General features: G+C 67.9%; 41 protein-coding genes. 17 read left to right on the top strand and 24 right to left on the bottom strand.

The genetic code is table 11. The annotated features are described in order from the left end of the window. Positions 1–156: 156 nt before the first annotated feature. The 8 genes from ACOJTB_RS15920 to ACOJTB_RS15955 form a co-directional block, all read right to left on the bottom strand. Positions 157–1,029 carry an ABC transporter permease gene (locus ACOJTB_RS15920; protein WP_420103503.1) on the bottom strand — a complete coding sequence of 291 codons (873 nt, stop codon included), beginning with the start codon at positions 1,027–1,029 and terminating at the stop codon, positions 157–159. Between the two features lies 1 nt (position 1,030). Next, positions 1,031–1,966, bottom strand: a complete 936-nt coding sequence (locus ACOJTB_RS15925; RefSeq protein WP_420103504.1) for an ABC transporter permease — start codon at positions 1,964–1,966, stop codon at positions 1,031–1,033. Beyond that, on the bottom strand, positions 1,966–2,976 hold the full coding sequence (locus ACOJTB_RS15930; RefSeq protein ID WP_420103505.1) for an ABC transporter ATP-binding protein: 1,011 nt from the start codon (positions 2,974–2,976) through the stop codon (positions 1,966–1,968). The genes ACOJTB_RS15925 and ACOJTB_RS15930 overlap by 1 nt, the downstream gene beginning before the upstream one ends. Next, positions 2,973–3,971: an ABC transporter ATP-binding protein gene (locus tag ACOJTB_RS15935; protein ID WP_420103506.1), complete on the bottom strand. Its 999-nt coding sequence runs from the start codon at positions 3,969–3,971 to the stop codon at positions 2,973–2,975. The genes ACOJTB_RS15930 and ACOJTB_RS15935 overlap by 4 nt, the downstream gene beginning before the upstream one ends. A gap of 4 nt (positions 3,972–3,975) precedes the next feature. Further along, positions 3,976–5,529 carry an ABC transporter substrate-binding protein gene (locus tag ACOJTB_RS15940; protein WP_420103507.1) on the bottom strand — a complete coding sequence of 518 codons (1,554 nt, stop codon included), beginning with the start codon at positions 5,527–5,529 and terminating at the stop codon, positions 3,976–3,978. Between the two features lie 42 nt (positions 5,530–5,571). Continuing rightward, a complete protein-coding gene (locus tag ACOJTB_RS15945; protein ID WP_420103508.1) occupies positions 5,572–7,206 on the bottom strand; it encodes an ABC transporter substrate-binding protein in 1,635 nt (544 codons plus the stop codon). Between the two features lie 66 nt (positions 7,207–7,272). After that, on the bottom strand, positions 7,273–8,913 hold the full coding sequence (locus ACOJTB_RS15950; RefSeq protein ID WP_420103509.1) for an ABC transporter substrate-binding protein: 1,641 nt from the start codon (positions 8,911–8,913) through the stop codon (positions 7,273–7,275). A 112-nt stretch (positions 8,914–9,025) separates the two neighbouring features. Next, on the bottom strand, positions 9,026–10,153 hold the full coding sequence (locus ACOJTB_RS15955; protein ID WP_420103510.1) for an NAD(P)/FAD-dependent oxidoreductase: 1,128 nt from the start codon (positions 10,151–10,153) through the stop codon (positions 9,026–9,028). 186 nt (positions 10,154–10,339) lie between these two features. Here ACOJTB_RS15955 and ACOJTB_RS15960 point away from each other — a divergent pair, with 186 nt between their 5' ends. The 4 genes from ACOJTB_RS15960 to ACOJTB_RS15975 are packed head-to-tail and all read left to right on the top strand — an operon-like array spanning position 10,340 to position 16,069. Then, positions 10,340–12,409 carry a hydantoinase/oxoprolinase family protein gene (locus ACOJTB_RS15960; protein WP_420103511.1) on the top strand — a complete coding sequence of 690 codons (2,070 nt, stop codon included), beginning with the start codon at positions 10,340–10,342 and terminating at the stop codon, positions 12,407–12,409. 5 nt (positions 12,410–12,414) lie between these two features. Then, positions 12,415–14,403, top strand: coding sequence for a hydantoinase B/oxoprolinase family protein (locus tag ACOJTB_RS15965; RefSeq protein ID WP_420103512.1), 1,989 nt, complete (start codon positions 12,415–12,417; stop codon positions 14,401–14,403). Further along, complete coding sequence (locus ACOJTB_RS15970) at positions 14,400–14,699, top strand: (2Fe-2S)-binding protein (protein WP_420103513.1); 300 nt, start codon at positions 14,400–14,402, stop codon at positions 14,697–14,699. Before ACOJTB_RS15965 ends, ACOJTB_RS15970 begins: the two co-directional genes overlap by 4 nt. Next, positions 14,696–16,069, top strand: coding sequence for an FAD-dependent oxidoreductase (locus ACOJTB_RS15975; protein ID WP_420103514.1), 1,374 nt, complete (start codon positions 14,696–14,698; stop codon positions 16,067–16,069). The genes ACOJTB_RS15970 and ACOJTB_RS15975 overlap by 4 nt, the downstream gene beginning before the upstream one ends. Positions 16,070–16,075: 6 nt before the next feature. Here the strand turns inward: ACOJTB_RS15975 and ACOJTB_RS15980 are convergent, their stop codons facing one another. Together ACOJTB_RS15980 and ACOJTB_RS15985 are read right to left on the bottom strand one after the other, a co-directional pair. Beyond that, on the bottom strand, positions 16,076–16,975 hold the full coding sequence (locus tag ACOJTB_RS15980) for a LysR family transcriptional regulator (protein WP_420103515.1): 900 nt from the start codon (positions 16,973–16,975) through the stop codon (positions 16,076–16,078). A gap of 83 nt (positions 16,976–17,058) precedes the next feature. Further along, positions 17,059–18,384 (bottom strand): NAD(P)/FAD-dependent oxidoreductase, encoded by a 1,326-nt coding sequence (locus tag ACOJTB_RS15985; protein ID WP_420103516.1) that lies wholly within the window; start codon positions 18,382–18,384, stop codon positions 17,059–17,061. A gap of 300 nt (positions 18,385–18,684) precedes the next feature. Here ACOJTB_RS15985 and ACOJTB_RS15990 point away from each other — a divergent pair, with 300 nt between their 5' ends. After that, the gene (locus tag ACOJTB_RS15990; protein WP_420103517.1) at positions 18,685–19,167 is read left to right on the top strand and encodes an Lrp/AsnC family transcriptional regulator; all 483 of its coding nucleotides are present in this window, start codon (positions 18,685–18,687) and stop codon (positions 19,165–19,167) included. Between the two features lie 21 nt (positions 19,168–19,188). On the opposite strand, the gene ACOJTB_RS15995 is transcribed toward ACOJTB_RS15990, so the two are convergent. The 7 genes from ACOJTB_RS15995 to ACOJTB_RS16025 form a co-directional block, all read right to left on the bottom strand. Then, positions 19,189–20,856 carry an ABC transporter ATP-binding protein gene (locus tag ACOJTB_RS15995; RefSeq protein ID WP_420103518.1) on the bottom strand — a complete coding sequence of 556 codons (1,668 nt, stop codon included), beginning with the start codon at positions 20,854–20,856 and terminating at the stop codon, positions 19,189–19,191. Continuing rightward, positions 20,856–21,707, bottom strand: coding sequence for an ABC transporter permease (locus ACOJTB_RS16000; RefSeq protein WP_420103519.1), 852 nt, complete (start codon positions 21,705–21,707; stop codon positions 20,856–20,858). Before ACOJTB_RS16000 ends, ACOJTB_RS15995 begins: the two co-directional genes overlap by 1 nt. 2 nt (positions 21,708–21,709) lie before the next feature. Then, complete coding sequence (locus ACOJTB_RS16005) at positions 21,710–22,660, bottom strand: ABC transporter permease (RefSeq protein WP_420103520.1); 951 nt, start codon at positions 22,658–22,660, stop codon at positions 21,710–21,712. Between the two features lie 136 nt (positions 22,661–22,796). Beyond that, the gene (locus tag ACOJTB_RS16010; RefSeq protein WP_420103521.1) at positions 22,797–24,410 is read right to left on the bottom strand and encodes an ABC transporter substrate-binding protein; all 1,614 of its coding nucleotides are present in this window, start codon (positions 24,408–24,410) and stop codon (positions 22,797–22,799) included. Positions 24,411–24,475: 65 nt separating this feature from the next. Further along, complete coding sequence (locus ACOJTB_RS16015) at positions 24,476–25,192, bottom strand: HAD-IA family hydrolase (protein ID WP_420103522.1); 717 nt, start codon at positions 25,190–25,192, stop codon at positions 24,476–24,478. Positions 25,193–25,417: 225 nt separating this feature from the next. After that, positions 25,418–26,794, bottom strand: a complete 1,377-nt coding sequence (locus ACOJTB_RS16020; protein WP_420103523.1) for an aspartate aminotransferase family protein — start codon at positions 26,792–26,794, stop codon at positions 25,418–25,420. Between the two features lie 13 nt (positions 26,795–26,807). After that, positions 26,808–27,650, bottom strand: a complete 843-nt coding sequence (locus ACOJTB_RS16025) for a GNAT family N-acetyltransferase (RefSeq protein WP_420103524.1) — start codon at positions 27,648–27,650, stop codon at positions 26,808–26,810. Between the two features lie 319 nt (positions 27,651–27,969). On the opposite strand from ACOJTB_RS16025, the gene ACOJTB_RS16030 reads away from it, so the two are divergent. Together ACOJTB_RS16030 and ACOJTB_RS16035 are read left to right on the top strand one after the other, a co-directional pair. Beyond that, entirely contained in the window at positions 27,970–28,638 is a 669-nt protein-coding gene (locus tag ACOJTB_RS16030; RefSeq protein WP_420103525.1) for a haloacid dehalogenase type II, read from the top strand. Positions 28,639–28,664: 26 nt separating this feature from the next. Next, positions 28,665–29,942 carry an NAD(P)/FAD-dependent oxidoreductase gene (locus ACOJTB_RS16035; RefSeq protein WP_420103526.1) on the top strand — a complete coding sequence of 426 codons (1,278 nt, stop codon included), beginning with the start codon at positions 28,665–28,667 and terminating at the stop codon, positions 29,940–29,942. Positions 29,943–30,146: 204 nt separating this feature from the next. On the opposite strand, the gene ACOJTB_RS16040 is transcribed toward ACOJTB_RS16035, so the two are convergent. The 6 genes from ACOJTB_RS16040 to argE form a co-directional block, all read right to left on the bottom strand. Beyond that, positions 30,147–31,601: an NAD-dependent succinate-semialdehyde dehydrogenase gene (locus ACOJTB_RS16040; RefSeq protein ID WP_420103543.1), complete on the bottom strand. Its 1,455-nt coding sequence runs from the start codon at positions 31,599–31,601 to the stop codon at positions 30,147–30,149. 20 nt (positions 31,602–31,621) lie between these two features. After that, on the bottom strand, positions 31,622–32,665 hold the full coding sequence (locus ACOJTB_RS16045) for a tartrate dehydrogenase (RefSeq protein WP_420103527.1): 1,044 nt from the start codon (positions 32,663–32,665) through the stop codon (positions 31,622–31,624). Between the two features lie 11 nt (positions 32,666–32,676). Further along, positions 32,677–34,140, bottom strand: a complete 1,464-nt coding sequence (locus ACOJTB_RS16050; RefSeq protein ID WP_420103528.1) for an aldehyde dehydrogenase family protein — start codon at positions 34,138–34,140, stop codon at positions 32,677–32,679. 139 nt (positions 34,141–34,279) lie between these two features. Next, positions 34,280–34,633, bottom strand: a complete 354-nt coding sequence (locus ACOJTB_RS16055) for a cupin domain-containing protein (RefSeq protein ID WP_420103529.1) — start codon at positions 34,631–34,633, stop codon at positions 34,280–34,282. A gap of 46 nt (positions 34,634–34,679) precedes the next feature. Then, positions 34,680–35,603, bottom strand: coding sequence for a 2-hydroxyacid dehydrogenase (locus tag ACOJTB_RS16060; protein WP_420103530.1), 924 nt, complete (start codon positions 35,601–35,603; stop codon positions 34,680–34,682). A gap of 20 nt (positions 35,604–35,623) precedes the next feature. After that, positions 35,624–36,757 carry an acetylornithine deacetylase gene (argE, locus tag ACOJTB_RS16065; protein ID WP_420103531.1) on the bottom strand — a complete coding sequence of 378 codons (1,134 nt, stop codon included), beginning with the start codon at positions 36,755–36,757 and terminating at the stop codon, positions 35,624–35,626. Between the two features lie 200 nt (positions 36,758–36,957). On the opposite strand from argE, the gene ACOJTB_RS16070 reads away from it, so the two are divergent. Further along, positions 36,958–37,842, top strand: a complete 885-nt coding sequence (locus ACOJTB_RS16070; protein WP_420103532.1) for a GNAT family N-acetyltransferase — start codon at positions 36,958–36,960, stop codon at positions 37,840–37,842. Positions 37,843–37,982: 140 nt separating this feature from the next. Beyond that, positions 37,983–39,002 carry an amino acid ABC transporter substrate-binding protein gene (locus ACOJTB_RS16075; protein ID WP_420103533.1) on the top strand — a complete coding sequence of 340 codons (1,020 nt, stop codon included), beginning with the start codon at positions 37,983–37,985 and terminating at the stop codon, positions 39,000–39,002. A 54-nt stretch (positions 39,003–39,056) separates the two neighbouring features. On the opposite strand, the gene ACOJTB_RS16080 is transcribed toward ACOJTB_RS16075, so the two are convergent. After that, on the bottom strand, positions 39,057–39,830 hold the full coding sequence (locus tag ACOJTB_RS16080; RefSeq protein WP_420103534.1) for a hypothetical protein: 774 nt from the start codon (positions 39,828–39,830) through the stop codon (positions 39,057–39,059). A gap of 302 nt (positions 39,831–40,132) precedes the next feature. On the opposite strand from ACOJTB_RS16080, the gene ACOJTB_RS16085 reads away from it, so the two are divergent. From ACOJTB_RS16085 to ACOJTB_RS16120, 8 genes are all read left to right on the top strand, one after another. Beyond that, positions 40,133–40,513 (top strand): NADH-quinone oxidoreductase subunit A, encoded by a 381-nt coding sequence (locus tag ACOJTB_RS16085; protein WP_420103535.1) that lies wholly within the window; start codon positions 40,133–40,135, stop codon positions 40,511–40,513. Between the two features lie 65 nt (positions 40,514–40,578). Then, positions 40,579–41,163: a NuoB/complex I 20 kDa subunit family protein gene (locus tag ACOJTB_RS16090; protein WP_420103536.1), complete on the top strand. Its 585-nt coding sequence runs from the start codon at positions 40,579–40,581 to the stop codon at positions 41,161–41,163. A 39-nt stretch (positions 41,164–41,202) separates the two neighbouring features. Beyond that, complete coding sequence (locus ACOJTB_RS16095) at positions 41,203–41,808, top strand: NADH-quinone oxidoreductase subunit C (RefSeq protein ID WP_420103537.1); 606 nt, start codon at positions 41,203–41,205, stop codon at positions 41,806–41,808. Positions 41,809–41,810: 2 nt separating this feature from the next. Next, entirely contained in the window at positions 41,811–42,026 is a 216-nt protein-coding gene (locus tag ACOJTB_RS16100) for a hypothetical protein (RefSeq protein ID WP_420103538.1), read from the top strand. Between the two features lie 3 nt (positions 42,027–42,029). After that, positions 42,030–43,220, top strand: a complete 1,191-nt coding sequence (locus ACOJTB_RS16105) for an NADH-quinone oxidoreductase subunit D (protein ID WP_420103539.1) — start codon at positions 42,030–42,032, stop codon at positions 43,218–43,220. After that, entirely contained in the window at positions 43,220–44,143 is a 924-nt protein-coding gene (gene nuoE / locus ACOJTB_RS16110) for an NADH-quinone oxidoreductase subunit NuoE (RefSeq protein ID WP_420103540.1), read from the top strand. Before ACOJTB_RS16105 ends, nuoE begins: the two co-directional genes overlap by 1 nt. A gap of 8 nt (positions 44,144–44,151) precedes the next feature. Beyond that, positions 44,152–45,456, top strand: a complete 1,305-nt coding sequence (gene nuoF, locus ACOJTB_RS16115) for an NADH-quinone oxidoreductase subunit NuoF (RefSeq protein ID WP_420103541.1) — start codon at positions 44,152–44,154, stop codon at positions 45,454–45,456. Positions 45,457–45,460: 4 nt separating this feature from the next. Beyond that, positions 45,461–46,005 (top strand): NADH-quinone oxidoreductase subunit G (locus ACOJTB_RS16120; RefSeq protein WP_420103542.1); only part of this gene is annotated, 545 nt, incomplete at its 3' end.

Genomic DNA, 46,005 nt, shown 5'->3' on the forward strand with positions numbered 1-46,005 from the left:
TCGGCCGAGAAGGTCGGCAGTTCGATCGTCTCGACGCCGAGGGCCTCGACCCGGTCGAGGATCGCGGAGAAGTCCGAGAGATCGCCCTTCGGGTAGGGGGCGGAAATGCCGGTGCCGAGAACGCCGTTGGGCAGCATGGGATCAATCTCCGGAAGTCTAGCGAAGTGTCGGGTCGAGCTTGTCGCGCAGCCAGTCGCCGACGAGGCTGACGGCGAGCGTGGTGAGGACGATGGTCGCGGCCGGCGCCAGCATGATCCAGGGCGCACGGGTGAGGTATTCGCGGCCATAGCCGACCATGTTGCCGAGCGAGGTCATCGGCGGCTGGACGCCGAGGCCAAGGAAGGAGAGCCCGCTTTCGAGCAGGATCACTTCCGGGAAGGTCAGCGTCATGGAGACGATCAGCGTCGAGGCGATATTGGGCAGGATATGACGCAGATAGACGCGCGCCGGCGCGGCGCCGATCTGCCGCACCGCCCCGGCATAGCCCTGTGCGCCGGCCGAAATGGCGAGGCCGCGGGCGATGCGGGCATAACGCTCCCAGCCATAGAGGCCCATCAGGCCAATGAAGAGGGTCAGCCCATTGCCGAAGAAGGCGAGCACCGACAGCGCCAGGATCAGGAAGGGCATCGCCGCCTGGAAATCGGCCAGCATCAGCACGATCTGCTCGACCCAGCCGCGGAAATGCGCCGCCAGGAAGCCCATCACCGTGCCCAGCACCGCCGAGATGATGGTGGCGCCGAAGGCGACCAGCAGCGAGATGCGCACCGAGACGATCAGCCGCGAGAGCACATCGCGGCCGAGCTCGTCCGTGCCCAGCCAGTGAAGCGGGTGAAAGGGCGGCGCCAGCCGGTTCTTCAGATCGTAGGCGGTGAAGCGATAGGGCTGGATCCAGTCGGCCGCCAGCGCGACGGCGATGATCAGCGCCAGCCAGGCGAGGCCGACCCAGACCAGCAGCGGCACGCGGCGCCGGGGCTTTGGCGTCGGCTTGGAGGCGGCGGCGGGACCGGCGGAGGCGGTGATGTCGGCCATCTCAATGCGCTCCCGCCTTTGCGCCGCTGCGCAGGCGCGGATCCATCACACCGTAAAGCAGATCGACGATGAGGTTGGACGACACCATGGTGATCGCGACCAGCAGCAGGATGCACTGGACCACCGCCAGATCGCGGTTGGCGACCGCGACGACCAGCAGGCGCCCGACGCCGGGCCAGGAGAAGACGCTTTCCACCACCACCGCGCCGGCGATCAGGCTGCCGACCATGAAGCCGACGATGGTGACGGTCGGGATCGCGGCGTTGGGCAGGGCATGGCCGCGCACGACGCGCGCCCAGGGCACGCCCTTGGCGCTGGCCGTGCGGATATAGGGCTGGCCCAGCACCTCCAGCATCGCCGAGCGGGTGAAGCGGGCGAGCACCGCCGCGCCGCCGATGCCGAGCGTGAGCACCGGCAGGATGGCATGGCGCCAGCTTTCCTGCCCGCCAGAGGGCAGCCAGCCGAGCTGGACGGAAAACACCAGCACGAGGACGAGGCCGAGCACGAAGCTCGGCACGGTAAAGCCGGCGACCGCCGTCACCATCACCGCCCGGTCGATCAGGCTGTCGCGGTGGAGCGCGGCATAGATGCCGGCGGGAATGCCGATGCCGAGCTTCATCGCCAGCGCCGGCAGCGTCAGCGCCAAGGTCGCCGGGATGCGCTCGAGCACCAGCTGGAGGGCAGGGCGCCCGTCCCGCATCGACTGGCCGAGCTCGCCCTGACCGATCGCCGTGAAATAATGCAGATATTGCAGCCAGATCGGATCATCGAGGCCCCAGGCCTTGCGGAAAGCGGCGATCGCCTCCGGCGGCGCATCGACGCTCATGATGATCAGCGCCGGGTCGCCCGAGAGGCGCAGCACGATAAAGGCGAAGGTGACGACGAGCGCGACGGTGAGCGCCGCCCGGCCGAAGCGGATCAGGAGGAAACGCAGCATCAGCTCGCGGCCTTCATCAGGAAATTCGCCTGGTCATGCGCGACATGGCAGGCGGTGAGCCGCCCGTCCGGCAAGGGCAGGAGCGCCGGCGTCTCGACCTTGCAGCGCTCGCGGGCGGCGTGGCAGCGCGGATGGAAGGCGCAGCCCGAGGGGCGGGCGGCCGGATTGGGCGGATCGCCCTGCAGCACGATGCGCGGCCGGGCCCGGCGGCCGGGCACCGGCGAGGCGGAGACCAGCGCTTCGGTATAGGGGTGAGCAGGCGCATGCAGCAGCAGGTCCGCCTCGCCCTCCTCGACGATGCGGCCGAGATACATCACCGCGACGCGGTGGCTGACCTGCCGGACCACCTTGAGATCGTGGCTGATGAAGAGCAGGCCGAGGCCCAGCTCCTCCTGCAGATCCACCAGCAGATTGACCACCTGCGCCTGGATCGACACGTCCAGAGCCGAGACCGGCTCGTCGCAGACCAGGAGATCGGGCCCGGTCGCGAGTGCCCGCGCGATCACGGCGCGCTGGCGCTGTCCGCCCGAGAGTTCATGCGGGTAGCGGCCGCCCTGATCGGCCCTCAATCCGACGGATTGCAGGAGCGCCAGCGCCTTGTCGTTCCGTCCTCCGGGTTCGCCGAGGCCGTGGACGTCGAGCGGCTCACGCACCTGTTCGAGGATCGGCAGGCGCCGATCGAGCGCCCCCAGCGGGTCCTGATAGATCATCTGCATGCGCGCCCGCATGGCGCGCCATTCGCGGGTTCCGTCCTTCGGCAGAGGCTGGCCCCTGAACAGAACCGCACCGCGATCCGGCGGCTCCAGCCCGAGCGCGAGACGCCCGGCGGTCGATTTGCCGGAGCCGGACTCGCCGACGAGGCCGAGCGTGCGGCCCTTCTCCACAGTCAGCGAGACGCCGTCGACGGCATGCACCGCAGTCGGGCGGCCGAGCAGCCCGCGGCGCATGGAATAGCTGCGGCTGACCTCGCGCAAAGCGAGCAGGGTTTCGGCTGGCATCGGCTCGCTCATGCGAAGACGGGCTCGTGCTGAACCGGCGCCTGGGCCGGGGCGACGCGGATGCAGGCGGCACGGCGCTCCGGCGCCTTGTCGGCCAGGGGCGGCACACCCGCGTCGCAGGCGGCGAGGGCTTGCGGGCAGCGCGGTGCGAAGGCGCAGCCCGGCGGCAGGTTCCAGGGCTCGGGGACGTTGCCCTCGATCGGCGAGAGCCGGCGGCGCACGCCGTCCAGCGGCGGCAGGGCGCTGATCAGCCCCCGCGTATAGGGATGCAGCGGCCGCTGGAAGAGGAGGTCGGCCGGCGCGGTTTCGATGATGCGCCCGGCATACATCACGCAGACGCGGTCGCAGGTCTGCGAGATGACGCCGAGATCATGGCTGATCAGCACCAGCGCCATGCCGGTTTCCTGCCGGATGCGGGTGAGCAGTTCGAGAATCTGCGCCTGGATGGTGGCGTCGAGCGCCGTCGTCGGCTCATCGGCGACGAGGAGGTCGGGATTGCCGGCGAGCGCCATCGCGATCATCACGCGCTGGTTCTGCCCCCCCGAAAGCTCGTGCGGGAAAGCGTCGAGACGGCGCGCGGCATCGGGGATGCCGACGAGGTCGAAGAGACGCTTGGCCTCGGCCTTGATCGCCGAACCGGACAGGCCGCGATGGAGCGCCAGCGCCTCGCCGACCTGCTTTCCGAGCCGCAGCACCGGGTTCAGCGCGCTCGCCGGGTCCTGGAAGATCATGGCGATGCGCCCGCCGCGGACATCGTCGAGCACGGCCGGCGCGACGCCGAGCAGCTCGCGCCCGTCGAGCTGGACGCTGCCCGTCACCTTCGCCTTCTTCGGCAGCAGGCCCAGCGCCGCCAGCCAGGTGACCGACTTGCCGCAGCCGGATTCGCCGACGAGCCCCAGCGCCTCGCCGCGCCCGACCGAAAGGTCGATGCCGTGGAGGGCGCGGACCCCGTCGAAGGAGACCGCGAGGTCGCGGATCGTGACGAGAGGTTCGGGGCGGGCGACCATCGCGTCAGACCATGTTTCCGGCGCGGAAATCCATGTACTCGACCGGATAGGCCTGCCACGGGATGTCCTTGGCCTTGCCGTAGAACATGGTCAGATCGTGCAGGGCGGTGCCCGGCGGATCGACCTCGTCGTAGATTTCCAGCATGCGGCGGAAGACGCGCTTGCGCTCCGCAGTGTCGAGCGAGCTCTGCAGGACCGGGCAGAGCTGGTTGAACTCGTCATTCGCCCAGGTCTTGGCGACGGCCTGGACATTGCCCGCCGGGCCGTAGCGGCGCACCATCGCGCCCACCGGATCCTGCCAGAAGATGGTGTCGGAAGCATCGAAGATGCCGAGGCCCGGCTGATAGACCTGCGGCCAGCTCTCCTTCACCTCGATCTCGACGTTCAGCCCCACCGAACGCCACATTTCCTGAAGGATCTGAGCGGTCTGGACCTGAAGCGTGTAGTAGTTGTTGAGCACGCGATAGGCGATGCGGCGGCCGTCATAGCCGGCATCCTTGAGCAGAGCCCTCGCCTTGTCGGGGTCGAAGGCCGGGCCCTTGTAATCGGCGAGGTAGAGATCGCCATAGCTCTTGTCCTGGTGGCCGTTGGGCACCCAGGTGCGGCCGTCATAGAGGCTGTCGACGATGGCCTGCCGGTCGATCGCCCAGGAGAGCGCGCGGCGCACGCGCGGATCGGCCAGTGCCGGATCGAACTTGTTGTAGGCGATCGCGCGCACGTTCTGGATCGCGCCGCCGGCGATCTCGCGGCCGGCCATGGCCTTGATCGTCGGCAGCTGGTCGGGCGAGACCTCGGTGATGAACTGGGCCTCGCCGGTGGCGAGCTGGTTCAGCCGGCTGGCCAGCTCGGGCACCACCCGGAACTCCAGCTCCTCGGCCATGGGCCGCCCGCCCCAATAGGCGTCATGCGCGGCGAAGACGAAGCGGCGGTCATAGGAGAATTCCTTGACCTTGAACGGCCCCGTGCCGACCGGCGCCTTTTCCCAGGCGGCGAAACCGGCGGCGGCGAGATAGGCCTTCTTGGAGATGATCTGCCCGCCCCAGCCGGCGAGGCGCCGCTCCAGCAGCGGGTCCGGCCCCTTGGTCGTGACGCGCACGCTCATCGGGCCTGTGGCCTCGACGCGCTCCAGGGTCGGCAGGAAAGGCCGCGTCTGGGCATAGCCCGGCGCCTTGGGATCGGACATGCGCTCGGGGCCGAAGGAGAAGGCGACGTCCTCGGCGGTCATGACCCCGCCATCATGGAAGCGGACGCCCTCGCGCAGTGTGAAGTCCATCGTCGTCGGCGAGATGCGGGTCCAGCCGGTCGCCAGCGCCGGCACCAGCTTCGCGCCGTTGCGGTAATCGATGCCGATCAGATTGTCGAAAAGGTTGTAGCCCATGCGAAAGCCGACATTGCCGTAGTCGCGCACCGGCTCGAGCGTCGCGACATTGGGCGAATTCGGCATCGCCACGACGATGCGCTTGAGCCCCTGCGCCCGCAGCGGAGCGAGAGAGAACCCGGCGAGCGCGGCGGCGCCAGCTCCGAGAAGAGCGCCGCGGCGCGTGATCGAAAACGACATGATCCGTTGTCCTGTCTCGCGGTAAGGCCGGCCCAGGTGGGCTCAGCCCATCCCGCCCCAGTTCGAAGCGCGGAAATCCATCGCGAAGGACTGGCCGGTCTTCCAGCGGATGTCCTTGCGCTTGGCCGTGAAATTCGCCGTCTGGTGGAGAACCGTGTAGGCCGGGTCCTCGCGCTCGCAGATTTCCAGCATGCGGCGGAAGGCGGTCTTGCGCTTCGCCTGCTCCATCGAGCTTTCCAGCACCTCGGAGAGCGTGCCCATCTCCTCGTTGCGCCATTCGCCGATCTGCCATTGCTGGCCGGTCGGCCCGTGCTGGGCGACGATGGAGGAGACCGGATCGTTGTAGGAGGCACTGTTGGACCAGTCGCGCACCGCGCGGCTCGGCCCCTTGGCGAGAACCTGCGGGAAGTTCTCCTTCATCTCGACCGCGACGTTGAGCCCGACCTCGCGCCAGCTTTCGACGAGGATCTGCGCGGTCGCGACCTGGCCGGTATAGTAGTTGTTGAGCAGCCGGTAGGGGATCGGCTCGCCCTTGTAGCCGCTCTCCTTCACCAGCTTGCGGGCCAGCGCCATGTCATAGGCCGGCACCGCCCAGTCCTCGACCATCATCGGCCCGTAGAAATCGAACTGCAGGCCCTTCGGCACACGGGTCTTGCCGGCCCAGAGCGCCTCGACGATGGCCTGCCGGTCGATCGCATGCGTCATCGCGCGGCGGATCAGCGGGCTTTCGAGCTGCGGATGGCTCTTGTCGAAAACGGTGAGGCGGTGATTGGAGATCAACCCGCCCAGGATCTCGTGGCGACCGGTGGCGGCGATGTCCGCAATCTGGTCCGGCGGGATATCGCAGGCGAAATCATATTCGCCCGCGCGCAGGCCGTTGATGCGGGAGGCGATCTCCGGCACCTCGACGAAGCGGATCTGCTTCAGCGGCGGGCGCCCGCCCCAATAGGCGTCGTGCGAGACCAGCGTCAGCGACTGGTCGGGCTTGAATTCGGCGACCTTGTAAGGCCCGGTGCCGACCGGCTTGCGGGCCCAGTCCAGCCAGTTCTGCGCCGCCATGAAGGCCTTGCGCGAGATGATGACGCCGACATTCCGCGAGATACGCCCTTCCAGCGTGATATCCGGCGTCTTGTTGACGAAGCGCACCGTGCGCGGATTGACGATCTCGATGCGTTCGAAGGCCGGATAGGCGCGCTTGGCGACGGCCACGACCTCTGCCGGGGGCTGCTTGCTGCCCTGGCCTGCCGTCACCGACCCGAACAGACCGGCCGCGCCGGCTTCGCTCGCCCCACCCCACATGCGCTCGGCGCCGAAGGAGAAAACGACGTCCTCGGCCGTCATCGGCTCGCCGTCATGGAAGGTGACTCCCTCGCGAAGCGTCAGCTCGACCGTGCGGTCGTCGATGCGACGCCAGGCGGTGGCGAGGGCGGGTTGCAGCGAAAGGTCGCCGAGCCAGTCGATGTCGATCAGCGGCTCCAGCAGGCTGGAGAGAACGCGGGTGCCGACATTGGACTGTTCGCGCAGCGTCTCCAGCGTGTTGGTGTTGACCACCTTCTGCACCGCGACGGTGATCGAGGGGCGGGTGTCCGCCTGCGCGATCGCGAAGCCCGGCAGAGCGAGCGTGCCTCCCGCGGCGGCGCCGAGGCGCAGGAACTGGCGGCGGTCGAACGGGGTCATGCGCAAACCTGGTGTGTTGTCTTGAAAAAACGGCCGGCGCTTCAGCGCGCCGGCCGGGTCGGTCGCTCAGCTGCGGCCGCCCCAGTTCTCGGCGCGGAAATCCATCGCGAAGGCGGGAGAGGCCTTCCAAGCCAGCGCCTTGGGCTTGGCGGTGAAGGTCGCGTTCTGGTGCAGCACCGTGTAGGCGGGGTCCTCGCGCTCGGCGATCTCCAGCATGCGGCGGAAGGCCTGCTTGCGGCGGGCCTTGTCCATCGAGGTTTCGAGCTCGACGGCGAGGCGGTTCAGCTCCTCATTGGTCCATTCGCCGATCTGCTGCTGCTGGCCGTTGGGGCCGTGCTGGCTGACCATCGAGGAGACCGGATCGTTGAAGGGGGCGGAGTTCGACCAGTCGCGCACGGCGCGCGTCGGCGTGCGCTCCAGCACCTGCTGCCAGTTCTCCTTCATCTGGATGTCGATGTTGAGGCCGGCCTCCTTCCACATCTCGACCAGGATCTGCGCCGTCGGCACCTGGTTGGTGTAGTAGTTGTTGAGCAGGCGGTAGGGGATCGAATCGCCCTTGTAGCCCGACTGCTTGACGAGGTCCTTGGCGAGCTTGAGGTCGAAGGCCGGCACCGACCAGTCCTCGATGAACATCTCGCCGTAATAGGGCCATTGCAGACCCTTCGGCACGACGGTGCGGCCGGCCCAGAGCGAGTCGACGATGGCTTGCCGGTCGATCGCATGGGTCATGGCGCGGCGCACCAGCGGGTTGGCGAGCTGCGGGTGGTTCTTGTCGAAGACGGTGAGGCGGTGGTTCAGGATCGTGCCGCCCTGCACCTCGAACGCCTTGTTCTGCTCGATCTGGGCGATCTGGTCCGGCGGGATGTCGCAGGCGAACTGGTATTGGCCCGAGAGCAGGCCGGCGATGCGGGCGGCGGTTTCCGGCACCTCGACGAAGCGGATCGACTTCAGCGGCGGGCGGCCGCCCCAATACTCGTCATGGGCTTCGAGAAGCAGCGACACGTCCGGCCGATACTCGGCGACGCGGTAGGGGCCGGTGGTGACAGGCTTGGTGGCCCATTCCGAATAGGTCTTGGCCTCTTCGAAGGCGCGGCGGTTCATGATCTCGCTGCCATAGCGCGAGATGCGGCCTTCCAGGGTGATGTCGGGCGTGCCGTTGACGAAGCGCACCGTGTGCTTGTCGACGATCTCGATGCCGAGCAGGGCCGGCCAGTTGCGCCGCGCCACGGCCGGCACTTCCGGCGGCAGATCCTTGGAGGCGCGCCCGCCGCCGATCGAGAAATCGGCGCGGATGGTTTCGCCCTTCACCGGCTTGGTGTCGCCGAACATGCGCTCCCTGCCGAAGGAGAAGGCGACGTCCTCGGCCGTCATCTCGTCCCCATTGTGGAACTTCACGCCCTTGCGCAGCTTCAGCTCCACCGTGCGGTCGTCGATGCGGCGCCATTCGGTGGCGAGACCGGCGACGGTTTCGAGCTGGCCGAGCCAGTTGCGGCCGATCAGCCCTTCCCACAGCGAGGAGAAGAACACCCGCTCGCCGACATTGGACTGCTCGCGCAGCACGTCGAGTGTGTTGGTGTTGGAGACCTTCTGCACGGCGATCGTGATCGAGGGCCGGTTGTCGGCCTGCGCGATCGCGAAGCGGGGCAGGATCAGGGAAGACGCGCCACCTGCGAGCGCCGCCCGGCGCGTGATCGGGAACCCAGCCATGACGTTTCTCCACCGCTCGTGAACGGGGCGGAGCGGTAGGTCCGGCGGATGACGCTCTCGTGACCGTTTGCCGGAGCTTCCGTGACAGAGGACGATTGCCTAGCTGGCTCAATTATCCTTTGATGCCAATGTTCTGGAAGCGTTCGATGCGAAAATCGTGGAGGGGAATTTCGGTTCCTCCCGTCGCGATCAGCTCCGCCATGGTGTCGCCGACGCCCGGCCCGACCTGAAACCCCGAGCCGCTGAAACCGAAGGCATGAAAGAGGCCGGGCGTCGTGGACGAGACGCCCATCACCGGCAGCATATCGGCCATGTAGCCCTCGCAACCCGACCAGGTCCGGATGATCGAGACGTCCGCGAGCGCCGGCAGCAATCGCACCAGCGCCTTCAGCTGGCCGGGCAGGCGGGCGGGATCGGCCCTGGCATGGCCGGGATCGAGATCGACCTCCACACGCTCGGCCGCGCCGCCGAAGACGATGTTGCCGCGCTCGACCTGACGGAAATAACCGTCCATGCCGTGCTCGCGCGACCAGATGCCGACAACCGGGAGGATGCGGTGCGGAAGCGGCTCGGTGACGCCCATTTGCGGCCCGCGCGGGCTCAGCGGCACCGGCTCGCCGAACCGGGCCGCGATCCGCGCGCCCCAGGCGCCGGCGGTGTTGAGCAGCCTGTCGCTCTCGAAGACGCCTTTGGCGGTGGTGACGCGAAAGCCTGCGGGGGTCCGCTCGATTGCACTGACCGCCGCCTCTTCCACGATCGTGGCGCCCAGTGCCGCGGCGGCCGCCGCGAAGGCCGGCGCGATCAGCCGCGGATTGCCCGAGCCGTCATGCGGCGAGAAGGAAGCGCCGATCGCACCCGGCCCGAGCCCGGGAAAGCGCGCGCGGAGTTCGTTGCCGCCGAGTTCCGCGAGTTCCAGCCCCCAGGGCCGCGCCGCCTGCGCATAAGCGCGCATATCGTCGAGCGCATCCTCCTCGAAAACGAGGCGAAGATGGCCGGTGGCGCGGAACTCGACATCCCGGCCGAGCAGCCGCTCCGCTTCGCCCCAGATGGCGCGGGAGCGATGGGCCAAAGGCAGCTGCGTCAGGTGGCGGTTGGTCCGGCGGATATTGCCGAAGGAGGCGATGGTCGCGCCTGAGCCCACCCGGTTGCGCTCGATCAGCGTCACCTTGAGGCCGCGCCTCGCGAGAAAGAAGGTCGCGGCGGTGCCCATCAGCCCGCCGCCGAGCACGATCACGTCCATCATTCGCCTCCGGCCGGATCGCGGCCGATCCCCGTCTGTCCCCGAAGCTCGCGCGCCGGGGCGCCGAGGTCAAAGAGCCGATCACGGCAAGCCCATAAGCCGGGCCTATGGGCTTGCCCGGCATGTCACTTGGACGGAGCGGCGGTGAGCATGTCAGGTTTCGCGGCGAGTGGGAGACGGATCGACATGGCAGGCCAGACAGCAGTGGACGCGGTGGCGGATTGGAAGATCGGTGTCGATATCGGCGGCACCTTCATCGATTTCTGCGCGCTCGAAGCCCGCTCCGGCCGGGTCGCCTCGTTAAAGGTGCTGACCACGCCCGACGACCCCGGCGCCGAGCTGATGACGGGCCTGACCCTGCTCGCCGAGCGCGAGGGGCTCGATCCCAAGGCCGTCACGCGCTTCGTCCATGGTACCACGGTCGGGGTGAACACGATCATCCAGCGCAAGGGCGCGCCGCTGGCGCTCTTCACCAATGCCGGCTTCGAGGATGTGATCGAGCTCGCGCGGCTGCGCATGCCGGACGTCTACTCGCTGTTCTGCGCGCGTCCCGAACAACTGATCACGCGCGACCGGGTCTTCGGCATCCCGGCCCGGATGCGCTCGGACGGGCGCCAGACGATGAAGCCCGACCTGACCGTCGTCGCCAGCGCCGTCGCGGCGGCCAAGGCGCGGGGCGCGGCCGGAATCGTCGTCGCCTTCCTCCACGCCTGGCGCGACGGCGCGCAGGAGGAGGCAGTGAAGGCCGAGATCGGCAGGCTCGCGCCCGACTTGTTCGTCTTCGGCTCGGCGGAGGTCTGGCCGGTAATCCGCGAATATGAGCGGACCACCACCGCGATCCTCAACGCCTATGTCCATCCGCGCATCGCCGGCTATCTCACCGCGCTCGAGGACAGGCTGAAGGGGCGCGGGGTTTCGGCCCCCTGCCTGCTGACCAAGTCGAATGGCGGCGTGATGAATGCGGCCGAGGGCAAGCGCTCCTGCGTGTCGATGCTGCTGTCGGGCACCGCCTCGGGCGTGATCGGCGCCGCCTGGTTCGCCCGCCAGGCCGGTGAACAGCGCATCCTGACGCTCGACATCGGCGGCACCTCGGCCGATTTCGCGCTCATCGTCGATGGCGAGGCGCAATATGGGACGGGCGAGATGATCGGCGAGTTCCCGCTTCACATTCCCTCTGTCTCGGTGAGCTCGATCGGCATCGGCGGCGGCTCGATCGCCTCCGTGGACGGGCAGGGCGTGCTGCGTGTCGGCCCGGAATCGGCCGGCTCGACGCCTGGGCCCGCCTGCTATGGCCGCGGCGGCAAGAACGCCACGGTGACGGATGCGATGGTCGTCTGCGGCTGGCTCGGCCATAGCGAGATGGCCTATGGCCAGCTCAGCATGAATGCCGACCTCGCCCGGGCGGCGGTCGGGCGCCTGGCCGACAAGCTCGGCCGGCCGCTTGAGGAGACCGCTCAGGCGATTCTGGACATCGCCGTGTCAGAGATGTTCGTCGAAGTGGAGAAGCTCGCCTCGCGGGCGGGCGTCGACCTCAAGGATTTCGCCCTCATGCCCTTCGGCGGGGGCGGGCCGATGCTCGGCGCCTTCCTCGCCCGCGAGCTCGGCATGGGCCGGGTGATCGCACCCCGGCGCCCCGGCGTCGTCTCGGCGCTGGGCGGGCTCGTTGCGGATCTGCGCGGCGACTTCGTCCGCACGCTGTTCGCTCATCTGGGTGCGGAGGCGATGCCGCAGCTGCGCAGTGCCTTTGCCGCCATGATCGCGGAAGGGCGCGCCTGGCTCGCGGCGCAAGGCCATGAAGGCCCGGCGGAGCTGCAGCTGTCGGCCGATATGCGCTATCTCGGCCAGAGCTACGAGATCGAGGTGCCGCTCCAGCCTGCCTGGCTCGAGGGCGGGAACGAGCAGGCCATCGCCGACGCTTTCCACGAGACGCATGCGCGGATCTATGATTTCGACGACCCGACGGGACGCATCGAGATCGTCAATCTGCGCCTCTCCGCCATCGGTGCGGGGCCGTCCGTCGCCTTTCCGCAGCACGAGGAAGTGATGGCGGAGGCTGCCCCGGAGCGGCTCATCACCGTCCATACCGGCGGCGAGACGCGGCAGGTCGGACTCTATCGCCGCGTCGCCCTGACGGCCGGCAGTCGCTTCGCCGGCCCCGCCGTGGTGGCGCAGGAAGACACCACCGTCGCAATTCCGGCCGGCGCCTCGGCGCGGGTCGACCGCCATCTCAACCTGCACCTCACCTTCGCGGAGTAACCCCGATGTTCGACCGCATGAAGCTCCAGGTGCTCGCCAACCATGCGCGCGGCGCCGCCGAGAACATGGCGCATACGCTCCAGCGCACGGCCCATTCCGCCTTCGTCAAGGAGACGGAGGATTTCACGGTGATGCTGATCAGCCGCAAGGGCGACACCTTCGCCGTGCCGATGGAGCTGGGCGCGACCTGGTATCCCGGGCTCTCCTGGGCACCCGCGATCGCGGCTGTGCAGGATTACAAGCCCGGCGACGTCGCCTTCACCAACGACCCTTACGCCTGCTACGTCGCCACGCATGCGCCCGACACCCATTTGTGGAAGCCGGTGTTCTACGATGGCGAGATCGTCGCCTGGACGGGCGGCCATATCCACAACACCGATGTCGGTGGCGCCGTACCGGCTTCGCTGTCGCGCGCGCTGACCGAGATCCATCAGGAAGGCATCCGCTTTCCGCCGATGAAGCTCGTCAACGAAGGCGTCTTCGACGAGCAGATCCTGCGGATCATGACGACGAACGTCCGCAAGCCCGATCTCAATATCGGCGACATCAAGGCGCTGGTCGGCTCGCTGAACACGGGCGAGCGCAAGGTGCTGGCGATGATCGAGAAATTCGGCAAGGAGGCTTTCCTCGAAGGCGTCGATGCCCTGCTCGATCATGCCGAGGCGCAGGCCCGCGAGGTGCTGCGCTCGATGCCGGACGGCACCTGGGAATTCGCCGACTACGCCGACGAGGATTCGGTCGAGGCCAATCCCTGCCGGCTCAAGCTCACGCTGACCATTCGCGGCGACGAGGCGGTCCTCGATTTCACCGGCACAGACCCGCAGCTCGGTTCCTCGCTGAACGTCCCGACCGGCAGCAATCCGCGCCATACGCTGCTGCTCGTCGGCGTCTATTACGTGCTCTACACGCTGAACCCGAAGATCCTGCTGAACACGGGCCTCACGCGCCCCTTCACCTGCATCGCGCCGGAAGGCACCGTGCTGAACCCGGTTTTCCCCGGTGCGGTGGGCATGCGCTCGCTCACCTGCGCGCGTCTGCGCTCCGTCATCTTCGGCGCTTTCTCGCAGGCCGTGCCGGAGCGGCTGCCGGCCGCGCCGGCCGGCAACAACTGCATCGTCAACGTCATGACCATGGACGACCGGACCAATCGCACCGTCATCGCTGCGGTGAATCCGGTGGTCGGCGGCGGCGGCGGCATGCCGCATCGCGACGGCACGAATGGCTCGGGCGCCGATGCCGCCTATCTGCGCAACACGCCGATCGAGATCACCGAGACCGAGACGCCGGTCGAGTTCATCAAATACGGGCTGGCCAGGGACAGCGGCGGTCCCGGCCGTTGGCGCGGCGGGCTCGCCACCGACATGGCCTTCCGCGTCTTCGCGCCAGACAGCCGGGTCACCGTCCGCAACCGCGACCGCAGCTTCTTCCGGCCCTGGGGCGTCCTGGGCGGGCGTGCCGCCGGGCTCTCCGACATGGTCGTCAATCCTGGCCAGCCGAATGAGAAGCGCCTCGGCAATATCGACACGGCCGTGCTGCAGCCGGGCGACGTGCTTGCGATCCGTTCCGCCGGCGGAGGCGGGCGCGGGCACCCCTTCGACCGCGAGGCGGCGCGCGTTGCCGAGGATGTGGCACGGGGCTATGTTTCGCCGGAGGCGGCGGAGCGGGACTATGGCGTGGTGATCCGGGACGCCGCGCTCGACGAGGCCGCGACGCAGGAGCGCCGGGCCGACAGAGCGCCGGTCACGGGCCATTTCCATTTCGGTCCCGAACGCGAGGGCTATGAGGCGCAATGGACCGGCGAGGCCTATGACCGTCTGACCACGCTTCTCGCCGGCCTGCCGATCCATTGGCGCTTCTTCGCCAAGACCGAGATCTTCCGCCGCATGGCCGGCAAGAGCGGTGCCGATGGGGTGGCCCAGGCTTACGCGGAGGCGCGCCAGCGCTTCCCGGAGATGCCGGAGAGCGACGTCGTCCTGGCCGAGGCCGCGGAGTGAGCGCGGGCCGGCTGGTGCGCCTGGCCGAAACGGATCGGCCGGCGCTGCGCTTCTCGCTCGACGGAAGCGCCCGCGAGGCTCTGGCGGGCGATACCGTGCTCACGGCGATCCTCTCCGTCGCGCCCGCCCTGCGGCGTTCCGAATTCGGGCAGGAGGGGCGGGCGGGCTTCTGCCTGATGGGCGCTTGCCAGGATTGCTGGGTCTGGCAGGAGGAGGGGCCCCGCATCCGCGCCTGCTCGACGCCTCTCGCCGAGGGCATGCGCCTCCTGACCGAAGCGCCGGGAACCTGGCCATGAGCGAGCCCAAGCCGCGCATCCTGATCGTCGGTGCCGGTCCGGCGGGAATCCGCGCGGCCGAGCTTCTGGCCGGCGCTGGCCTCGTGCCCGTCATCGTCGACGAGGCAGAGCGGGCGGGCGGACAGATCTATCGCCGCCCGCCCGCTGGCTTCGCCCGCACGGCGGCGACGCTCTACGGCTCGGAGGCGCAGAAGGCGACGGCGCTTCACCGCAGCTTCGACGCCCTGGTTGCGGCCGGGCAGGTGGTCCACCACCCCCGCAGCTCCGTCGCGGCCATCGCCGATGGGCAGGCGCATGTCATCGGTCCGACCGGGAGCCTTCGCATCGGCTTCGACCGCCTGATCTTGGCGACGGGGGCGATGGACCGGGTGGTGCCGGTGCCGGGCTGGGAGAATCCCGGCGTCTACGGCCTCGGCGCCATGCAGATCGCGCTGAAGGCGCAGGGTGCCGCGCTCGGCCGCCGCATCGTCCTCGCCGGTTCGGGACCTCTGCTGACCCTGCTCGCGGTCCAGCTGCTGAAGGCGGGCGCCGACGTCGCGGCGGTTCTCGACACCGCGCCGCTGGCCCATCAGATCCGGGGCTTCGGCGGCCTCGCGGCCCGTCCGGTCTTTGCGCTGCGGGGTCTGGCGATGCGCGCGCGCCTGGCGGGGCTGTACAACTCCGGCGTGACACTGGGCCGGATCGACGCGGATGCGAACGGGCCCGTCGCGCTGGTCTGGCACGACAGTGCCGGCCGCGAGCGGCGCACGGACTGCGATGCGGTCGGTCTCGGCTGGCATTTGCGTGCCGAAACCCGGCTGGCCGATCTCGCCGGCTGCGCCTTTGCCTATGACGACGCGTGGCGCCAGTGGCTGCCGCAGGCCGATGCGATGGGGCGGGCGGCGCCGGGCATCTACCTGGCCGGAGACGGGCTTCGCCTGCTCGGCGCGGACGGGGCCGAGATCGCGGGGCGGCTCGCGGCCGGCGCCTGCCTTGCCGATTGCGGCATGCCGGCGCCGGACCCGGGCGAGGATCTGCGTCGGTTGCGGCGTCTTTCACGCTTTGCCGGAGGGCTGGCGCGGGCCTTTCCCTGGCCGGGCGAGACGGCGGCGGCGCTGCCGGACGAGACGGTGGTCTGCCGCTGCGAGGGCATCACGGCCGGGGCGCTGCGCCATAGTGTCGATATCGGCGGCGGCGAGCTCAATCGCGCGAAGTCGCTCGGCCGGGTCGGAATGGGCCGCTGCCAGGGCCGCTATTGCGAATTGGCGGCGGCCGAAATCGCCGCCGCCCATGCCGGCCTCGCCGGAGCGGCGCTGGCGGGGCGCCTCAGGGGCCAGGCACCCGTGCGCCCGGCACCGGTCTCGGCGCTGCTCGACCCGGCGGAGCGCTAGCCGCCTTCAATCCGTTCCCGCCGCGGCACGATCGAGATTGGCCGCCCTCAGGCAGTCGCGCATCCACTCATGGCTCTGCGAGAGCGCCCGCTCCTTGCTGGTGAGGATCGCGATCGGCACCTGGATGCTCGGCGTGAAGGGTCGAGTGACGATGCCGTCGAACTGGCGCCAGGGCAGGAGCCCGTCGACGATGGCGATGCCGAGCCCCTCGCGCACGAAGGGCAGGGCCGTGATCGAGAGATCGATCTCGATTGCCGGGGCGTAGGGCAGGTCGTCCGCCTCCGCCGCCACGGCGAGCAGCCGCCCCTGCAGCGTGTCGAGGCGGTAGGAGATCAGGGCCTCTCCGGCGAGGTCACGCAAGCCGATATGCCCCTGCTGCGCCAGACGATGCCGCTGCGGCAGGACGCAGACGAGTTCGACATGCCCGATGGTCTCTGCCGCGATGCCCTGCTGGGGCAGATCGTTCATCGTGATCCCCAGCGAGACTTCGCCTTGGAGCAGCATCTCGACGATGCTCTGCTGGGAGGCGATCAGGGAGCGCACCACAATATCTGGATGCGCTTCGCGAAAGCGAGCCAGCGCCTGCGGGACGATCGACATCGAGGGCGGGGCGGAGGCTGCCAGGCGCACCAGCCCGGTGCGGCCATGACGCATGTCCACGGTCCGCCGCTTCAGCGTGTCGAGCTCTCCGAAGATGTGCTCGGCCTGGGTGTAGAGTTCCTGCGCCTCCTGGGTGGGCACAAGACGCCCGCGCACCCGGTCGAACAGCTTGAAGCCAAGCTGATCCTCGGTGTGGAGGAGGATCTGGCTCAACGCCGGCTGGGAGATGTTGAGCATCGCGGCGGCGCCGGTGACGGTGCCGGCCCGCATCAATGTGCAGAAGACTTCGAGTTGGCGCGCCCGCATCGCTTGGTCCAGCTGAGATCAGGGCAAGACATCGCCGCCGAGGCGGCCGATGTCCAGCCCGGATCGGCCCGGCCCGCCGTCGGTTAGAATTCCGCCACTTTGCCGAAGGCCGAGCCTTCCAGCCGCTCGGGGCGGAAATCGGCCGGATCGACGATCGGCGTCTGGCCGGTGACGAGGTCGGCGATGAGATGGCCCGCGCCGGGGCCGATGCCGAAGCCGTGGCCGCTGAAGCCGGCGGCCAGGATGAAGCCGGGCAGGCCGGTGAGTTCGCCGATGGCCGGCACGCCATCCGGCGTCGAGTCGATGTAGCCGGCCCAGCGGGCCTGCACGGGCACGCCGCGCAGCCCCGGCAGCAGCCGCAGGGCGCGCCGATGCGTCTCCTCGACCTGTTTGGGATCCGGCACGGGGTCCAGGATGCGGTTGGCCTCCATTGGCGTCGGCGCATCCAGCCGCCAGCGCTTCAGCGTCTCGTGACCCGCCTGCCAACCCTGAAGCCCGCCGACCGAGACGTTACGCCAGCGTCGCAGGAACATCGGCAAGAACTGCCGCGAATAGCGCAGTTGCTGCGGCGTGGGATCGATGCGGGCGCCCCCGCTGATCGCGAGCGCGTAGCCGCCATCGCCCCGCCGCGTCACCGAGACCTCGGTGGTGTGCAGCGCGTCGGGGATGTTCTGCGCGCCCGGCGCAACAGATAAAATCGACGACCGTGCAGAGGATTGCGGAAAGCGGATGCCATACTGGTTGAGGAACGACGATGCCCAGGCCCCACCGGCATGAATCACCGTCGTGGTGCGGATCGTGCCCTTTTCGGTGACGACGCCGCTGACCCGGCCGCCCTGCGTTTCCAGGCCGCGCGCGGCGCAAAACTGGTGGACGGTGCCGCCGGCGGCCATGACACCCCTGGCGATCATCGGCGCCGCGCGGGCGGTGTTGGCGATGCCATCGGTGGGAGAAAACACTCCGCCCTTCCAGCTCTTTCCGGTCGCGGCCCCGCGTGCCGAGGCCTCTGTGGGCGAGAGCATCTGGGTGACGACGCCTTCGCCCTGCGCAAAGTCCCGCCACTTCGCCCAGGTGGCCAGCTGCGCGTCGTCGTCGCTGAGATACAGCAGGCCGCAGCGGCGGAAGCCCAGATCCTCGCCGATCTCCTCGGCGAAACGGTCCCAGAGCGCGAGGCTTTTCGTCGCCATCGGCAATTCGCGCGCGTCGCGATTCTGCTGGCGGCACCAGCCCCAATTGCGGCTGGATTGCTCGGCGCCGATCCGGCCCTTTTCCACGAGCGCGACCTTGAGGCCGCGCCGGGCGAGGTAATAGGCGGCGGAGACCCCGACGATGCCGCCGCCGATCACCACGGCATCGGCGTTCGGCGGCAGGTCGGGGCTGGTTTCGATATGATGGAGCGGTGCCGGCATCAGGGTCTCCAGAGCTCGGGCCGGCCCAGATCAGGCCGGCGCCGAGGCATCGCAATCTCGATGAGCCCGCAGAATAGCGACGCCCCGCAACGCTGGGACACCGCAGATGGCGCTGCGGCAGCATGAGATTCCGCAGGAGCCCATCGTCACGGCGCGGGCGTTGCGGAAAGCCAAGTGCCAGAGCGTTTTCGTCCCCGGCATTTTCTGCCGGCCGATTGCTGCGGCGGCGCGTTTCCTGCATGCTCGTCCCGCAGGCCTCCTGCTCCGCATGAGGACCTGCGGCACAGGCGAGAGACGCAGATGAAGCTCGATCAGATCGATATCAAGATCCTCTACGAGCTGCATAAAAACGGCCGGATCACCAATGTCGAGTTGGCCGAGCTGGTCAATCTTTCGCCGAGCCCCTGCCTGATGCGCGTCAAGAAGCTGCAGCAGGAAGGCTACATCACCGGCTATTCCGCGCGCATCAACATCGGCAAGCTCGGCCAGACGCTGACCGTCTTCACCGAGGTGACGCTGAAGAACCATCGGCAGGTCGATTTCGCGCGGTTCCTCGCCTCGATCGAGAAGCTCGACCAGGTGGTGGAATGCCATCTGGTGTCCGGCGGCTATGATTACCTGGTCAAGTTCGTGACCAGCGGCATCATCGAGTACCAGACTCTGATGGAGCGGCTGATCGACCTCGATATCGGGATCGACAAGTATTTCAGCTTCGTCGTGCTGAAGTCGCCGATCGTGAAGCCGCATATGCCGCTGACCAGCCTGTTTCCGACGGGCGGCTGAGGCAAGGCCGGCCGGCGCGGTTCAGCGTTTGGCGAAGGCCGCCACCAGTTCCGGGTCGCGCTCCAGGCTGTCGAGCCAGCGCGGATCGAGCTTGGGCACGGACGACATCAGCAGCCGCGAATAGGGGTGGCCGGCCCGGCTGCCGACATCCCCGGCCGGCAACTGCTCCACCTTCTCGCCGTGATACATGACCGCGACCTCGTCGCAGATCGCCTGAACCGTGTTCAGGTCATGGCTGATGAAGAGATAGGACAGCCCCAGCTCGCGCTGCAGTTCCTTCAGCAGCTCGATGATCGCCGCGGCCACGACCGTGTCGAGCGCCGAGGTGATCTCGTCGCAGAGCACCAGCTCGGGATCTGCGGCGAGGGCGCGCGCCAGGTTGATCCTCTGCTTCTGCCCGCCCGACAATTCGGCCGGCAGGCGATGTTTCAGGGTCTTGGGCAGATGGACGAGATCGAGCAAGCGCTCGATCCGGGCGTCGCGAGCCTTGCCGCCCAGTCCGTGGTAGAAGGTCAGCGGCCGGCCGAGAATATCCTCGATCGACCGGGCCGGGTTGAGCGCCGTATCGGCCGATTGGAAGACGATCTGGAGTTTGCGCAGCGCCTCGCGCGAGCGATCCTTCGCCAGTGGCGCCAGCAATTTCCCATCGAAGCGGATGGTGCCCGAGGCCGGCGCGATCATGCCGGCGATGGTGCGTGCCAGGGTAGACTTGCCGCAGCCGGATTCGCCGATGACGCCGAGGTTGCGGCCACGTTCGAGCGTGAACCCGACCGAGCGGACGGCGAGGATCAGCGGCTGCCCATCCGCGCCGACCTTGCCATAGCCGGCGCTGACGGCATCCAGCTCCAGCACCGGAACGGGCTTGGCCTCTCCCGCCGGAGCGGGCGCGGCCGGCACCCTGGCCGGCGGCTTGAAGGCAGCCAGCAGTTCGGCGGTATAGGGATGCGCCGGCGCGGTCAGGATCTGCTCGGTCGAGCCGATCTCTTGGACCTGCCCGCCCTTCAGCACGACGATGCGGTCGGCGATCTGGGCGACGACGGCCAGATCATGGGAGACGTAGACGCCCGCCATGCGGCCGCGCTTCATCACCGATTTGAAGGCGCGCAGTACCTCGATCTGGGTGGTGACGTCGAGCGCGGTGGTCGGCTCGTCGAAGATCACCAGCTTGGGATCGGCGATCAGTGCCATCGCGGCCGAGAGCCGCTGCAGCTGGCCGCCCGAGACCTGGTGCGGATAACGCGCCCCGATGGTCTCCGGGGAGGGCAGCGAGAGCGCCGCGAACAGCTCGACCGCCTTCGCCTCGGCGGCCGCGCGCGGCATGGTGCCGTGGATGGCGGTGATCTCGATGACCTGGTCCATGATGCGCTGCGACGGGTTGAAGGCCGCCGCCGCGCTCTGCGGCACATAGGAGATTTCCCGGCCGCGCAGCCTCGCCCGCTCCGCCTCAGGCAATGCGACCATGTCGTGGCCGTCGATGGCGACGCTGCCGCCGGTGATGCGGCAGCCCGGGCGGGTGTAGCCCAGGAGGGTCAAAGCGATGGTGGTCTTGCCGGAGCCGCTCTCGCCGATGAGCGCGACGATCTCGCCGGGCGCAATAGCGAAGTCGACGCCCTTGATGATGGCGACGCGGCGGCCGGAATCGGTGGTCGCCTCGACCTCGAGCCCATGGATCTCGACGAGGTTGCTCATCAGGCGCTCCTGTCGCGGATCTTGCGCGGCAGATTGTCGATCAGCAGGTTGACCGCGATGGTGAGGCTGGCAATGGCGAAGGAGGGCGCCATCACCGCCGGCGCGCCGAAGGGCAGTCCGCCGATGTTCTCGCGCACCAGCGCACCCCAATCGGCGTTGGGGGGCTGCACGCCGAGCCCGAGGAAGGACAGGCCCGACAGCAGCAGCACGATGAAGACGAAGCGGATGCCGACATCGGCGAAGACCGGGCCGATGATGTTGGGCAGGATCTCGGAGCGGATCAGATAGGGCAGGCCCTCGCCGCGCAGCCGCGCCACGGTGACGAAATCGGTGGTGTTGACATTGACCGAGAGCGCCCGGGCGAAGCGGTAGGAACCGGGAATGTAGATCACCGACAGCGTCAGGATCAGCACGGGGATCGAGGAGCCGACGCCGGCGACGACGACGAGGCCGAAGAGCTTGCTCGGGATCGAGTTCAGCGCATCGAGGAAGCGGCTGAGCGCGGCGTCGAACCAGCCGCCGGTGACGGCCGCCGCCATGCCGAGCGCGACGCCGGTGGTGCAGGCCAGCAGCGTCGCGGCCAGGGAGATGCCGACGGTGTAGCGCGCCCCGAACAGGATGCGAGAGAGCATGTCCCGGCCGAGATAGTCGGTGCCGAGCGGAAATTCGCGGCTGAGCGGCCCGAAATAGTCCATGTCGACGATATCGCCGACCGCATGCGGGGTGATCAGCGGCGCGATGACCGCGATGACCGCCCAGAAGGCGACCACCGTGAGGCTCAGCCAGCCGACGGCGTTGAAGCTGTAGCCCGGCAGCAGGGTCTTGCGGGAAGTGACGGCCTCGGTGCCCATGATCAGCGCAATTTCGGGTTCGACAGGATGGCGACGATGTCCGCCGTCGTGATCAGCAGCAGATAGACGAAGCAGAAGATCATGGCGCAGCTCTGGATCAGCGGCAGATCGCGCGTCGCCACCGCATCCACCATCAGCTTGGCGATGCCCGGATAGTTGAAGATCGTCTCGACGATGATCACGCCGCCGAGCAGGTAGGAGAGCGAGAGGGCCACCGCGTTGACGATCGGGCCCAGCGCGTTCGGCAGGGCATGGCGCAGCACGATCCGGGCGCGCGAAGCGCCCTTCAGCCGGGCCATCTCGACATAGGGCGTGTCGAGCGCTTCGACGACCGCCGCCCGCGACATGCGGATCATCTGGGCCGAGATCACGAAGCTCAGCGTCATCAGCGGCATGGCATAGATCCGCAGCAATTCGGCGAAGGAAGAGACATCCCGCGCGATCGACAGAGAGGGCAGCCATTTCAGCCAGACCGCGAAGATCAGCACGGCCGAGGTCGCGACCATGAATTCCGGCACGGAGATCACCGTGATCGTCGCCACCGTGACCGCCCGGTCGTAGACCGACCCGCGCAGCATGGCCGAGGTGATGCCGAGCGTCAGCGCGATCGGCACGGCAAAGAGCGCCGTCGCCGCCGCCAGTTGCAGCGAGTTGCCGAGCCGGCCCGCGATCAGCTGCGCGATCGGCCGATTATTCGCATAGGAGACGCCAAGATCGCCCGTGACGAGCCCGCCGATCCAGCGGAAGAAGCGCAGGATGGCCGGGTCGTTGAGATGCATCGCGGCGCGCAGCCCCGCCACGGCCTCGGGCGTCGCCGCCTGGCCGAGCAGAACCTCGGCCACGTCGCCCGGCAGGATCTGCGTGGCGCAGAACACGACGAAGGAAACGATCACCAGGGTGACGAGCGCCAGCGCCAGGCGGGCGCCCAGCAAGGGCAGGATCGGCGAGTTCATCGGCGCTCCCGAAGAGGGCGCCTCCCGGGGCGAGAGGGGCAGGGGCGGGGAGACCGGGCTCCGCGCCCGGTCTTGCGATCATGGATGGCGTGCCCGCCCGCAGCTCACCGGGAGGCGGGCATGCCACATGCCGATTTCAGCCTTCCAGCCAGACATATTCGGCGAAAGCGTAGCCCATCTGTCCGCCGAGCGGGTTCGGCTGCAGGCCCTTCAGCTTCTTCGAGATCGCGTCGACATTGGAGATGTAGACCGGAATGGCCGTGCCGGCTTCTTCCGCGACCATCACCTGCATCTCGCCATAGATCTGCTTGCGCTTGGCTTCGTCGAGCGAGCCGCGCGCCTCGAGCAGCATGCGGTCGAATTTCTCCGACTTGTACTGACTCTCGTTCCAGGGCGCGCTGGAGGCGTAGAGCAGCGAGAACAGAATGTCCGGCGTCGGCCGCGGATTGATGTTGCCGAAATGGACCGGCGCCTTCAGCCAGTAGTTCGACCAGTAGCCGTCCGAGGGGACGCGCTGCACGTCGAACTTCATGCCGATCGCGTTGCCCGCCTGCTGCACCAGCACCGCCATGTCGACCGCCGAGGCGGGCGCCTCGGAGGTGATGATCGGGATCGACTGGCCGATGAGACCGGCCTTGTTGAAATGGAACTTCGCCTTTTCGGGGTCGAAGGCCTTCGGCTTCAACTCCTTGTTGTGATAGGCGCTCGCGGGCGAAATCGGCTGGTCGTTGGCGATCTCGGCGAGGCCGCGCAGCGCCGCCGTCTGGATCTGCTGACGGTTCAGCAGGTATTTCATGCCGGTCACGAAATCCATCTTGTCGCCCGGAGCCATGTCCATGCGCATGTTGAGATTCGTGTAATTGCCGGAGGTGGTCTTCGACAGGGCCACGTTGGGCTGGCTGTCGACCAGGCGCATCGAGCGCGGGCTGATCGAGGCGGCAAGCTGGATGTCGTTGGCGATCAGCGCGTTGACGCGGGCGGTGTCGTCGGTGATGGCGAAATACTCGAAGGAGTCGAGATTGGCGCCCCCGGGCTTGAAATAGTTCTTGTTCTTCAGCGCGATCGAGCGGACGCCCGGCTCGAAGCTCTCGCAGGTGAAGGCGCCGGTGCCGACCGCCTTGGCGAAGTTCGTGGTGCCGTCCTGGACGATCATGAAGTGATGCATCGAGAGGATCGTCGGCAGGTCGCCGTTCGGCGCAGCCAGAGTGAGCTCGACGGTCAGCGTATCGACCGCCTTGAACTCCGTCATCTGCTTGGCGATCGAGTTGACCTTGGAGCCGGTGGCCGGGTCGAGGTGGCGCTTCAGCGAGAAGATCACGTCGGCGGAGGTCAGCGGCTTGCCGTCATGGAAGACGATGCCCTTCTTGAGCTTGATGGTCCAGACCTTGGCGTCCTTGGACTCGATCGATTCCGCCAGCTCCATCTCCGGCACGCCGCTCTGCGGCAGGAAGGTCAGGCGGTTGTAGAAGGCGCAGCAGCGCACATAGTCGGTCGAGAGCGACGCCTTGGCCGGGTCCAGCGTGTCGGCGGTCGAGGAGGACCAGCCGGCCGCCTTGAGGTTGCCGCCCTTCACCGGGGTCGCGGCGAGCGCGGAATCGGCTCGGGTCAGGATGAGGCTGCCGGCCGAGGCGGCGAGGCCGCCCGCCATCAGCATCTGCAGCAGGTCGCGGCGGCTGGCGCCGCGGCGGATGGCGTTCTCGACCAGGGCGTCGTCGGCGCTGGTCCAATTGGAAACGGGCTTGTCGGTCATCGCGGTCCCCTCATCTCTGTTGCCGCCGGTGCGCCGGCTCGTCGTTGTTTTCTTGCGGCGGCTCTTCAGGCCGCCTTGCTGGTATCGACGGCAGCGGCGAGCGCTGCCATCGAGGTGAAGTGGTAGTCTGGACGGGTGAACTGCTCGGGCTCGATCGTGCCGCCATAACCCGGCTGGGCATGGCGCCGTTCGATCCAGCAATTGGTCAGGCCCAGGCGCCGGGAAATGCCGATGTCGTGATACTGACTCTGGGCGACATGCAGGATCTGGTCGCGCGAGCCGCCCTCGGCTTCGACGAAGGCGAAGACCTGCTCGAAGAAGGCGGGGTCGGGCTTCTCAGTACCTGTGTCGTCAACGGTGAAGCCCGCATGGAACGGCTCCCCGAGAGCGGCCGCGAAATGCGTGAAGGCCCAGCGCTGCGCATTCGTCATCGCGATCAGCTTGTAGCGCTTTGCCAAGCTCGCCAGCGCCTCGACACTGTCGGGGAAAGATCGCCAATCCGCGACGGAGGCACGCAGCCGCGCCGCATGGGCCTCTCCGACAGGCAGGCCCAGCTGCGGCGCGATGACGCCGTAGACCCGCGCCAGATCGTCCGGGAAGCGCTGGACATCGGGCATGTAGCGGGCTGCGCGATACAGGCCGAGCGCCTGTTCGCCATTGAGCGTCGTCCCGGCCTCCTGCGCGATCGCGGCGAGGCAATCGACCAGCCCGCCCTCGAAATCGATCAGCGTGCCGACGACGTCGAAGGTCAGGTAACGAAATTCGCCGAGCGGCTTGGTCATGGGCTCTCCGCCTGACAGGTCTGCCGCATCGCATCCCGAGATGGACGCGATGAGGAAGACCTCGATGTCGCTGTCGCGACGGTTGTGCTCTGTTCCCCGGCCACATCTGCGGTGGCCTGGATCGAAGTGTGTCACGGCGGCTTCGCCGAAGTCACCGAATGTCCAAAACCGGGCGGCACAAAATTCCGTATTCGCCGCCCGCGCGGAATATCGGCGAGGTGCCTCTCATGCCATCGCGGCGCGCACATCCGGGTCGGCGAGGGTCTCGTCCAGCGTCTTGCGGGTGCGCTCGACGATCGCGTCGATCTCCGCGTCGGTGCAGCAGAGCGGCGGCGCATAGCCCAGAATGCCGTTGGCGAAGGCGCGGATGACGAGGCCATTGCCCCAAGCGCGGTCGAAGACGCGCTGGGCCGGCAGGCAAGCGGCGGGAAGCGGCGTCTTCTTCGCCTTGTCGGTCACGAGTTCGACCGCCGCCAGCATGCCGCGTCCGCGCACCTCGCCCACCAGCGGATGGTCGGACAGCCCATGGAGCCCCTCCATCAGCCGCGCTCCGGCCTTGCGGCCGTTGTCGAGCAGGCCGTTCTCATAGAGGCGCAGCACCTCGAGGCCGACAGCGGCACTGACCGGATGGGCGGAGTAGGTGTAGCCATGGCCGACCGCAGCGGCGCCGGCACCGTCCGCGATCACCTGATAGATCTTCTGCGACATCAGCACGGCGCCCATCGGCACATAGCCGGAGGTCAGGCCCTTGGCGACGGTCATCAGGTCCGGCACGATGCCCTCGTCCTCGCAGGCGAAGAGCGGGCCGGTGCGGCCGAAGCCGGTGATGACCTCGTCCGCGACGAACAGGATGTCGAGCTCGGCGCACAGCTCGCGCATGGCCTTGACCCAGCCAGGCGGCGGAACCAGCACGCCGCCGGAGCCCTGGATCGGCTCGCAATAGAATGCGGCGACGCGCTCCGGCCCGCCCAGTTCCGCGACCTTGGCCTTCAGCGCGTCGAGCGAGGCGGCGATGACGGCGGCCGGCTCGGCCCCGACAGGGTTGCGATAGGTGTAGTGCGACGGAATCTTGTGCTGCCAGTCATAGGGCACACCGAAGCCGGCATGGAAGACGGGCAGGGCGGTCAGGCCCGCGCCAACGGTCGAGGAGCCGTGATAGCCCTGCGCGATGGAGATGAACTGGTCCTTCTCCGGCTTGCCGCGCGCGCCCTGATAGTAACGGATGAAGCGCACGGTGGAGTCGACCGCATCGGATCCGCCGAGGGTGAAGTAGACGCGGTCGAGATCGCCGGGAGCGCGCTCTGCCAGTTCGGCGGCCAGCCGGATCGCCGGCTCGGAACCGAGGCTGAAATAGCCGGTGGCATAGGCGAGTTCGCGCATCTGGCTGGCCGCGGCTTCGACGATGCTCTCCTGGCCGTAACCGGCATTCACGCACCACAGACCCGCGAAGCCGTCGATGAGCTGGCGGCCTTCGGCGTCGGTGACGGTCGCACCCTTGGCCGAGCGCAGCACGCGCACCCCGGCCTTCTCATGGCCGCGATAGGACGCGACGGGGTGGATCCAGTGGTCGCGATCCAGTTCGATCAGCGAATTGCTCAGCATGGCGTGTCTCCGATTATCCGATGGCCTGACTGAAAAGGCCGAATACCTTGGTGGGCCCCGCCGGCTCGGGTGCCGTGTGCCCCTTGCGCATGGCGATGCCGCCGCCGACCTCGACGAGGCCCCGCTCGGTGAGCCAGGCGGACAGTCCGAGCGCGACGGGCGTATCGACGCGCAGGAAGGCGCCGGGCTTGCCGGAGGCGAAGAATGAGATCAGCTTTCGGGCGTCGGCATCGGTCTCCGCCACGACGGGGCCGATCACCTCGCCGCGGCCGAAGGGGCGAAGCGCGGCATAGCCGACGGCGTGCCCATCCTGGCGCAGCACGGCCAGGCTGCCGGATCGCTGCGCCACGCGCAGCAAGGCGCGCCGGTCGATGCCATGCGCCAGCCGGTCCAGCAGGCAGATGGCCTGGAAATCCTCGGCCTCGGCCAAGGTGACCCCCGCGGTATCGGCGGCCGGCATCGCAGCGACGTGGCCCTGATGCTGGCGAATGCCATGCGTGCTTTCGAAGCCGAGCTTCTCATAGAGCGGCAGCCCGTCCGCCGTCGCGGTCAGCCGGCATTCGCGCGTTCCGGCGGCCTGCAGGGCGGCGTCCATCAGACGACGGCCGAGCCCGCGCCCACGGGACGCCTCGGCGACGATGACGAGGCTGATGGTGGCGATGGCCTCGCCCAGCCGCGTCATCACGATGGTGCCGACGACCTCCTCGCCGTGCAGGGCGACGAACCCCTCGCCCAATTCCAGCGACATCGCCCAATCCTCGCGGCGGTGCGGCCAGCCCGCTTCCCGCGAGAGGCGCAGCGCTCCGTCGAGATGTCGGTCTTCGAATGTGACGAGGTCGATCGTATCGAGAGCCATGACACCCACCTGTTTCGCTGCATCATGATTAGGACGGCGCCGGGCGCAGTTCCTCCCGAGGACGGCGGTCGCACGACATCTTTCGCCGAAGGCGAGGCTGCCCACCGCATGGAATGCCACGGAGGTCCCGCGACGGTCCCGGTTTTCCCCGAAGCGGGGGCTCGCCGCCGCGGCCGGCCGCAACACTCTGCCACGGCCGGGAAGGCGCACGGCAGTTTGTGCTTCGCTTGCCCCGCAATGCGGTGCCCCGGCCGCGAACCGGCCGGATTACAATGGCGGCGGGAACGAACGAGCCGTTTCGTCAAGCGAGGACCGCGCCATGAGCGTCATCAAAGCCAAATACGTCACCTTCGACTGCCATGGGACGCTGATCTATTTCGCGATGGATAAGGCCGCCCGCGCGCTCTACGGCGCGACCCTGAGCGAGCCGGCGATGAAGACCTTCATCACGGACTTCTCCGCCTATCGGCTAGACGAGGTGCTCGGCGCCTGGAAGCCCTATGGCGACGTCGTTCACAACGCGCTGGAGCGCACCTGCAAGCGCAACAACGTGCCCTTCCGTGCCGAGGATGCGCTCTGGATCTACGAGCAGGTTCCGACATGGGGGCCGCATGCGGATGTGCCCGCCGGGCTTGCCAAGGTCGCCAAGGAGATCCCGCTCGTCATTCTGTCCAATGCGCAGAACGACCAGATCCCGCATAACGTCGCCAAGCTCGGCGCGCCCTTCCACGCCGTCTACACCGCCGAGCAGGCGCAGTCCTACAAGCCGCGCATGAAGGGCTTCGAGTACATGTTCGACATGCTCGGCTGCGGGCCTGAGGATGTCTGCCACGTCTCGTCGTCGTTCCGCTACGACCTGATGACCGCGCATGACCTCGGCATCAAGAACAAGGTCTGGGTCAATCGCGGGCACGAGCCGGCCAATCCCTATTACGGCTACACCGAGATCAAGGACATCGGCGGACTGCCCGGCGTGTTCGGCCTCTGAGGCCGGGCACGGAAAGGATCGGCACGATGCGGTTCAAATCCTATTGGCATGACACGGCTGCCCCCTTCGCGGGCGCCGCGGCGGGGCCGGTCGAGGGCAGCTATGATGTCGCCGTCATCGGCGGTGGCTTCACTGGCCTCGCCGCGGCACGCCAGCTCGCCATGGCTGGGGCGAAGGTGGTGGTGCTGGAAGCGCGAAGCGTCGGCTTCGGGGCCTCGGGCCGCAATGGCGGTCATCTCAACAACGGCCTCGCCCATAGCTTCATCGGCGCCAAGGAGGCCCTCGGCACCGAACGGGCGATCGCGCTCTACAAAGCCTTCGACGCATCGGTCGACACGATCGAGCGCATCGTCGCGGAGGAGGGGATCGACTGCTCCTTCCGCCGCGCCGGAAAGCTGAAGCTCGCCTCCAAGCCCGAGCACGTCGCCGGCATCGCCCGGAACTTCGAGGTCCTGCATCGCGAGGTCGACCCCGACACGGCGATGCTGAGCCGCGCGGATCTGAAAGGCGAGATCGGCTCGGACGCCTTCCATGGCGCCATGCTCTCGAAGAAGAGCGCGATGATGCATATGGGCCGGTATGTCGCCGGCCTCGCCGCTGCTGCGGCGCGCCATGGCACCGTGATCCACGAGCACGCGCCGGTCGTCTCACTGCGACGCGACGGCGGACGGCATCTCATGCACACGAGCCGGGGCGAGGTTTCCGCTAGGGAGGTGCTGGTCGCGACCGGCGCCTATACCGATGGCGGCTTCTCCTGGTTCCGGCGCCGGATCATCGCGGTCGGCAGCTTCCTGATCGCGACGCGCCCGCTCAGCGAGGCCGAGGTCGCCGCGACCATGCCGGGCAACCGCACCGCGGTGACGTCGCTGAACATCGGCAACTACTTCCGGCTGGCGCCCGACAACCGGCTCATCTTCGGCGGCCGCGCCCGTTTCTCCGCGACCTCCGACCAGACCTCCGACGCCAAGAGCGGGGCGATCCTGCGCGCGAGCCTCGCGGCCATCTTCCCGCAGCTCGCTCATGTCGACATCGATTATTGCTGGGGCGGGCTGGTCGACATGACCAAGGACCGCTATCCGCGCGCCGGCCTTCACGACGGCCTCTGGTATGCGATCGGCTATTCCGGCCATGGCGCGCAGATGTCGACCCATCTCGGCATGATCATGGCCGACGCCATTCTCGGCCGGCCGGATCGCAACCCGCTGAAGGGGCTGGACTGGCCGGCGGTGCCCGGCCATTTCGGCAAGCCGTGGTTCCTGCCGCTGGTGGGGATGTACTACAAGCTGCTCGACAAGGTGCAGTGAAGGAGCCGGCGCCGCCGCGCCTCCGCAGCCCTTATCCCGAGGAGGCGCGGAACGCGGCGTCTCGAAGGATGGGCCAGATAGCTACGGAGCCTGCTCGAGCATCCGTCGAGACGCGATCCTGAGGGATCGCTCCTCAGCATGAGGGCTGCGGTTACAGAATCGAGAGAAGATTGGGCGCCGGGCGATGTCCGGCGCCCTTTCGTTTCATAGCCCCCCGATATGGAAGGCCTTCACTTCGAGATATTCCTCGATGCCGAGCTGCGAGCCTTCGCGTCCGAGGCCGGACTGCTTGACGCCGCCGAAGGGGGAGACCTCCATCGAGATCGCGCCCGTGTTCAGTCCCACCATGCCGAATTCGAGAGCCTCGCCGACGCGCCAGCCCCGGCGCATATCCTGCGTGAAGAAGTAGGAGGCGAGGCCGAAGGGCGTGCCATTGGCGATCTCCAGCGCTTCGGCCTCGTGGCGGAAGCGGAAGAGCGGCGCGACCGGCCCGAAGGTTTCCTCGCTCGCCAACAGCATCTGCGTCGTGGCCTCGCCGAGCACGGTCGGCGTCGCATATTGCTTGCCGTTGGGCATGTCGGCCGCGCTGGCGAGGCGCTTGGCGCCCTTTGACAGGGCATCGTCGACATGCCGCTCGATCTTCTCCAGCGCCGCGGCGTTGATCATCGGGCCGATATCGACGCCGGCCTGGGTCCCCGGGCCGACCTTCATCGCGTTCACGCGGGCCGAGAGTTTTTCGGCGAAACGGTCATAGATTCCGTCCTGGACCAGGATGCGGTTGGCGCAGACGCAGGTCTGGCCGCCATTGCGGAATTTGGAGGCCAGAACGCCGTCGATCGCGATGTCGAGATCGGCATCGTCGAAGACGATGAAGGGCGCATTGCCGCCGAGTTCGAGGCTGAGCCGCTTGATGCTGTCCGAGGCCTGCTTCATCAGCAGCGCGCCGATGCGCGTGGAGCCGGTGAAGGAGATCTTGCGGACCGCGAGGTTGCCGGTCAGCTCCGCGCCGATCTCGGTCGGCAGGCCGGTTACGATATTGACGACACCGGCCGGGATGCCGGCCCGCTCCGCCAGCACGCCGAGCGCGATGGCCGAATAGGGCGTCAGCTCCGAGGGCTTGATCACGACGGTGCAGCCGGCGGCGAGCGCGGGCGCGACCTTGCGCGTGATCATCGCGTTCGGGAAGTTCCAGGGCGTGACGATGCCGCAGACGCCGACCGGCTGCTTCATCACCAGGATGCGGCGGTCGGCGGTGGGGGCGGGGATGGTCTGGCCGTAGATCCGGCGGGCTTCCTCGGCATACCATTTGACGAAGGAGGCGCCGTAGCGAATTTCGCCGCGCGATTCGGCGAGCGGCTTGCCCTGCTCTCGCGTCAGGATCAGCGCGAGATCTTCGATATGCTCGATCATCAGCGCATGCCAGGCTTCCAGCAGCGCCGCGCGCTCGGCCGGTGTCTTCGCCCGCCAGCCGTCGAAAGCCTTCTCGGCGGCCTCGATCGCGGCGCGCGTTTCGGCGATGCCGGCATCCGGCACCGTGCCGAGAACGGCTTGCGTGGCCGGGTCGATGACGTCGAGCGTGCGGCCCGAGGCGGCGCCGTTCCACTGGCCGCCGATCAGGCAGGCTTCCTGGACGAGGGCGGGGTCGCGAAGGCCTTCGATGGTCATGCTGTGATCTCCTGTCAGTCCAGCGCCGAAAGGATCGCCGCCGTGATCTCGGTCGTCTTGTGCTCGCCGGGACGGGTGCCGATACCACGACCCGTCGCCGCCTCGATAGCGCGCATGACCGAGCGGGCGGCATCGGTCTGGCCGAGATGCTCCAGCATCATGGCGCCGGACCAGATCGCCGCGATCGGGTTTGCGATACCCAGATGCGCGATATCCGGCGCCGACCCGTGCACCGGCTCGAACATCGAGGGGGCGTCGCGCTCCGGGTTGATGTTGGCGGAGGCCGCATACCCGAGCCCGCCCTGAATGGCGGCGCCGAGATCGGTCAGGATGTCGCCGAAGAGGTTGGAAGCGACGACGACGTCGAGGCTCTCCGGCGCCATCACCATCCGCGCCGCCATGGCGTCGATATGGTAGTTCGTGACCTCTATATCGGTGTATTCGGCCGCCAGCTTCGCGGTGATCTCGTCCCAGAACACCATCGAATATTTCTGGGCGTTGGACTTCGTCACCGAGGCGAGCTTGCCGCGGCGCTTGCGGGCCTGTTCGAACCCGAAGCGCAGGATGCGCTCGACGCCCTTGCGGGTGAAGATCGAGGTTTCCACGGCGACCTCGTCGGCGGTGCCGTTATGCACCCGCCCGCCGGCGCCGGCATATTCGCCCTCGGTGTTCTCGCGGATGCAGAGAATATCGAATTGGGAGGCGCGCAGCGGGCCTTCCACGCCAGGCAGCAGCCGGTGCGGGCGGATATTGGCGTATTGCACGAAAGCCTTGCGGATCGGCAGCAGCAGCCCGTGGAGCGAAACCGAATCGGGCACGCGCTTGGGCCAGCCGACTGCTCCGAGCAGGATTGCATCGAAGCCGCGGAGCGTCTCGATGCCGTCCGCCGGCATCATCGCTCCGGTCTTCTCATAGAAGTCGCAGGACCAGGGAAAACGGGTTGCTTCCAGCGAGAAGCCGGCGCCGGAGGCCGCCTTGGTCAGCACCTCCCAGGTCGCGTCGATGACCGCGGTGCCGATTCCGTCGCCCGGGATCAGGGCGATACGATGAGATGTCACGACGAGGCTCCTCAGACGGCGATCAGAATGCTCTTGGACTTGCGATTGGCGAGATAGGCCTCGCGGCCGAGATCCTTGCCGAGGCCGGATTGCTTGTAGCCGCCAGTGGGCAGGATATGGTCGCGCGAACGCCCGTAACGATTGACCCAGACGGTGCCGGCCTGCAGCCGGTTGCTCAGCCTGAGCGCCCTCGACAGGTCGCGCGTGTAGAGGCCGGCACACAGGCCGTAGGTGGGATGGTCCGCGAGGGCCATCGCCTCGTCTTCGTCGCGGAAGGTCTGCACCGTCAGCACGGGGCCGAAGATCTCCTCGGTGATGGCGGGCGAATCCGGCGCCAGTCCCTCGAGCAAGGTCGGGGCATAGAAATAGCCTTCGCGATCGAGCGCTTGTCCGCCTGTCCGCGCGCGGGCGCCCCGCGCGATCGCCGCGTCGACGATGCTGGCCATGCGGCCGAGCTGGCGCTCGGAAATGATCGGGGCGTATCCGGTCGCCTCGTCCCAGGTCGGGCCGGGCCTGATGTCGCTCATGATCTTCAGGATGTGGCCGACGACCTCCTCGGCGACGCTCGCCTCGACGACGAGGCGCGATCCGGCGACGCAGGCCTGCCCGGCATTGGCCATGATGCCGCGCGCGACGGCGCCGGCCGCCTGCGCGATGTCGGCATCGGCGAAGACCAGCTGCGGGCTCTTGCCGCCCAGTTCCAGGGTCATGGGCTTCACCCCGGTGCGGGCGATGTTCTCCATGATCGCCGAGCCCGCGCCGGTCGAGCCGGTGAAGCTGACCTTGGCGATGCCGGGATGGCCGGTGATCGCCGCGCCGGTGGTGCGCCCGTCGCCGAGCACGATGTTGATCAGCCCCGCCGGCAGGCCGGCCTTCACCGAGAGCTCCGCCATGTAGAGGGTGGCGAAGGGGGTCATCTCGGAAGGCTTGAGCACCACCGCATTGCCGGCCGCGAGGGCCGGGCCGAGTTTCCACGCCGCCATCGAGAGCGGGAAATTCCAGGGAGTGATCGCGCCGACGACGCCATAGGGCTCCGTCGCGATGAAACCGACGCTGTCGGAGGCGGTGGGGACGAGGTCGCCGCCTTCCTTGTCGGCGAACTCGGCGAAGAAGCGGATCTGTTCGATGGTGACGGGGATGTCGAATTTCAGGAGTTCGGCGATCGGCCGGGTCGAGGCGAGCGCCTCCATCCGCGCCAGCGTCACCGCCTCCGCCTCGATGAGATCGGCCCAGCGATGCAGCGCGTTCAGCCGCTCGCGCGGGCGCGCGGTGCTCCAGCCGCTGGTCTTCAGCGCGGTTTGGGCCGCCGCGACCGCGCGATCGACCAGATCGGCCTCGGCGACCGGGCAATCGGCATAGGCCACGCAGTCGGACGGCCGGTGAAGAGCGATGCCGTCGGATGCGGCGATGCGCTCCCCGCCGATGAAATGCGCCTGCGGCAACGCGATGGTGGCAGGGTCGAAGCTCAGCGACACGGGAAGGCGTCTCCGGATGAGAGGTCGTGGCATCGAGCCTAGCGGCGCGGGCCCGGCAGGTGGCGCCGCGAGAGCCGCACGGAGCCGGCGGGATATCCCGTTTGGCCCGGCCCGGACGGCGGATTCTTCGGCGCCGGCCTCAGCCGACGACGACGTAGATCTTGCGGACGGTCTCGATCGTCTTCCAGGTGCCGATATAGCCCGGCTTCATCACGAAGCTGTCGCCGGCCCTGAAGATGCGCGGCTCCTGGCCTTCCTCGGTCAGCTCGATCACGCCCTGGAGGATGTAGCAGTATTCGAAGGTCTCGCCCTTGATCGAGCGGTTGGTGCCGGGCGTCGCTTCCCACACGCCGGTCTTCACCGTGTCGCCGCGCGAGGAATCCTGCGCCCAGGTCTTGTAGTCGGGATCGCCGGCGAGCAGGCGCTCCGGCGGGCATTTGGAGTGTTTCGGCTCGCTGGTGGGATCGAGATCGAGCTGGACGAGCAGGGACATGGCGGTGCCTTTCGCTGACAATGGCGGAGGAGGGGAGGATCGGGCGTCAATAGCCGCGGCTGCGGTCGACGAGGCCGATGGGGGACAGGCCGGCCCGGTGGCGCCTGATGTTCTCGATGACGGCGCGGGCCGCCGGCTCCGGCTCGACCTTGCTGGCGATATGGGGCGTCAGCAGGATCCTTGGGTGGTTCCAGAAACCATGCGTGGCCGGCAGCGGCTCGGGCTCCGTGACGTCGAGCACCGCTGCGGAAAGCTGGCCGCTGTCGAGTGCGTCGAGCAGCGCCCGGTGGTCGAGATGCTGGCCGCGCCCGACATGGACGAGGCCGGCCCCGCGCGGAAGCCGGGCGAACAGCCCGGCGTCCAGGATGCCGAGGGTTTCGCGCGTCAGCGGCAGCAGGCAGATCAGGATGTCGGTTTCGGCCAGCATGGCGGTGAGGCCGTCCTCGCCATGGAAGCAGCGCACGCCCTCGATCTCACGCGGAGAGCGGCTCCAGCCGCTGATTGGGAAGCCGAAGAGCTTCAGCTTCTCGATCACCGCCGTGCCCATCATGCCGAGGCCGAGAACGCCGACGCGCCTGTCGCTCGCGGTCGTCAGCCCATGGGCCTGCCAGCGCGCCTCGCGCTGCTGGGCGAGATAGGCCGGCCAGTCGCGATGCAAAGCGAGCACCGCGAGCGTCACATATTCCTGCATCATGCGGGTGATGCCGTCCTCGACCATCCGCACCAGCTGGATATGGGGGGCCAGCCCCTCCGTCTTCATCTGGTCGATGCCGGCGCCGATCGAGAACAGGATCTCCAGCCGGGTGAAGCGCTCCAGATCCGGCGGCTCCGTCCAGGTGATGAGATAGCGGATCTCCTGCGGATCGTAGGCTTCGCTGGTGCGAATGAAACGCAGATCGGGCAGCGCCTCGGCGAAGCGGGCGGCGAAGACCCGAGCGCGATCCTCGGTGGAATTGAACAGGAAGCTCACGTTTCGGTCCCCGGCTTGCATCAGCCCCGCCCTTCGGCGAAGGCGGTGCAGAGCTGTTCCAGCAGGCGCGTGCAGCCGGAGAGCTCATCGCGGGTGATGAACTCGTCCGGCTTGTGCGCACGGGCGATGTCGCCCGGCCCGCAGATGATCGCGTCGATGCCCGCTGCCTGATAGAGCCCCGCCTCGGTGCCGTAGCTGACGGCCGCCAGAGGCTCCTGGCCGGTGAGTTCGGCGAGGCGCAGCGCGATCGGCGCGTCGGCGGGCAGGGACAGGGCCGGATAGGCGGCGATCTGCGTCCAGTCCGTGCCGAAGCCCTCGGCCTCGAGCGCGGCCAGAGCGGCGCGCACGGGTTCGAGCAGCGCTCCGGGCTCGACGCCGGCGATGGCGCGCGCCTCGATCTCGATCCGGCAAAGCTCGGGAATGACGTTCAGCGCCTCGCCGCCGCGCACCGTGCCGATCTGGACGGTGGAATAGGGCGGGGCGAAGGTATGGTCGAGCGGTCCGCCCTGCAGCGCCAGCGCCGTATCGCCGGCCGCGGCGATCACAGCCCCCATGGCATGGATGGCGTTGAGGCCGAGATCGGGCCGCGAGGAATGGCCGGAGCGGCCGCGGATCTCGGCGAGCGCTGCCGCCTTGCCCTTATGCGCGAGAATGGGGCGCAATCCGCTCGGCTCACCGATCACGGCCGCGGCAGGGCGGGCGCAGAGCGAGGGCAGGGCGGCGATCAGATGCGGCACGCCCCGGCAGCCGGCCTCCTCGTCATAGGAGAAGGCGAGGTGGATCGGCCGGGCCAGCTCGCGACCTGCCAGGGCCGGCACGACCGCCAGCGCGGCGGCGAGAAAGCCCTTCATATCGCTGGTGCCGCGGCCCAGAAGCCGGTCTCCCTCTTCGCGCAGCGTGAAGGGGTCGCCGGTCCATTGCGGCTCCTGCGCCGGCACCACGTCCATATGGCCGGACAGGACGAGGCCCGGCACGTCCCGCGGGCCGATCGTGGCGAAGAGATTGACCCGGTCGCCTTCCGGCCCCGGCAGAAGTTGCGCCTCGACACCCGAGCGCGCCAGATGATCGGCGATCCACCCGGCGATCACGCCGTTGGGCCGCCCCACGACGGACGCGAAGGCGATCAGCTCCGAGAGGATGGCTTGGGCGGTCACGAACGGCTCCGGCTGGCAGGACGAGCGCCAGCTTAAGCGCCGCCGCAGGAGCCGGGCGGCTGTTGTGCGGCCGGTCGCGGTCATCCATGCCGAATTCGGCGCCGAGAACGGTGCTTCCTTTCGCGGCTTTGCTCTAAAAGGAATCGGTGCGCGACGGGCTCGAAAGCGGTCGGGTCCGCCGCCGTGTCGGAGGCTGCCTCTTGGAGACCACCGCCCGTCTGCAGGTCGATGCGTTCGAGGTCACGCTGAAGGATATCGGCGAGGTCGATGTCGAACAGCTCCACACCCTGTCGGTGGCGGTCGGCTGGCCGCATCGCGAGGATGACTGGCGGACGCTGCTCGCGCTGGGGCAAGGCATCGCCGCCTGCGACGATATCGGCCGCGTCATCGGATCGGTGATGTGGCTGCGCTATGGGCCGGACCATACGATGGTCGGCATGCTGATCACCTCCCCGAGGCTGCAGGAACATGGCGCCGGGCGCTGGCTGATGGAGCGCGTGCATGCGCTCAATCCGGGCTCGGCTTTCGCCCTCACGGCGACCCGCGCCGCAAGGCGGCTCTATCGCTCGATGGGATATGGTCACGAGCAGAAGATCCTGCAGTGCCAGGGCCATGTGCAGGGCAAGCCGCAGCCCGGCCGGATCGACGGGCAGCTGCGCGCCGTCGAAGCGGGCGACCATGCCGAGATTTTGCGGCTGGATCGGGAGGGTCTCGGCTGCGACCGATCGGCCGTGCTGGCGCGGCTGCTGGCGAGTTCCCAGGGGCAGGTGCTGATCCGCGAGGGAGCCGTCGTCGCCTATGCGCTGTGCCGTCGCTTCGGGCGCGAGCGCGTCCTCGGGCCGGTGGTCGCGGCGAGCGACGACGACGCCGTCGCCGTCAGCGCCCCGCTCGTGGCCGCCTCTCAGGGCGGTTTCCTGCGGGCCGATACGCCCGAGAGCGACACGGCCTTCACCGAATTCCTCGTCGGCTGCGGGATGCGGATCCATGACAGCGTCACCGCCATGGGGCTGGGCCGGCCGGCCTATCGCCCGGCGAGCCCCAACGGCGCGCGCCGCATCGCGCTCGCCAGCCAGGCGCTCGGCTGAGCGGCGGCAGGCGCGACGCGCACCGCGCATCGCATATGACGCAGACTGCCGGCGGGCTCCGCCTCAACGGCAGAAGCTGCCGAACCTGCCGGGCCATAACCGGTCCGCGGCGGCACCGTCTTATCAAGAGGACTTACTTCATGAAGATCATCGCTTCGGCGCTGCTGGCCTTCGGCCTGACGGCATCGGTCCTGCCGGCTCAGGCGCAGACCACCACGCTGACCAGCGTCAAGAACCGCGGCAATCTCGTCTGCGGCGTCAGCCCGGGCCTCGCCGGCTTCGGCATCCCCGACGCCAAGGGCGAGTGGGTCGGCATCGACGTCGATCTGTGCCGGGCGATCTCGGCGGCGATCTTCAACGATCCGATGAAGGTCAAGTTCACGCCGCTGTCCTCCAAGGACCGTTTCACCGCGCTGCAGAGCGGCGAAGTCGATCTGCTGTCGCGGACCTCGACCTGGACCATGTCGCGCGACACCACGCTCGGCCTGACCTTCGCCGGCGTGAACTTCTATGACGGCCAGGCCTTCCTGGTTCAGAAAAAGCTCGGCATCGACAGCGCCAAGAAGCTCGACGGCGCCTCGATCTGCCTGCAGCAGGGCACGACGACCGAACTCAACGTCGCCGACTATTTCCGCAAGAACAAGATCAAGTACGAGCCGGTGACCTTCGACAAGGGCGACGAGGCGATCAAGGCCTTCGAATCGGGCCGATGCGATGCGCTGACCGACGATTCCTCGGCCCTTTACGCGCTGAAGCTCAAGCTGGTGAAGCCTGAGGACGCGGTCGTGCTGCCCGAGCTGATTTCCAAGGAGCCGCTCGGCCCGGTCGTCCGCAGCAGCGACGTGCAGTGGTTCAATCTGGTGAAGTGGACGCTCGACGCCATGCTCAATGCCGAGGAACTCGGCGTGACCCAGGCGAATGTCGATGCGATGCTGAAGTCCGACAACCCCGAAATCCGCCGCCTGCTCGGCGCCGAGGGCAAGTTCGGCGACGGCATCGGCCTCAGCAACGACTGGGTCTACCGGATCGTGAAGCATGTCGGCAATTACGGCGAATCCTACGAGCGCAGCGTCGGCCAGGGCTCGGAGCTGAAGATCGCGCGCGGCAAGAACGCGCTCTGGACCGAGGGTGGCCTGCACTACGCTCCGCCGATCCGCTGATCGGAGAGGCGGCTGACCGGCGCACCGCCGCCGGTCCCCCATCGAAGCGCCGGCCTACCAGGGCCGGCGCGGCCCCGTATCCACATGGATCAGGCCGTTCCAATAGACGTGGTGGCCGCCGACATCCTCCATCGCGCGGACCCATTCCAGCACCAGCCGGGGCTTCACGCCCGGCACGCGGAAATCCATCGCCTCGCAGCGGCGGTGATAGGAATTGCGCCGGGCGCGCCAGGCCGGCCGCCAGGTCGAGGTGACCTTCACCGCCCCATATCTCTGCGCGACCCGCTCCAGCACCGTCTTCAATGTCTTCGGCAGACAATCGGTCGAGGTCCCCGGATCGGTCGAGATGCCCGGCCTGTCCGGCTTCTCGTTGGGATCGTATTGCGGCTCCGCCCCGGCCTTCTGTCCGGGCGTGAGTTTAGGCCAGACCGGGCCTTCCTCCTCGTCCTCTTCCAGAACAGGCGATGTCGGGCCCGCACTCTGCGAGGGTGTCGCGGGCGCGGCCACGTCGGCAGGCGTCTCTCCGGACCGAACCTCTCCCGGCGTCTCCGGCGCGGTCTGGCTGGCGGGGGTTTCGCGTGCCGGTGCCCGGGCCGGCGGCACCACGATGGGCGGCAGAGCCGGCGTGCCGGCCAGATCGAGGTCGAAGGGCCGCTGCGGGGGCAGGGGTACGCGCATCGTCGTGCCTTCCTGGGCAAGCACCGCGATCGGCGAGACGCCCAGCGCCACCAGCGCTGCGAGCAATCCGGTCCGCAGCCGGGCTGGCGACGGGATGGCCGTTTCCCGATTCATCACGCCGCAGCGCAGCCCGATGGGCAGAGCCGGCAAGGGTCTTTCAGGGTTTCGACGAGCATGGATGCCTTTCGGAAGGGCGCAGGGCCGAGCGCGATTCGGTTCGGGCCGGTCCGTCCAAGCGCCTCTGGTTGGGTCCGCTGCGGCCGCAACCAAAGCATCCGGAGCGTTCCGCCGGTGCGGATCCCGGTGGGGGCGGGTCTTTTGGCCGCATCCTGCGCGCCATTCAAGCCCGGACGGCGATTGTGCGATGCGGCGGAGTCTTGCTTCATTCTAATCGAGGGGATAAGCGACTGGAGCAGCCAGCCTCCGCGCCGGCGCTCGAAGCGAGTTCGACGATGCAAGCTGTCCCGGTTCCTTCCCTGCTGGCCGACTATCTGCCTCTGGTGCTGTTCATCGGCGTCTCGGCGGTGATCGGCCTGGCGCTGCTGATCGCGCCCTTCGCGATCGCCTATTCCAAGCCGGACCCCGAGAAGCTCTCGGCCTATGAGTGCGGCTTCAACGCCTTCGACGATGCCCGCATGAAGTTCGATGTGCGCTTCTATCTGGTGGCGATCCTGTTCATCATCTTCGATCTGGAGGTCGCCTTCCTGTTCCCCTGGGCGGTCGCTTTCGGCAGCCTCGGCTGGTATGGGTTCTGGTCGATGATGGTTTTCCTCGGCGTGCTGACCGTCGGCTTCGTCTACGAGTGGCGCAAGGGCGCGCTGGAGTGGGACTAACTGTCGCTGGGAAAACGGTTTTCCGCTTCCTATCTACAGTCTGAGAGTTCACGGGGATCAGGTTCATGGCCATCACAGCGATCGATCGCGGCAACCCGCTGGTCGCGCCGGCACCCAAGGGTCTGCTGGGTCCGGACGGACAGCCCGTCGGCGCCCGCGATCCCTATTTCGTCGAGATCAACAACGAGCTCGCCGATAAGGGCTTTCTGGTGACCGCGACGGATGATCTCATCAACTGGGCCCGCACCGGCTCGCTGATGTGGATGACCTTCGGTCTGGCCTGCTGCGCGGTCGAGATGATGCAGCTTTCCATGCCCCGCTACGACGTCGAGCGCTTCGGTTTCGCGCCGCGCGCCTCACCGCGCCAGTCGGACGTGATGATCGTCGCCGGCACGCTGACCAACAAGATGGCGCCGGCCCTGCGCAAGGTCTACGACCAGATGCCGGAACCGCGCTACGTCATCTCCATGGGCTCCTGCGCCAATGGCGGCGGCTACTACCACTACAGCTACTCCGTGGTGCGCGGCTGCGACCGGATCGTGCCGATCGACATCTATGTCCCCGGTTGCCCTCCCACGGCCGAGGCGCTGCTCTACGGCGTGCTGCTGCTGCAGAAGAAGATCCGCCGCACGGGCACGATCGAGCGCTGAGCGCCGGTCGGTTCTCGGGGCAGTGATGAAGGTGAGACGATGAGCGAAGCGCTCGTGACACTCGGCGAAGAGATCAAGGCAGCGCTGCCCGGCGCGGTCACCGATGCGGTCGTCGCCTTCGGCGAACTGACGCTCCATGCCGAGGCGGCGTCGATCGTCCAGGTGTTGCGGACGCTCTACAGCGATCCGCGCTTCCGCTTCGTCAATTTCATCGACCTCGCCGGCGCCGATTATCCCGGCCGCGAGAAGCGGTTCGACGTGGTCTATCACCTGCTGGCGCCGCACAAGAACCGCCGCGTCCGCATCAAGGTGCAGACCGACGAGGCGACTCCGGTTCCGTCGACGATCGAGGTGTTCCCGGCGGCGAACTGGTTCGAGCGCGAGGCCTACGACTTCTACGGCATCCTCTTCTCGGGCCATCCCGACCTGCGCCGCATCCTCACCGATTACGGCTTCGAGGGCTTCCCGCTGCGCAAGGACTTCCCGCTGACCGGCTTCGTCGAGGTGCGCTATGACGACGAGCAGAAGCGCGTCGTCTACGAGCCGGTGAAGCTGAACCAGGAATTCAGGAATTTCGACTTCCTCTCACCCTGGGAAGGGACGGAATACGTCCTGCCGGGTGATGAGAAGGCGAAGGGAGCCTGACGATGGCCGTCTGGACCAAGTTCGCCGCTGTCGCTTTGCTGCTGGCCGGTCTGTCGCCTGCGCTGGGTGCCACGCCGGATGTGGATCTCAAGTTGGCAACCCGGTACTGCGAAGCTGCGCAGGGACAGCGTCAGCCGCGCGAGGCGGGGTCGTTCTCCGCCTGCATGCGCGAATTCGGTTACGACACTTTCCGCTTCGGCGCCGGCACGAGATTCTGAGCGATGACCGAGCATAATATCCGCAATTTTAGCATTAATTTCGGCCCTCAGCACCCGGCTGCTCACGGAGTTCTCAGGTTGGTCCTCGAACTGGACGGCGAGATCGTCGAGCGCGTCGATCCGCATATCGGCCTTTTGCATCGCGGCACCGAGAAGCTGATCGAGGCCAAGACCTATCTGCAGGCGATGCCCTATTTCGACCGGCTCGATTACGTCGCGCCGATGAACCAGGAGCATGCCTACTGCATGGCGGTCGAGCGCCTGCTCGGCGTGAGCGTGCCGCGTCGCGGCCAACTCATCCGCGTGCTCTATTCCGAGATCGGCCGCATCCTGTCGCATCTGCTGAACGTCACCACCCAGGCGATGGACGTCGGCGCGCTGACCCCGCCGCTGTGGGGCTTCGAAGAGCGCGAGAAGCTGATGATCTTCTACGAGCGCGCCTCGGGCTCGCGCATGCATGCAGCCTATTTCCGGCCGGGCGGCGTGCATCAGGACATCCCGACTTCGCTGGTTCATGACATCGCCGAATGGTGCGACCCGTTCCTGAAGGTCTGCGACGATCTCGAGGGCCTGCTCACCGACAACCGCATCTTCAAGCAGCGCAACGTCGATATCGGCGTGGTCGATCTTGAGACCTGCTGGAAGTGGGGCTTCTCCGGCGTCATGGTGCGCGGCTCCGGCGCGCCGTGGGATCTGCGCAAGTCGCAGCCCTATGAGTGCTACGAGGAAATGGAATTCGACGTTCCGGTCGGCAAAAACGGCGACTGCTACGATCGCTACCACATCCGCATGGAAGAGATGCGCCAGTCCGCGCGCATCATGAAGCAGGCTTGCGAGAAGCTGCTGGCCGCCGATGGCGGCGGGCCGGTCTCCTCGCTCGACGGCAAGGTGGTTCCGCCCAAGCGCGGCGAGATGAAGCGCTCGATGGAAGCGCTGATCCACCACTTCAAGCTCTACACCGAGGGCTTCCGGGTGCCGGAAGGCGAGGTCTATGCCGCAGTCGAAGCGCCGAAGGGCGAATTCGGCGTCTATCTGGTCTCCGACGGCACCAACAAGCCCTATCGCTGCAAGGTCCGCGCGCCGGGCTTCGCCCATCTCCAGGCCATGGATTTCATGTGCCGCAAGCACATGCTCGCCGACGTCTCCGCGATTCTCGGCTCTCTCGATATCGTCTTTGGTGAAGTTGACCGCTGATGTCCGTCCGTCGTCTCGCACCCGATCCCATCCAGCCGGCCTCCTTCGCCTTCACCCCGGCGAACGAGAACTGGATCGACCAGCAGATCGCCAAATATCCGGACGGCCGCCCGGCCTCGGCCGTGATCCCTCTCCTCTGGAAGGCGCAGGAGCAGGAGGGCTGGGTCTCTCGTGCGGTGATCGAGACCGTCGCCAAGCGCCTCGGCATGGCGCCGATGCGGGTGCTCGAGGTCGCGACCTTCTACACCATGTTCAACCTTCAGCCGGTCGGCGAGTATTTCGTCCAGCTCTGCGGCACGACGCCCTGCGCCCTGCGCGGCGCCGAGGCGCTGAAGAAGGTCTGCGCCGAGGTCATCGGCCCGCAATCGACCGTGACCGCCGACGGCAAGCTCTCCTGGCTGGAAGTCGAATGCCTCGGCGCCTGCTGCAACGCGCCGATGGCGCAGATCAATGTCGATTATTACGAGGATCTGACGCCGGAGAATTTCCGCCAGCTGCTCGACGATCTGCGCCATGGGCGGCCGACCAAGCCCGGCCCGCAGAACGGCCGCGTCGGCTCGGAGCCCGAAGGCGGCGCCCAAACCCTGACCGATCAGGCCCTCTATGACGGCTCGATGATCGGCGCCGGCGACTGGCAGAACCGCGTCACCGAGCAGCGCAAGGCCGCCGCCGAAGCCGCCGCCGCGAAAGCCGCAGCCGAGGCGGAGGCCAAGAAGGCCGAGGCGGCAAAGGCGGAGGCGACCCCGGCAGCCGCCACTGCGCCCGCGACCGAGACGGCCGCTCCCGGCCGTCCGAAACCCTCCGAGCCCGGCCAGCCTTCCAGCGCCGCGAACGACACGCCGGCCTCGACCGGCAAGGTGGACGAGAAGTCCGCCGCCGAATCCGCCAAGCCGGCTCCGGCCGGCGACAAGCCGGTGAAGTGAGGCCCGCCATGCTCGCAGATCGCGATCGCATCTTCACCAATCTCTACGGCCTGCACGACAAGACCCTGCAGGGCGCGATCAAGCGCGGCGGTTGGGACGGCACCAAGTTCATTCTTGAGCAGGGCCGCGACTGGATCATCGACGAGATGAAGAAGTCGGGCCTGCGCGGCCGCGGCGGCGCTGGCTTCCCCACCGGCCTGAAATGGTCGTTCATGCCCAAGCAGAGCGATGGGCGCCCGCATTACCTCGTCGTCAATGCCGACGAGTCCGAGCCGGGCACCTGCAAGGACCGCGAGATCATGCGCAACGACCCGCATACGCTGGTCGAGGGCTGCCTGATCGCTTCCTTCGCCATGGGCGCCCATGCCGCCTACATCTATATCCGCGGCGAATATGTCCGGGAGCGCGAGGCGCTGCAGCGGGCGGTCGACGAGGCCTATGAGGCCCGGCTGATCGGCAAGGACAACGTCCACGGTTATCCCTTCGACCTCTATGTCCATCACGGCGCCGGCGCCTATATCTGCGGCGAGGAGACGGCGCTGCTGGAGAGCCTTGAGGGCAAGAAGGGCATGCCGCGGCTGAAGCCGCCATTCCCGGCCAATATGGGCCTCTATGGCTGCCCGACGACCGTCAACAACGTCGAATCGATCGCGGTGGCGCCGACGATCCTGCGCCGCGGCGCGGCCTGGTTCTCTTCGATCGGCACGCCGAACAATGTCGGCACCAAGCTCTTCTGCGTCTCGGGCCACGTCAACAAGCCCTGCAATGTCGAAGAGGCGATGGGCCTGACCTTTCGCGAGCTGATCGACCGCCATTGCGGCGGCATCCGCGGCGGCTGGGACAATCTCAAGGCGGTCATCCCGGGCGGATCCTCTGTGCGGATGGTCCCGGCCGAACAGATCATCGACACGCCGATGGATTTCGACTCGCTCTCCAAGCTGCGCTCCGGCCTCGGCACCGCGGCGGTGATCGTGATGGACAAGTCGACCGACATCGTCCGCGCCATCGCCCGCATCAGCCATTTCTACAAGCATGAGAGCTGCGGCCAGTGCACGCCCTGCCGCGAGGGCACCGGCTGGATGTGGCGCGTGATGGAGCGCATGGCCGAGGGTCGCGCCCAGAAGCGCGAGATCGACATGTTGCTCGACGTCACCAAACAGATCGAGGGGCACACCATCTGTGCGCTCGGCGACGCTGCCGCCTGGCCGATCCAGGGCCTGATCGCGCATTTCCGTCACGAGATCGAGCAGCGCATCGACGACTATGCCGCCAATCCGCACAGCGAGCCTGTGCGCCTGATGGCGGCGGAGTAAGCCCATGACCAAACTCCTCATCGACGGCATCGAGGTCGACGTTCCGGCCGATTACACCGTCCTTCAGGCCTGCGAAGCGGCGGGCGCCGAGATCCCGCGGTTCTGCTTCCATGAGCGGCTCTCGATCGCCGGCAATTGCCGCATGTGCCTCGTCGAGGTGAAGGGCGGTCCGCCGAAGCCGCAGGCCTCCTGCGCCATCGGCGTGCGCGATCTGCGCCCGGGACCAAACGGCGAGCCGCCGGTCGTGCTGACCAAGTCGCCGATGGTGAAGAAGGCGCGCGAGGGGGTGATGGAGTTCCTCCTCATCAACCACCCGCTGGATTGCCCGATCTGCGACCAGGGCGGCGAGTGCGACCTGCAGGACCAGGCAATGGCCTTCGGCGCCGACACCTCGCGCTATGCCGAGAACAAGCGCGCGGTCGAGGACAAGTATATCGGCCCGCTGGTCAAGACGACGATGACGCGCTGCATCCAGTGCACGCGCTGCGTCCGCTTCACCACCGAGGTGGCCGGCGCCTCCGACCTCGGCGCCATCGGCCGCGGCGAGGA

It is taken from the genome of Allobosea sp., assembly GCF_048595345.1.
In the GTDB taxonomy this organism is placed as follows: domain Bacteria; phylum Pseudomonadota; class Alphaproteobacteria; order Rhizobiales; family Beijerinckiaceae; genus Allobosea.

Bases quoted from the DNA above. Each gene is read 5' to 3' on its own strand.
- ACOJTB_RS15920 (WP_420103503.1), bottom strand. From the start codon at position 1,029: ATGGCCGACATCACCGCCTCCGCCGGTCCCGCCGCCGCCTCCAAGCCG.
- ACOJTB_RS15925 (WP_420103504.1), bottom strand. From the start codon at position 1,966: ATGCTGCGTTTCCTCCTGATCCGCTTCGGCCGGGCGGCGCTCACCGTC.
- ACOJTB_RS15930 (WP_420103505.1), bottom strand. From the start codon at position 2,976: ATGAGCGAGCCGATGCCAGCCGAAACCCTGCTCGCTTTGCGCGAGGTC.
- ACOJTB_RS15935 (WP_420103506.1), bottom strand. From the start codon at position 3,971: ATGGTCGCCCGCCCCGAACCTCTCGTCACGATCCGCGACCTCGCGGTC.
- ACOJTB_RS15940 (WP_420103507.1), bottom strand. From the start codon at position 5,529: ATGTCGTTTTCGATCACGCGCCGCGGCGCTCTTCTCGGAGCTGGCGCC.
- ACOJTB_RS15945 (WP_420103508.1), bottom strand. From the start codon at position 7,206: ATGACCCCGTTCGACCGCCGCCAGTTCCTGCGCCTCGGCGCCGCCGCG.
- ACOJTB_RS15950 (WP_420103509.1), bottom strand. From the start codon at position 8,913: ATGGCTGGGTTCCCGATCACGCGCCGGGCGGCGCTCGCAGGTGGCGCG.
- ACOJTB_RS15955 (WP_420103510.1), bottom strand. From the start codon at position 10,153: ATGGACGTGATCGTGCTCGGCGGCGGGCTGATGGGCACCGCCGCGACC.
- ACOJTB_RS15960 (WP_420103511.1), top strand. From the start codon at position 10,340: ATGGCAGGCCAGACAGCAGTGGACGCGGTGGCGGATTGGAAGATCGGT.
- ACOJTB_RS15965 (WP_420103512.1), top strand. From the start codon at position 12,415: ATGTTCGACCGCATGAAGCTCCAGGTGCTCGCCAACCATGCGCGCGGC.
- ACOJTB_RS15975 (WP_420103514.1), top strand. From the start codon at position 14,696: ATGAGCGAGCCCAAGCCGCGCATCCTGATCGTCGGTGCCGGTCCGGCG.
- ACOJTB_RS15980 (WP_420103515.1), bottom strand. From the start codon at position 16,975: ATGCGGGCGCGCCAACTCGAAGTCTTCTGCACATTGATGCGGGCCGGC.
- ACOJTB_RS15985 (WP_420103516.1), bottom strand. From the start codon at position 18,384: ATGCCGGCACCGCTCCATCATATCGAAACCAGCCCCGACCTGCCGCCG.
- ACOJTB_RS15990 (WP_420103517.1), top strand. From the start codon at position 18,685: ATGAAGCTCGATCAGATCGATATCAAGATCCTCTACGAGCTGCATAAA.
- ACOJTB_RS15995 (WP_420103518.1), bottom strand. From the start codon at position 20,856: ATGAGCAACCTCGTCGAGATCCATGGGCTCGAGGTCGAGGCGACCACC.
- ACOJTB_RS16000 (WP_420103519.1), bottom strand. From the start codon at position 21,707: ATGGGCACCGAGGCCGTCACTTCCCGCAAGACCCTGCTGCCGGGCTAC.
- ACOJTB_RS16005 (WP_420103520.1), bottom strand. From the start codon at position 22,660: ATGAACTCGCCGATCCTGCCCTTGCTGGGCGCCCGCCTGGCGCTGGCG.
- ACOJTB_RS16010 (WP_420103521.1), bottom strand. From the start codon at position 24,410: ATGACCGACAAGCCCGTTTCCAATTGGACCAGCGCCGACGACGCCCTG.
- ACOJTB_RS16015 (WP_420103522.1), bottom strand. From the start codon at position 25,192: ATGACCAAGCCGCTCGGCGAATTTCGTTACCTGACCTTCGACGTCGTC.
- ACOJTB_RS16020 (WP_420103523.1), bottom strand. From the start codon at position 26,794: ATGCTGAGCAATTCGCTGATCGAACTGGATCGCGACCACTGGATCCAC.
- ACOJTB_RS16025 (WP_420103524.1), bottom strand. From the start codon at position 27,650: ATGGCTCTCGATACGATCGACCTCGTCACATTCGAAGACCGACATCTC.
- ACOJTB_RS16030 (WP_420103525.1), top strand. From the start codon at position 27,970: ATGAGCGTCATCAAAGCCAAATACGTCACCTTCGACTGCCATGGGACG.
- ACOJTB_RS16035 (WP_420103526.1), top strand. From the start codon at position 28,665: ATGCGGTTCAAATCCTATTGGCATGACACGGCTGCCCCCTTCGCGGGC.
- ACOJTB_RS16055 (WP_420103529.1), bottom strand. From the start codon at position 34,633: ATGTCCCTGCTCGTCCAGCTCGATCTCGATCCCACCAGCGAGCCGAAA.
- ACOJTB_RS16075 (WP_420103533.1), top strand. From the start codon at position 37,983: ATGAAGATCATCGCTTCGGCGCTGCTGGCCTTCGGCCTGACGGCATCG.
- ACOJTB_RS16085 (WP_420103535.1), top strand. From the start codon at position 40,133: ATGCAAGCTGTCCCGGTTCCTTCCCTGCTGGCCGACTATCTGCCTCTG.
- ACOJTB_RS16090 (WP_420103536.1), top strand. From the start codon at position 40,579: ATGGCCATCACAGCGATCGATCGCGGCAACCCGCTGGTCGCGCCGGCA.
- ACOJTB_RS16095 (WP_420103537.1), top strand. From the start codon at position 41,203: ATGAGCGAAGCGCTCGTGACACTCGGCGAAGAGATCAAGGCAGCGCTG.
- ACOJTB_RS16100 (WP_420103538.1), top strand. From the start codon at position 41,811: ATGGCCGTCTGGACCAAGTTCGCCGCTGTCGCTTTGCTGCTGGCCGGT.
- ACOJTB_RS16105 (WP_420103539.1), top strand. From the start codon at position 42,030: ATGACCGAGCATAATATCCGCAATTTTAGCATTAATTTCGGCCCTCAG.
- nuoE (WP_420103540.1), top strand. From the start codon at position 43,220: ATGTCCGTCCGTCGTCTCGCACCCGATCCCATCCAGCCGGCCTCCTTC.
- nuoF (WP_420103541.1), top strand. From the start codon at position 44,152: ATGCTCGCAGATCGCGATCGCATCTTCACCAATCTCTACGGCCTGCAC.